Below are 56870 nucleotides of genomic sequence, written 5' to 3'. Positions count from 1 at the left end.
GCGGTGTCAGGCTATCTCTTCTCGATCGGCGCGCTCAGCGCGCAGGGGCAGACCATCGCCTGGATGGTGATCTTCTTCTTTGCCTCGCCTGCGGCGAGCGCCGCCTATCTCACGGTGAGCGAAACCTTCCCGCTCGAAGTTCGCGCGCTGGCGATCGCAGTGTTCTATGCGGTGGGCACCGGCATCGGCGGCGTCGCGGGCCCCGCCCTGTTCGGCGTGCTGATCGACACGGGATCCCGCAACAGCGTGTTCGCCGGTTATTTGCTGGGAGCTGCCCTGATGATCGCGGCTGCGATCGTGGCGTGGCGCTACGCCATTTCCGCGGAACGCAAATCGCTCGAAGAAATCGCCCGGCCGCTGGCTTCTATGGAGTAGACTTATGAAATCGGAACTCGCTGAACTGGATCAGAAGCGCGCCATGCCGGATGAAGAAGCGCCTGACGCCGTGCCTGTGCCGCATGCACTCGTGCCGCATCTCGGCGAAACCGCGATCCTGCTCGACATCGACGGCACGCTGCTCGACCTGATGCCGACGCCGCGCGAGGTGTGGGTGCCGCCGGGCTTGTCGGAGACGCTGAAGCAGCTAACGGAGCGCACCTCGGGCGCGCTGGCCATGGTCAGCGGCCGTTCGCTCAACGACATCGATCTGATCTTCGCGCCCGATGTGTTTCGCGCCGTCGCCGGTCACGGCGCGGAGATGCGGCTGTCGATGGACAACGAAGCCGACGACGTGCACGCCCCGCCAATGGACAAGGAGCTGAAGCGGCGGCTGGCCGCGATCGCAAAGCTCAGCCCCGGCATTCTGCTCGAAGACAAGGGCTATTCGCTGGCGCTGCATTATCGGCTGGCGCCGCATGCGGAAAAGGCGATCTATGAAGCGGTCTCGCTGATCCGGGCCGATCTGCCCAATGCGCCGATCGAAATTTTGCCGGGCAAGTTCGTTTGCGAGATCAAGCATTCCGGTTTCACCAAGGCGACCGGCGTGCGCGAGCTGATGAAGCACGAGCCCTTTAGGGGGCGCCGCCCGATCTTCATCGGCGACGACGTCACCGATGAAACCGTGTTTGCGATCATGCCCGACATGAACGGGCTCTCCTTCTCGGTCGGCCGCCGGGCGATCGGCGTCAACGGTCACTTCGATGCGCCGAACGATGTGCGTGCGTTCCTCGCGCGCCTGCTCGACGATACAAGGTTGGAATAAGGCAGCGTCATCGCAGAGCCACATTGTCCCTCGCGTTGGTTCCGTTGCGCGCGTCATTCGCGCGGCCATCTCCGTCACGAAAGCTGTCTTTGTTGAATGAAATCGCCGGGTTCCCTCAAGGGAAAACAGGTTCCAACGCGCGCGCCCGATTTTGGTTTCAATCCGAAGAAATGATGACAGGAACCATATTGATGAACATCAGTTAAACAGCGTGGAATGAACAGGAGGGGACGACCTGTGAAATTAGTCGTCGTTTCGAATCGAGTTGCGCGCGGTAAACCCAACGAGCCCATGACGGGCGGCCTCGCTGCGGCATTGCTTCCGGTGGTGGAGCATTCGGGTGCCATCTGGGTGGGTTCCTCCGGCCGCGTGCGTGACGGCCATCAAAAGGAACCGTTCGCCGAGATCGAGGCACTGGGCTCTGGCGCGATTGCGACGCTGGATCTGCCGGCGGCGCATTACGGCGGCTATTACGAAGGTTTTGCCAATTCGGCGTTATGGCCGGCGCTGCATTCGCGCAGCGATTTGATCCGCGTCTCGCGCGACGACTATGTCAGCTATCGCGAGGTCAACGCGTTCATGGCGCGTGCCTTGATGCGCTTTCGCAAGCCGGAGACTGCGTTCTGGGTGCAGGATTATCATTTCCTCGCGCTCGGTGCGGAGCTGCGCGATCTCGGCGTCGATGATCCCATCGGCTTCTTCCTGCACACGCCGTGGCCGGTCGCTGCGGTGATGCAGGGCGTACCCAATCATCGTGAGCTGATCACGGCGATGCTGGCCTATGACCTGCTCGGTTTCCAGACCGACGAGGATTGTCAGAATTTCCTCGGCTATGCCGGCGGCGAGCTCGGCCTCGTTGTCGAGGACGGCGTGGTGCTTTCGCAGCACGGACGGACGCGCTGCGAAGTGTTTCCGATCGGCATCGACGCGGAGAAGTTCGCAGCCTATGCCGCGAAGTCGGTCTCACATCCGGACGTCTCGCGTCTGCGCCGCAGCCTGAACGGCGAGCGGCTCGCGATCGGCGTCGACCGGCTCGATTATTCGAAGGGACTCGTCAACCGCATCAGCGCGTTCGATCGGCTCTGGACCGATCAGCCGCAGTTTGCGCGCAGCATCTCGCTGCTGCAGATCGCCAACCCGTCGCGTGGCGCGATCGAAGCGTATGGCAATCTCCAGAACGAGGTCGCGCGCCTCGTCACCGACGTCAACGGCCGCCATGGCGAGGTCGACTGGACGCCGATCCGCTATCTCAACAAGGGTTTTAGTCAGGCCGTGCTGGCAGGCCTCTATCGCACCGCGCAGATCGGCGTGGTGACGCCGCTGCATGACGGCATGAACCTTGTCGCCAAGGAATATGTCGCCGCGCAAAACCCGGCCGATCCAGGCGTGCTGGTGCTGTCGAAATTCGCCGGTGCCGCCAACGAGCTCGAGACCGCGCTGCTGGTCAATCCGCACGATATCGACGGCATGGCCCGGGCCATCGCGGTCGCCGCTGCGATGCCGCTCACCGAGCGCAAGATACGCTGGGACGCGATGATGAAGACGCTGCGCGGCCACACCATCCAGCAATGGTCGTCGGATTTCGTCGCCGAGCTGGAGAAGTGCCGTACCGAGAAAGTCGCGGCCGCCCCGCTCGCATCGCAGCCGCCGCAGGCGCTGCGCTGGCTGAAGTCGGCGATCTCGGGCGTGCGGTTGATCTGACTCTTTTCTCCCTCTCCCCGTTTCCACGGGGAGAGGCGAGCCTCAATAGCAATACGACACGCCATCGAGAATCGCGCACTGCCGCTTGTTTGGCGCGTTCGGATCGTCCATTGGCACCATGCCCTTGCCCTGGCCGACGAACACGCCGGGCCCGACATGCACCGAGCTTTTGTTGCCGATGATCACGCTCTGATGCGGGGTCGAGCTGGAGCGGGTACCGTCCGGCCAGAGGATGGCATCGCCCGAAAGCACGCCGCGCCGTCCATCCTCGCAGGTCACATCGACGCCCTGCCGGGTACAGGCCTGTGCGTTGGCCGACGCTGTCAAGGCGGCGCCAAGGGCCAGGATCAGGCTCAGTGCGGCAATGGTTTTGCAGATGGTCATGGCGTCCCCGGTCGTGTTTGGCGTCCTTGAGTGAATCGTCGCGCCAAACCCGCGACGGGTTCAGCCTGAGGTGGGTTCCGGGCGGTCTTGTGATGCGAGATATTCCCCCGCAAATACAACATGTTGCGGAAAATTCACCTGATTTATCCGCGATCCCTTGCAAAATCGCCGGCGCCCCTTCAAGAGAAGGCGCTCCGGAGAGATGGCCGAGTGGCTTAAGGCGCACGCTTGGAAAGCGTGTGTGCGGGAAACCGTACCGTGGGTTCGAATCCCACTCTCTCCGCCAGCCAACCAAGGTCATTCGCACTTCGATGTGGACAGGCCAAAGTCCAACGCTTTCGCGCGTTGGAGAACGCTTCTGGCCGGTCTGCCAAGCTTTCGATCATGCGAGCGAACCTGACTTTCGTGAAGCGCGTTGCAAACAAGCCTGGCTCTACACGATCACGAAGTTTGATGCGTGCAATTGGCTGATCGCGGTGTCGACGAAATCGAGAGACCCTGCGCTCGGAGCACTGCCCAGGGCAAGCAGGGTCCCGCCATGCCCATCGCTTCTCAGCGCGCTCATAATGTCGGCGACGGAGTGGTAATTGCCTGCGCCGTTCCCAAGATCGATGACGCCGAGCGGGTCGTTACCAAATCCGGAGATCGTGTCGAATTGGTTGCTGGAGTTGACAGAGACGGTCAGGCCCGAGCTGTGATCGCTGATGTTGACATGGGCAGCGCCATTGATGATCGCCTGATTGCCGAACCCGACAAAGTTGAACTGGTCTGATCCGCCATTGGCGGTCATGACGTCCAGGCCAATCTGGTTTGTCACATTTGCCGTGGAGCCGTTGAGCACCACGTGATTGGCGACCCCGCCAAGTGTGATCGTATCGTGGCCCGCGCCGGCAACGACGTTATCCGCTCCGTTGCCGGCGATGATCGTGTTTGTTCCCGAGCCGACGGTGATCTGGTTGACCATCCCGCCGAGATTCACGGTGTTGTTGCCATCGCCGAGAGTGACACTGTTGGCGCCGCCTCCGCCCGTGACGAGATCGTTGCCATTTCCAAGCACGACCGTGTTGCCAAATCCCGAGAGCGTGACCTGGTTGTTGCCGTTGCCAGCCGTCGTTGTGCTCGCGCCGTCACCCGGATGGACAATATTGTTGCCGTTGCCCAACGTGATGATGTTCCCGTATCCGCCGGCGTCGATGGTGTCGTTGCCATTGCCGAGCGTCATCATGGTGGCGCCAGTCGATCCCGTCACGGTGACATTGCCGTCGCCACCGGTTACGCGGTTGCCGAACCCCTCCAGATGGACGGTGCTGTCGCCGCTCGGCACATCGACTGTGCCGTATAGTCCGGCGTAGATCGTGTCGTTCCCGCCGTTGCTGTGGATGATATTGAACATGCCATAGGCGTGGATGATGTCGTTGCCCGTCGTGCCCTCAATGGTCGCATAACCGGATGCCGGGCCGTTGATCGTCGTGGGACCGGCTTGATGTGTGTCTATGACGGACGTGTGGGCGTCGCTGACCGTCAAGCCCACGCTGCTGGTGTCGCTCAGAGTGAACGTGGTCGTTGCGCTGCCGTCTCCGTGCGGCGAGGCCACAAAGGTGAGGGCGTGCAGTTCGGCGGTCAGCTTGTCAGCGCTGGTCGCTGCAAGTTCGTAGATTCCGTTTCCAAGAGAGATCAGTCCTGTCCCGGACAGAATGCCGGCCGCGCCCGCAAGCGTGATGATGAGGCTATCCGTTGCTCCTGCGTTTGGATCTGTGATCGTGACAGTCGCGAATGGATTGATCGCCGCTTCGTTGCTGGTCGTTTGTCCCGATATGGCTCCAGCGATGGAGGGCAGCGCCGCGGCTGTCAGCAGAATGCCGCCGGAGCCGTCTTTCGTGATGCCGAAACGCGTAACCGAAGTATCCGCCAGTGTGAAAGTCTCGCTGGCCGTACCGCTGCTGACCGTGAGTGTCGAGCCGGATACAGTCGCCGTTGCGCCGCTGGTATAGGACAGCCCGGAAAGATCAATCTGGTCACCGAGCGAGATGCCCTTGACCTGGCTTGCAAAGGTCGATGAGCCCGAAGTCAGCTTCTGCTCGATCTTGAGTGTGCCTTGGCCGGAGAAGGTGATTGCGTCGTCGGACACCGCGCCCGCCTTGAGATCAAGCGTACCGCCGCCGATCGTGGTCGCGCCGACAATGCCACCCGCTTCGACGAGTTCTATCGCGCCAAGATGAATTGTCGACGCGTTCGCGGTGCCCTGATCAAGCACGTCAAGCGTGCCGCCGTTGAGGGTCGTCGAGGTGAGGATGCCGCTGTTGGAGACGGAGAGGCTTCCTGAATTGAGGATTGTTCCGCTCGCCGCGCTGGCGTCGACCGCCGGTACGCCTGGGTTGTTCGTGGGGTCCGCAATGGATCCCGAAACCGTCATCACACCGCCATTGATGGTGGCGTTCTTGGCGATCCCTGCCCCGGTCACGTGCAACTGGCCGCCGCTGCCGACAACGGCCGAATCGATTTCGCTTCTGATGACGGCACCGTATGGGCCTCCCGGAGGATAATAGATCGTCTCTCCCGAAGCATTGATGACTCCGCCCGATTTAACGATGGTGCCGCCGGCAAAGCCCCCATTGGTGAGATTCTGGACACCGCCGGCATTGACGGTGGTTGACGTCACGTAGCCAGTGTCGACGTCCTGCTCGCCGCCATTATTGACGGTGGTGTGATCCGCCCGCCCTGGACCCGGCATATCGTGCATATAGATGCCGGTGACGCGCTGAATGCCGCCGGTATTGATCGTGGTGTAGCTCGCGGTGGAGGCTAGCCCGACATCCTGTTCGCCGCCATTGATAACGGTGTTAGTCGCGGTGCCGCCTAAGTCGGCGAGGCCTACGATTTGCTGGCCACCAGTTGATATCGTGGTGTTCGTGGCTGTGCCGTACACCTTGAAAAACATGCCGTTCGATACGGTGAAGCCGTTCGCCGTGTAACCGTAGTCGGCAACAAGCGTTGCGCCACTCTGGAATGTGGTATTGGATTGCGTGGAGCCGGCTTCAAGGATGAGCGTTGCGCCTGCGGAGACTGTGCTGTTGTTGAGAACACCACCGTCCAAAACCTGCAGCGTCATGCTGTTCGCAGCAGTAAATCCGTTCTCAATCGTACCGCCGCCGATCTCGAGAATGCTGTTGGCGTTGAACACTGTCCCCGAAAAATCGGCGTTACCGAGGACGATGAGAGCTCCGTACTGATTGACGGTCGTGTTAGTCGCCGTCGCGCCGGCGGACAGCTGAATCGTTCCGCCATCGATGATCGTGCCGGTCGCGGTGCCACCTGCATTCACATTCAGCGTGCCGAAAATCTGGAGTATCGTCCCGGAAACCAGCGCTCCGTTCGATACCGTCAACGTTCCAAAATCCTTGACCGTGGTGCCGGTCGCCGTGCTGGCGTCGACGGCCGGCTGGCCGGGAACGTTGGCGAACGGATCCGGTATCGATCCCGAGACGGTCATGACGCCGCCATTGACGATGGTGTTCACTGCGGTCCCGCCGCCGGTGACGTCGAATTCGCCCTGGTCGTTGATGGTTGCCGCGGTCGCCACGCTTTGGATAACCGGCGGCGGATACACGGGCGCCGTTTCTATCGTTTCACCCGAAACTTTGAGGACACCGCCGGAATTGACGATCGTGCCGCTGGCGCTGCCACCATTCGTCACATTCTGCACGCCGCCGGAATTGACCGTCGTCGTCGTTGCGGTGCCGGTGTCAATGTCCTGCTCGCCGCCGCCATTGATCGTGGTGTGATCAACCGCGCCGGGCGTTGGGCCTTCGTGGACAAATTCGCCAGTTACGCGCTGGATTCCGCCCTGGTTGATAGTTGTGTAGCTGGCGACGCCATCAAGGATAACGTCCTGTTCCCCGCCAGCGATGACAGTGTGGGTTGCCGTGCTTGTTGAAAAAGATCCGCCGACCGTCTGCAAGCCACCAGTTTCGATCGTCGTGCTATCGACCGAAGCGCCGTAACTGACATCCATCGTGTCGCCGTTGTGGATCGTCACGCCACTGGCGGGAGGAATAACCGTCATATGAATGCTCCGCGTTCGGTGCCTGGAAAGTCAAACGAGCAAAGCAAAATCATTCGATGGGTTATTCAACCTAAAACTGCGATGGCTGAGAATGCCTGTCAAGCAGATGCTATTCTTGAACGAAGTTGTGAACGGTTGCTCGCGCGATTCCTGCTGTCGAAAATCGTGACGTGTACACGCAATGCATATTGCCGGATGAATTTATCGACAGCGTGACGAAAATTGCGGCGGTCGCGCGTTCTCGAGATTGCGCGAAAACTTTTGCCTCAGATCGTGGCGCGTCGAAAGTTCCATCGTCGTCGAAGCCCTTTGCTCTCTCGCCCCATTTGCCTCATCCCACCAATTTCCACTCCCCATCCTGCGCACGCTTCAACGCCGGGTCGTTCACCCGCACGTGTTCAGCCAGAAAATCGATGAAGGCGCGCACGCGCGCGGGCAGCGGCGCTGTGTGGCCGACATAGACGGCATGGATGTCTTCGCGGTCGCCGGGATTGTAGCTTTGAAGAACCGGAACAAGATGTCCGGCTTCGATGTCGGGGCCGATGTGGAAGAGGGCGAGACGGGCAAGGCCAACGCCGCCGAGCGCAAGGCGGCGGGCTATCTCGCCATCGCTGGCGCGCGCGGCCGGCGGCGGCACCGCCTCCTCGGTGCGGTCGCCGCGCTTGAATGGCCAGCCGCGGATCGAGCGCGGAAAGGTCCAGCCGATGCCGCGATGGTCGGCGAGATCCGCCGGTGTCCTCGGTGTGCCCGCGCGGGCCAGATAATCCGGTGCGCCGACCACGACCATGCGGCTGGTGCCGAGTTTTCGCGCGACGAGGCGTGAGGCGCGCAGGGGGCCGACGCGGATGGCGACATCGGCGCGCTCCTGCATCAGGTCGATCAGCGTGTCGGTCAGCACCAGGTCGAGCGTGACGTCGGGGTGCTCTCTGAGAAAGCGCGGGATCAGCGGCATCAGGTGCAGCATGCCGAAGGGGATGTTGCTGTTGACCGTGAGCCGGCCGCGCGGCGTGGCGCCGGATGCCGCTTCGCGTTCGGCTTCCTCCATCTCGCCGAGGATGCGCACGGCGCGCTGGTAGAAGGTCTGGCCTTCCTCCGTCAGCGTCAGCTTGCGCGTGGTGCGGTTGATCAGTCGCGAGCCGAGCCGCGCCTCCAGCCGCGAGATCAGCTTGCTGACGCCCGACGGCGTCAGGCGCAGTTTTCGCGCGGCCTGGGTGAATCCGCCCAAGTCGACGACGCGGACGAAAACCTCCATCTCGGCGGAACGGTTGGTGTCGAAACGGGCCATGTTGAATTCACGTCACAAATGATTGGATTGCGGACATTCTAATGATTTTGCTGCGGCGCGGCTATCTGCGTGGCTCGTCTTCATCCATCGGAGCCACGCATGCCTCCCGCCGTCCTCGCGCTCACCGCCGGTGCCTTCGGCATCGGCACCACCGAATTCATCATCATGGGCCTGCTGCTCCAGGTCGCCGCCGACATGTATGTCTCCGTGCCGGTCGCGGGCCTGCTGATCTCCGGCTATGCGCTCGGCGTGTTCGTCGGCGCGCCCGTGCTGACGCTCGCGACCCGCCGGCTGCCGCGAAAGACCGTGCTGCTGGCGCTGATGGCGATCTTCACGCTCGGCAATGCAGCCTGCGCGCTCGCGCCGAACTACGAGCTCCTAATGGCGGCGCGCGTGCTGACCTCGCTGGCCCACGGTACCTTCTTCGGTGTCGGTTCGGTCGTTGCCACGAGTCTGGTTGCCGAGGACAAACGCGCCTCGGCGATATCGACCATGTTCATCGGCCTCACGGTCGCGACACTGCTCGGCGTTCCCTTCGGCGCCTGGTTCGGCCTGATGCTCGGCTGGCGCGCGGCGTTCTGGGCGGTGACGGTGATCGGCGTGATCGCCATTGCGGTGGTGGCAGCGCTCGTGCCCGGCCATGTCGGCAACGGCGACAAGCCGATCTCGCTTGCGGAGGAGATCGCGGTGCTTGGCCGGCCGCAGGTGCTGCTCGGCCTTGCCATGACCGTGTTCGGCTTTGCCGGCCTGTTCGTCGTCTTCACCTATGTCCAGCCGATCCTGACACGCTTCACCGGCTTTTCGGAGGCCGCTGTCTCGCCGATCCTGCTGGTGTTCGGCGTCGGACTTGCGATCGGCAATGTCGCCGGCGGCAAGCTCGCCGATCGTGGTCTCGCGCGTGCGCTGATCGGCACACTCGCCGCGCTCGCCATCGTGTTGCTTGGTCTCTCCGCCGTGCTGTCGGTCAAGATCCCCACCATTGGGCTGATCCTGCTGCTTGGCATCGCGGCGTTTGCGACGGTCGCGCCGCTGCAGCTTCGCGTGCTGGAAGCAGCCGGCCCGAGCGGCCGCACGCTCGCCTCGAGCCTCAACATCGCCGCGTTCAATCTCGGCAATGCGCTCGGTGCCTGGGCCGGCGGCGTCACCATCGATCGCGGGCTCGGCCTCTCCGCGCTGCCGCTGGTCGCGGCCGGAATCACGGCGATCGGACTCGTGCTGGCGCTGTGGAGCCTCCAACTCGACCGCAGGCAGGCCGCAGTCGCGGCGTGTCCGGCGGAATAGGGGAGGAGCATATGGAATACCGCAATCTCGGCGCTTCCGGACTTAAAGTACCCGTTCTCAGCTTCGGCACCGGCACCTTCGGTGGCGAGGGCCCACTGTTCTCGGCCTGGGGCCGCAGTGGCACTGACGAGGCACGCCGGCTGGTCGACATCTGCCTCGAGGCCGGCGTCAATCTGTTCGACAGCGCCGACGTCTATTCGAACGGCGCCTCCGAGCAGATTCTCGGCGCAGCCATCAAGGGCCGGCGCGACAAGGTGCTGATCTCGACCAAGATGAGCCTGCCGATGGGCGACGGCCCGCTCGATGCCGGTTCGTCGCGGCATCGGCTGCTCTCGTCCATCGAGGCGGCACTGCGACGGCTTGGTACCGACTATATCGATCTGCTCCAGCTCCATGCCTTCGACGCCTTCACGCCGATCGAGGAAGTGCTGTCCACGCTCGACACGCTCGTGCGCGCCGGCAAGCTGCGCTATGTCGGCGTCTCCAATTTCGCCGGCTGGCAGTTGATGAAGTCGCTCGCGATCGCCGATCGTCACGGCTGGCCGCGCTATGTCGCGCATCAGGTCTATTACTCGCTGCTCGGCCGCGATTATGAGTGGGAGCTGATGCCGCTCGCGCGCGACCAGGGCGTTGGCGCGCTCATCTGGAGCCCGCTCGGCTGGGGCCGGCTCACCGGCAAGATCCGGCGCGATCAGCCCCTGCCGCAAAACAGCCGCCTGCATGCGACGGCGCAGTTCGGTCCGCCCGTGGACGAGCAGCGGCTCTATGCCATCGTCGATGTGCTCGACGCGATTGCGATCGAGACCGGCCACACCGTGCCGCAGGTCGCGATCGCCTGGCTGTTGTCGCGCCCAACGGTATCGTCCGTGATCATCGGCGCCCGCGACGAGGCGCAGTTGCGCGACAATCTCGGCGCGGTCGGCTGGTCGCTGAGCGTGGATCAGCTCAAGCGCCTCGACGAGGTCAGCGCGGTGATGCCGCCCTATCCCTATTATCCCTATCGCATCCAGGACGGATTTGCGCGGCTGAACCCGCCGCCGGTATGAGCGGCGGCGGCCGTCGCAAAACAACTAATAAAAAGCGGCGATTGCGGCGCCTATTCCCTGGGGAAGATTGGGTTCGCTCTTCAGCGTGTCCAGGAATACGGGATCGCCCGCCACAGTAAGGCCATCCAGCTTGATCGGATGCAGCGGCTCGGCGGCGGTCGCGACCGCCGCCAGATCCGGACCGGTCCGGACGCCGTTATATTCCAGCCGCGGGCGCAATTGGACGTTGTTGCCGAACTGTTCGTCCAGCGCGAGACGCCATCCGGTTCGCGATACCGTCCCGCTGGCGATCGCGTCACTCATGGCGAGGCTATGCGGTTGGAGCGTGCCGAGATTGCCGAGCGCGGCGCGGAGCCGGATCGTTGCCTCCGCCAGCGTGATCTTCTCGATCTCCGGATCCTGGTCGGGCGAGGTGAAGTCGATCACCCGAGCGCTGCTGCCGATCTTGAGCGCCTCGCCGCTTCCGCCCGCCTTTTGCATGATCGTCTTTGTTCCGTAGCGCGGTCGTCCGCCGATGGTAACCAGAACGATGTCCTGCTCGTGCGACTTGATCAGATGGCTGTAGGGATCGCCGGTGACGCCTTTCACGACCAGAAGGTCGGCGAACTTGCCACTGGCGATCGTTCCCAGCTTCGCCTCCCATTTGAGGATCGCGGCCGGATTGCGCGTCGCCATCGAGACGATCTCGTAGTCGCTGAAGCCAAGGTTGAAATGTGCGGACACGACTTTCGCCGCCTTCAGCTCGCCGAGCAGGTTCTTGCTGCCGGACGGCGACCAGTCCGAGCCGAGCGCGATGGTGAGACCGGCCGTCCGCGCAGCGACGACGTCGGTCGTCGTTCCATAGAGCAGCAGGTTGCTCAAGGGTGACCAGACGACCTTGGCACGGTTTTCGGCCATCGTTCCGAAGTCGGTCGCGTCGAGCGCCGTGCAATGAATGCCGGCCAGCGACGGTTCGATCGCCCAATCTCCCTCGGAATTGCGCAAGGCGAGGAAGTGGCTATGCGCCTTGGTATCGATGCCTTCGCTCAAGTGCAGCAGAAAGCACGACGACGATTTCAGCTCCTTGTCGAACTTCGCCCAGTCTTCGGCATCGATATCGGGAATCTTTGAGTGGGCGCGTGGAAGATCGGGAGGGCTCCCGATCTCGGCGGCGCGCAGTGCGCCCTTGTAGTATTTGTGAATCGTGCCGCTCCAGTTCGACAGCGTGATCCCCTGGCTCGTCGTGGTGCCTGCGACCATGCATTTGGCTTCGACATAGCGGACCAGGGCGGGCAGCAGCGAGCCGTCATCGGCAAGCGCGATCGCGCTCATCGGGCCGGTCACGGACGTCTTGTAGGATTTGGCATTCTGCCACTGATCGCGATTGCCGTAGAGCTGCGGCACCTGCCAGAGCGGCAATATGTTGTAGCTGAGGTGATTGTGCAGCTCGATCAGGCCGGGATAGATGGTGCCGCCGGTTGCGACCGGATTGATGGCCTCGAAGCCCGCCGGGGCCGACTGTCCCTTGGCCACGATCGCGGCGATGCGATTGTCTTCGATGAAGATCGTACCGCTCTTGATGACGTCGCCCTCGGCGGCCATCGTCACGATTCGCCCGCTCAGGGCCCACCGTTTCGGGCTTGCGGCCGGGCTCATGGGATCACCCCGTCGGGAATGGTGATCGTGATCGTGCGCCGCTTGGCTGCGGCGTCAGCGCCCTGGCGCACGGCCCATGGCGTGTCTCCGCGCATCCACGCCGGCAGTCCCGCCGGGAGATCCTTCGCGATGATGTCGAAGAGCTCGATCGGTTTGAAGGCGTCGCCATACGGCACAAGCGTCGTCGGCACGTCGGGATGCTGGATTTGTGGCGCGAGAACCGTGAGCGCGGCATTCCACTTGGTCAGCATGATCTTGGTATTCGCAGCCCGCGTCGCGTTATCATGGGCCGAGCTTTCCGGCCAGGTCGGGTGCGTGATGTGCTGATACGCAAGGGTCTTGTAGACTGCGCCGTCGGCGGTCTTGAGCCAGGCGTGCCAGGCCTCGTCCGCAAGGCTGCCAAGCGAGACGACGGCCTCGATGTTGCCGAGCCCCAGCACGGCCTTGAACCATTTGTTGCGATAGAGGACGATGCCCGGCTCGTTCTTGTGCTTGTTGCCGCCGCTCTGTCCGTAGACGCTGTACAGGAAGGTGTTCACCATCACGTAGCTCTGCGTGATGCCGAGCTTGGCGAGAAAGCCCTGAGCCCGGCGTCCCGCGGTGCCGACCAGGATCCGGCGTACGATGGTTTCGTGCTGGGCGGGATCCTGACCGACGACGAGCACGCGCGCCGATCCGTCGAGCCGGCCGCGGTGAAAGATCGGGCCCCATTCGATGCGGAAATCTTGGGGATCGTAGGTCTCGGCGCCCGGGTAGCTGGCGCACAGATCGCGAAATGGTTGCTGGTCGTATCCGCTATCGAATTCCACGAGCATGGCAAATGCTCCGATGTATCGCTGTCAAAATGGCTGCGTCAAAAGCTGGATCGCGTCGGCACAATCTTGGCGGTGGTTTGTTCCACCATTCAACCAGTATATGGGTCAGGAGAGTGGGGCCAAAGGTTCATGCGCGGCTCTCGCGCCGACCCGTGGCAGAGCGTCGCGGCGACGCGCCATGCAGAAACGCGCCTGTACACGCTCGCGTGACCTCCATAACCTCCGCCGCGCAATTTTTTGGAGATGCGACGTGGCGAAAAAGACGGCGAGCAAGAAGAAAAGTGTTGCAAGGAAAGTAACGAAGACCTCGAGCAAGACGAGCCCCGCCCGCATGGGCTCCGTTGCGAAAGCTGCGAAGATGACAGGCAAGAAGGCCGCGCCGCGCAAGTCGGCCACGGCGCTCCGTCCGAAGGGTCCGGTCTGGCAATGGTCCGCGGTCGACACCGCGTCCGCGATCCGCTCCGGCGCAATCTCCGCAGTGGAGACCGTCGAGGCGCATCTGGAGCGCATGCATGCGGTCAATCCCCGGCTGAATGCGGTTGTCGTCGATCTCGGCGAAGACGCGCTGAAGGCCGCGCATGCGGCCGACAAGCAGCGCGCCAAGGGCGGCGAGCTCGGCCTCCTGCACGGCGTGCCCATCACCATCAAGGAGAACGTCGACTTTGAAGGTCGGCCCAATTTCAACGGCGTTCCCGCCAACAAGGACCTCGTCGCGCCGTCGGATTCGCCGGTTGTGCGTAATCTGAAGAAGGCCGGCGCGATTGTGCTCGGCCTCACCAACACGCCGGAATTCTCGTTCCGCGGCTTCACCGACAATCCGCTGCACGGACTGACGCTCAATCCCTGGGACCCGAACATCACCTGCGGCGGCTCCTCGGGCGGTGCGGGGTCGGCGGTCGCCGCCGGCATAGGCACCATCGCGCATGGCAACGACATCGGAGGCTCCCTGCGCTGGCCGGCGCATTGTAACGGCGTTGCTACCATCAAGCCGACGCAGGGGCGCATCCCGGCCTTCAACGGAAGTGCCACCGCCGAACGGCCGATGCTGGCGCATCTGATGTCGGCGCAGGGACCGCTCGCCCGCCACGTCGGCGACGTCCGTCTTGCGCTGGAGGTGATGAGCCAGCGCGATCCGCGCGATCCCTGGTGGGTGCCGGCGCCGCTGACCGGGCCGAAGCCGAAGGGCCCGATCAAGGTCGCGCTGGCAAAAATCCCGGAAGACATGGCGGTCGATCCGGCGGTCGGCGCGGCGCTTCGCCAGGCCGCCGATCATTTGGAGCGCTCCGGCTATCGCGTCAGCGAGGTCGAGGTGCCCGACATCAACGGCGTCTGGCAGACCTGGTGCGACATCATCACCAACGAGACGGTGGTGATGCAGGAGGCCGGAATGTTGAAGGTCACGACGGAAGACTTCCACAAGGCGTGGGGTGGCATGAAGGCCAAGGCGAGCACGCTCGATCTCAAGGCCTGGATGCAGGCGACGGCCGCCCGCAATGGCCATATCCGTGCCTGGCAATTGTTCTTCGAGGAGTATCCGGTGGTGCTGGCGCCGACCACGGTGAAGCCGACGCCGGGGCCGCGTGACGACACGGTCAGTGCCGAACGCGTGCAGGAAATCTTCTGGGGCGAGATCCGCTTCATCTCGGCGATCAACGTGCTGGGGCTGCCCGGCGCCGTGGTGCCGGTGGCCGTGCACGACGGCAAGCCGATCGGCGTGCAGCTCATCGCGGGCCGCTATCGCGAGGATCTGGCGCTGGACGCTGCCGCCGCGATCGAGAAGCGCGCCGGCGTGCTGACCCACCGCCTCTGGGAGACGATGAAGTAGGGTGATAAAATCGGCGGCGTCCCTTCTCCCACACGGGAGAAGGGACTGACAAGAAATCGGAAGGATGAACCATGCCGAGCGATCTTCCCGTCATCCTGCATCATTTCGACGAGTCGCCATTCTCCGAGAAGATCCGCCTCATCTTCGGCCTGAAGCAGATCGCCTGGACCTCGGTCCGCATCTCCAGGATCATGCCGCGTCCGGATCTGATGCCGCTCACCGGCGGGTATCGGCGTACGCCGGTGATGCAGATCGGCGCGGACATCTATTGCGACACCCAGCGCATCATCCGCGAACTCGAGCACCGCTTTCCCGCGCCGACCCTGTTTCCCGGCGGAGGCGAGGGGCTCGCCTGGGCGAGCGCGATGTGGACCGACAAATCCTTCTTCCAGAATGCGGTGAACCTCGTGTTCGGCTCGCTCGCCGACAAGGTGCCGCAGAGCTTCATCGAGGATCGCGAGAAGCTGCGTGGCGCGAAATTCGACATCGCGGCGATGACGGCGGCGATCCCGCAGATGCGCGACCAGTATCGCGCTCATGTCGGCTGGATCGAGACGCAGCTTGCCGGAAGTCACCCTTGGCTCAGCGGCGCCGCGCCGGGTCTCGTCGACATCAATGCTTACATGAATGTCTGGTACGTACGCTCCAACCTGCCGGTCGCCGATCAGCTGCTGGCCGAATGTCCCAAAGTGCGCGCCTGGGAAGAACGCGTCCGTGCGATCGGTCATGGCACGCGGACCGAGATCTCGACCGCGGAGGCGCTCGAGATCGGTCGGGCAGCGACGCCGCAGACAGCAGAGGTAAACGACCCGCACGATCCGAACGGCCGCAAGGTCGGCGACCTCGTCGACGTCAGGCCGGACGATTACGGCAAGATCGCCGTGCGCGGACGGATCGTCTCGCTGTCAGCCCAGAGCATCGCCATTCGCCGCCACGACGATCTCGCAGGCGACATCGTCGCCCACTTTCCGCGCGCGGGATTTCTGGTGACACCAGTGGAGTAGTTAATCCAAATTGACTCAAATTTTAGCCAATTCACCAATAATCATTAGGGTTACTTCCTCGATCTCTAAGCGAATTATTGTCCGCTTTACCGCCCGCCTCTAACAGAGGGACGGCGGACAACGCACATGCCTCATACAGGCCAATAAGTGCGGCCCGCTCCACGCGGAGGTGGTACGATGCGCAACGAGACGATTGCTATCCACGCCGGCTACGAGCCCGAAGCCACCACGCACGCTGTTGCCGTGCCGATCTACCAGACCGCGGCCTATGCCTTCGACAGCGCCGATCATGGCGCGGCTCTCTTCAATCTCGAGGCCGAAGGTTTCCGTTACAGCCGTATCGCCAATCCGACCAGCGCGGTGCTGGAGAAGCGCATCGCCCAGCTCGAAGGCGGCGTCGGCGCGCTCGCGGTTGCGACCGGCCAGGCTGCGCTGCATTTCGCCTTCGTCAACGTCGCCGACCACGGCGGCAACATCGTCTCCGTGCCGCAGCTCTACGGCACCACCCACACGCTGCTCTCGCACATCCTGCCGCGGCAGGGCATCACCGGTCGCTTCGCCGAGAGCGACAAACCCGAGGCGATCGAGAAGCTGATCGACGAGAATACCCGTGCGGTGTTCGCCGAGACCATCGGCAATCCGGCCGGCAATGTCTGCGATATCGAGGCGCTGGCGAAGATCGCGCATGCCCATGGCGTGCCGCTGATCGTCGACAACACCGTCGCCACGCCCATCCTGCTCAAGCCGTTCGACTACGGCGCCGACATCGCCGTGCATTCGCTGACCAAGTTTTTGGGCGGCCACGGCACCACGCTTGGCGGCGCCATCGTCGATTCCGGAAATTTCCCCTGGGCCAAGCACGCCGATCGCTTCCCGGGCTACAACAAGCCGGATGCCTCCTATCATGGCCTCGTCTATGCCGAGCGCTTCGGCAAGACCGCCTATGTCGAGCGCGCGCGCAGCATCTATCAGCGCACCATGGGTTCGGTGCTGTCGCCGTTCAACGCCTTCCTGCTGCTCCAGGGCATCGAGACGGTGGCGCTGCGCATGGAGCGCCATTGCGAGAACGCCCGCAAGGTCGCCGAATTCCTGCGCAAAGATCCGCGCGTGGCCTGGGTCAACTACACCGGATTCCCGGACAGCCCCTATTATCCGCTGGTCCAGAAGTATCTCGACGGCAACGCCTCCTCGCTGTTCACCTTCGGCATCAAGGGCGGCATGGAGGCTGGCAAGAATTTCTATGATGCGCTGAAGCTGATCACGCGCCTCGTCAATATCGGCGATGCCAAGTCGCTGGCCTGCCATCCGGCTTCGACCACGCACCGGCAAATGTCGCCGGAGCAGCAGCGCACAGCCGGTGTGCTGCCGGAAGCGATCCGTCTCTCGATCGGCATCGAGCATGCCGCTGATATCATCGAGGACCTCGACCAGGCGCTGGAAAAGGCCTGTCCGGCCGCGCGTCTTCAGGCCGCGGAGTAGGCAATCGGGCCGATGAGCGTCTTGATCGACAGGGATCAAGGTTTCGCAAGCCCGGCGCTGGTGCCGGCCGAAGGCGACTTCGCGCGCAATCATGCCGGCGCCGAGCTCAACATCGGGCTGATCAACAACATGCCGGATACGGCGCTAAAGGCGACCGAGCGGCAGTTCATGAAGCTGCTTCAGGCCGCCGCGGGGCCGCGCCGCATCCGCTTTCATTGCTTCTCGCTGCCATCGGTGAAGCGTTCGCCGGAAGCAAAGTGGCACGTCGAGAGCGAATATTCCGATCTCTCCGATCTCAAGCGCGAGAGGTTCGACGGGCTGATCGTGACCGGTGCCGAACCAGTCGCGCCCGAGCTCGACCAGGAGCCGTACTGGCGCGATCTCACCGAGCTGATCGACTGGGCCAGAACCAATACCCGCTCGACGATCTGGTCATGCCTGGCCGCACATGCGGCGGTGCTGCACCTCGATCGCATCGAACGTCAGCGCCTGCCGTCCAAATGCCATGGCATCTTCGACTGCGAGACTGTCAGCGGCGACGCGCTCACGCGCGATGCGCCGGCGCCGCTCAAGGTCTCGCATTCCCGCCTCAACGAAGTCACCGAGGGAGATCTCGCGCAGGCCGGCTATCGGGTGCTGACCCGGTCGGCCCAGGCTGGCGTCGACGTCTTCGTCCGGCAGTATGACAGCCGCTTCGTGTTCTTCCAGGGGCATCCCGAATATGACGCGCTGTCGCTCCAGCGCGAATATTTGCGCGACATCGGCCGCTTCCTCGCGCGCGAACGGGAGGCCTATCCGGCGCTCCCCGTGAGTTATTTTGACGCAGCGACGGAGGAGAAGCTGGTTCGATTCGAAAAGCGGGCGAGGCATCAGCGGCACCCGGCACTGACCAATGAATTGCCCGCACTGACTTTGCGCACCGACATCGCGGCCGGCAGCGCCGCAGCGGCACTTTTCCGCAACTGGCTGCAATATCTCGGCGCGGACACGGAAGTTCCGCTGCTCGCGCGTTAACCCAGGACTTTGAACCCAGGACTTTTGGTCCTGCGTTAGGATTACCCAAGCGTTAAGCTTGCCTCAGACCGCGCGCAAATGTTTCAGTACGGAAATATGGAATCACAGGGAATGCACTCGTGCTGTCGGCTCTCAACGGACGCCTGAGCAATCGGCTGGCCCGGCATTTCCGCGCCGCGCCGCACCGCTTGCCGGCGCACGCGCCGATGGTGAGTTTCACCTTCGATGACGCCCCCGACAGCGCCGCAGGCGAGGGCGCCTCGCTGCTGGAAGCGCATGGCGGGCGCGGCACGTTCTACCTCGCCGGCAGCCTGATCGATCAGCCCGGAGACCATTGGCGCGGCCTGTCGAACGAAGCGATCGTTCGGCTGCATCGCGGCAGCCACGAGATCGGCTGCCACACGTTTTCGCATTTGCGCGCGGTCGATCTCGACGAGAGCGCGATGGCGCGCGAGATCGAGCGGAACCGCAGCCATTTTCTCGGCATCGACTCCTCGATCCGGCTCGATAATTTCGCCTATCCGTATGGCCTCGCCTCGGTCTGGCGCAAACCGCAGCTTGCCCGGAATTTTCGCTCGGCGCGCGGCATCCTTCCTGGCGTCAACAGCGACGTCATCGATCTCCAGTTCCTGCGCGCTTCGCCGCTGGTCAATTGCGAGATCGATACGGCGGACGTGGACCGTTATTTCGACGAGGCGGTCGCAAGCGGCGGCTGGCTGATCTTCTACAGCCATGACGTCGTGGACGCGCCGAGCCCCTATGGCTGCACGCCGGCCCTGTTGCGCCACGCGCTGAAGGCCGCGGAAAAGCGCAACGTGCCGATCGTGACGGTTGCCGAGGCCTTGCGCAGGATCGGGGCGTAGCTCTTTCTTCCTTCTCCCCTTGCGGGAGAAGGTGGCGCGAAGCGCCGGATGAGGGGTATCTCTCCGCAAACTCCAATGTCGGACGTGATTCGCGGAGAGATACCCCTCACCCGTCTCGCCGCCAGGCGGCGAGCCACCCTCTCCCGCAGGGGGAGAGGGAAAGACATCGCCCATCGCCGCGCAAACAGTCTTGCAACGCCCGCGTCGTCATGCGACTGGCGTTGTGACGAATCTTGCAAACCCCCGACGCGCCCATGTCCGCCCCTTCCACCGCTCCGCTGCCAGCGCCGGCCGATGGCCGCGATGCGCTGTCGGTGCTGCATTCGGTGTTCGGCCTGCCGGGGTTCCGGGGCGCGCAAGGCGAAATCGTCCGGCACGTCGCCGACGGCGGCAATTGCCTGGTGCTGATGCCGACCGGTGGCGGCAAGTCGTTGTGCTATCAATTGCCGTCCCTGCTGCGCGAAGGCTGCGGCATCGTGGTCTCGCCGCTGATCGCGCTGATGCGCGACCAGGTCGCAGGCCTGCTCGAAGCCGGCGTCAACGCCGCCGCGCTGAATTCGTCGCTGACATTGCAGGAGGCCTCCGACATCGAGCGGCGCCTGATCGCAGGCGATCTCGACCTGCTCTATGTCGCGCCGGAACGCCTGGTGACGCCGCGCTGCCTGTCGATGCTGGCGCAGGCCAAGGTGGCGCTGTTCGCGATCGACGAAGCGCACTGCGTCTCGCAATGGGGGCACGACTTCCGGCCCGAATATGTCGGTCTCTCCATCATCGCCGAGCGCTTTCCAAATGTGCCGCGCATCGCGCTGACTGCGACCGCCGACGATCTGACGCGGAAAGAGATCGTCCAGCGGCTTCAACTGACGGACAGCCCGCAATTCGTCTCGAGCTTCGACCGGCCCAACATCCGCTACGAGATCGTCGACAAGCGCAATGCGGTGTCGCAGCTGAAGGAGTTCATCCGCGAGCGCCATGAGGGCGATGCTGGTGTGGTCTATTGCCTGTCGCGCAATCGCGTCGAGGAGGTCGCTGCCGCACTCGCCGAGGCCGGTATTGCGGCGCTGCCCTATCACGCCGGGCTCGATGGCGGCGTGCGCTCGCGCAATCAGGACCGCTTCCTCAATGAGGACGGCATCGTCATCGTCGCGACCATCGCCTTCGGTATGGGCATCGACAAGCCCGACGTGCGCTTCGTCGCCCATCTCGATCTGCCCAAGAGCATCGAGGCCTATTATCAGGAAACCGGGCGTGCGGGGCGCGACGGCAAGCCGTCGGCGGCGTGGATGGCCTACGGCCTCTCCGACATCGTGCAGCAGCGCCGCATGATCGACGAGTCCAGCGGCTCCGATGATTTCAAGCGTGTGTCGATCGGCAAGCTCGACGCACTGGTTGGGCTCGCCGAAACCGCGCAGTGCCGGCGCAAGCGACTGCTCGGCTATTTCGGCGAGACCTCGCGTGGCGAGACTTGCGGCAATTGCGACAATTGCCTGACCCCGCCACAAATGCGCGACGGCAAGGTGCTGGCGCAGAAGCTGCTGTCCTGCGCCTATCGCACGGGGCAGCGTTTCGGGGCGATGCATCTGATCGATGTGCTGATCGGACGTCTGACCGAGAAGGTCACGCAGTTCGGCCACGACCAGCTGTCGGTGTTCGGCATTGGGCGCGAGCTCAACGAGAAGCAGTGGCGCACGGTGCTGCGGCAGCTGGTGGCGATGGGGCATCTGCAGAGCGACAGCGAAGCCTTTGGCGCGCTGAAGCTGACAGACTCCGCGCGCGGTGTGCTGCGTGGCGAAACGGAGGTATGGCTGCGCGAGGAATCGCCGGGCACACGGGTCCGGTCAAGCCGCGCAAAATCCCGCCGCGGCGATCTCGCGCCAGCGGCCAATGCGCCGCAAGGCGATGTCGATCCCGAATTGCGGGCGCGGCTGCGCGCCTGGCGCTCGGATATCGCGCGCGAACGCGGCGTGCCCGCCTATGTCGTGCTGCACGATGCCACCATCGACGGCATCGTCCGGGCCTGGCCGACCACGCTTGGCGAGCTGCGCAACGTCCCCGGCATCGGCGACAAGAAGCTCGAGCACTATGGCGACGAGCTGCTGCAGATCGTGAAGACGCGGTAGGGCCGTCTCGTCATCCCGGACAAGCGGAGCGTAGATCCGGGATCCATACCGCGTGATCTATCTTGGGGCACGCGGGGAGACGTTCTTCGCCAAACATCTCCCTGGGGTTATGGGTCCCGGGTCTGCGCTTACGCTTGCCCGGGACGACAGCGGAGTGGAGGCGCGAGGTACGACCTCACCCGTTCCGGAACGCGTAGCCGTAACCGTTGAGCGCCGGCGCGCCGCCGAGATGCGCGTAGAGAATCTTCGCGCCCTTCTCGAAATGGCCCTTCTGGGTCAGGTCGATCAGGCCCTGCATCGATTTGCCTTCATAGACGGGGTCAGTGATCATCGCCTCCAACCGTGCGGTGAGGCGGATCGCCTCCTTGGTCTCCTCCGACGGAACGCCATAGGCGGGATAGGCGTAGTCCTCGATCAGCACGACGTCGTCTGCAACGATGTCCTTGCCGAGCTCGACGAGCTTTGCGGTGTTCTGCGCGATCGAGAGCACCTGCGCTTTCGTCTGCGCCGGGGTGAAGGAGGCGTCGATGCCGATCACTTTGCGCGCACGGTCGTCGTCGGCGAAGCCCACCAGCATGCCGGCATGGGTCGAGCCGGTCACGGTGCAGACCACGATGTAGTCGAACTTGAAGCCGAGCTCTTTCTCCTGCTTGCGCACCTCCTCGGCGAAGCCGACATAGCCAAGCCCGCCAAATTTATGCACGGAGGCACCGGCGGGGATCGCGTAGGGCTTGCCGCCCGCTGCCTTCACGTCCTCGATCGCCTGCTCCCAGCTCTTGCGGATGCCGATGTCGAAACCGTCGTCGACCAGGCGCACGTCGGCGCCCATGATGCGCGAGAGCATGATGTTGCCGACACGGTCATAGACGGCGTCTTCGTGCGGCACCCAGGCTTCCTGGACCAGGCGGCACTTCATGCCGATCTTGGCGGCGACCGCGGCGATCATGCGGGTGTGGTTCGATTGCACGCCGCCGATCGAGACCAGCGTGTCGGCGTTCGACGCGATCGCGTCGGGGATGATGTATTCGAGCTTGCGCAGCTTGTTGCCGCCGTAGGCGAGACCGGAATTGCAGTCCTCACGCTTGGCGTAGATCTCGACATTGCCGCCGAGGTGCTTCGACAGCCGCTCCAGCTTCTCGATGGGCGTCGGGCCGAAGGTCAGCGGATAGCGCGCGAATTTGTCCAGGTTCATTGGATCATCCCGATTGGCGTTGGTGTCTGGGATGTGGCTAGCATCGCACCGTAAAAAGGTGCTCTCGAATATTGCGGCCATATTGCGCGTAATCTTGCGAAGATCATGAGATTAGCTAATATTCCTTCCGTAATGGTGCTAATTCACGGAAGCTTCTTCCATGTCTGCTCGTCTCGATCGTATCGACCTCAAGATGTTGAGATTGCTGCAGAATAACGGCCGGCTCAGCAATGCCGAGCTGGCCGAAACCGTCGCGATCAGCCCCGCCACCTGCCATCGCCGCACCCAGCGCCTGTTTGAGGACGGCTTTATCGCCGCGGTCCGCGCCATGGTGGCGCCGAAGAAGGTGGCCAAGGGCACGCTGGTGATGGTCGGCGTCGTGCTCGACCGCTCGACCCCGGAGAGCTTTGCGGCCTTCGAGCAGGTGATCGCCAAGCTGAAATTCGTGCTCGACTGCCACCTCGTCGCCGGCGATTTCGACTACTTCCTGAAGATCCGTGTCGGCGACATGGAGGATTTCAACCGCATCCATGGCGAGCTGCTGATCGCGCTGCCCGGCGTGCGACAGACCCGCACTTTCTTCGTGATGAAGGAAGTGGTCGACAACGCGCCGCTGGAGTTTTGAGCGGCGCACTTGATGCGCGATGCGCATCATGAGAGATTCGTCCGATGCCGCCGCTTCCCTTTCGCCAGCATGATCCCGTCGCTCCGGCCTACCAGCGCGGCTGGGTCGACGAGGCCGTGGCCGCGATAGAAGCCGACCAGTGCCGCACGGCCGACACCCATCTGATCCGGCTGATCGTGCCGGCGCTATCAGGCATTGACCTCTATCTGAAGGACGAGTCCACGCATCCGACCGGCAGCCTGAAGCACCGGCTGGCGCGTTCGCTGTTCCTCTACGCGCTCTGCAACGGCCACATCCGCGAAGGCACGCCCGTCGTGGAGGCGTCGTCGGGCTCGACCGCGGTGTCGGAAGCCTATTTCGCGCAGATGATCGGCGTGCCCTTCTACGCCGTGATGCCGCGCACGACCTCGGCGGAAAAGATCGCCGCGATCGAGCATTACGGCGGCAATTGCCATCTGATCGACGACGGCCGCGCGCTCTATGCGGAGGCCGCCGCGCTCGCGGCCCGGCTGGGCGGCCATTACATGGACCAGTTCACCTTCGCCGAGCGCGCCACCGACTGGCGCGGCAACAACAACATCGCCGAATCGATCTTCACCCAGTTGAAGGGCGAGTTGCGTCCGCTGCCGGACTGGATCGTGATGGGGGCGGGCACGGGCGGCACCTCGGCCACCATCGGTCGTTATCTGTGCTATCGCCAATATCCGACGCGGCTGTGCGTCGCCGACGTCGAGCATTCCGCCTTTTTCGATTGCTTCCGTACGCAGGACCGCTCCCATGTTTGCGAACGCCCCTCGCTGATCGAAGGCGTCGGCCGTCCGCGCTGCGAGCCGTCGTTCGTGCCGGGCGTGGTCGACCGCATGATGAAGATTCCGGATGCGGCCACGATCGCCGCGATGAACGTGCTGTCGCGCCGGCTGCGACGCGCGGTCGGCGGTTCCACCGGCACCAATTTCCTGGCGCTGTGCCGTCTCGCCTCGGAGATGCGCAAGGCAGGCCAGACCGGATCGCTGGTGACACTGATTTGCGATTCCGGCGAGCGTTACCGGCAGACGTATTACGAGCCCGCCTGGCTCGCCGCGCGCGGTCTCGATCCGGCGCCGTTCGAAGCGGCCTTGTCATCGTTCCTCGACACCGCGCAGCCGCTGGCGCTTGCAGTCGACGATGTCGTCAATCCGCAGAGCCCATGACGCCCTGAAGGCTTCATAGCGGCGTCTCTCTGTCATTTGCGAAATTGCACGGTCGTCACGGCAACTTCACTTGCCATGTGCGCGCACGCGCGCGAGCTTTCGGCCTTCTCAACGAGGAGATCCCGCCGTGCGCCTTCCCATTCTCGATCCGAAAGAGCTGAGCGACGAACAGAAGCCGCTCTATGCCGACATGCAAGCGGGCATCAAGGACCACTTCAAGGGCTTTGTGAATATGCGCGACGACGGCGCGCTGCTCGGTCCCTGGAATCCCTGGATCCGCGAGCCGCGCTTCGGTGGGCCTGTGTGGGAGCTGGTCAAGGCGATCGCGTCGAATCCGCTGCTGCCGGCGCCGGTGCGCGAGGTCGCGATCCTCGTCACCGGCTCGCATTTCCGCTCCGGCTACGAGCTTTACGCTCACGTGCTGGTGGCCGAGCAGCGCGGTCTTTCCGACGAGAAGCTCGCGACCATCGTCGCCGGACAGCGGCCGGTCGATCTGACCAAGCAGGAGGCGGTTGCCTACGACATGGCATCTGCCCTGGTCAGCGGCGGCGTGCTGCCTGAGCTGACCTATCGGGCTGCCGTGAAGGAATTCGGCGAGCATGGCGCGGCCGAGCTGTCCTATCTCGTCGGCGTCTACTGCATGGTCTCGGTCACGCTGAACACCTTTGATGTGCCGGTGCCGGAGTAGAAGTGTTTGCGACGATCACTCCGCCGCCCTGCTGGCAGGCGGCGGGGGCGTCCAGGCGATGCAGCGATTGCGGCCTTCGGCCTTGGCCTGGTAGAGCGCCTGATCGGCCGCGCCCATCAGCGCGTCGATGCCGGACATGCTGACGCTGGCCTCGGCAATGCCGATGCTCACGGTGATCCCGAACTGCACCTGATGAGCGTTCAGCCGGATCGCCATCGCGCGCTTGCGGATTCGCTCGGCGACGAGCTTGGCGCGTGACAGGCTGGTTTCGGGCAGAAGAACCGCGAACTCCTCACCACCGATGCGACCGACGAGATCGGACTTGCGCTTGCCCTCGTTGCATGCGGCTGCAACAGCCTTGATCGCTTCGTCGCCGACCGCGTGACCGTAGCGGTCGTTGACCGACTTGAAGTGATCGATGTCGAGCATCAGGACGGAGACCGAGCGGTAGTAGCGCTGGAAGCGGCTCCATTCCGCATCGAGCGAGCTCAGGAAATGCCGGCGGTTGTACAGGCCGGTGAGCGGATCGGTGGTCGCGAGCCGCTCCAGCATGTTGGCCTTGTCGTTGAGATCGGTGATGTCGACATAGGTCAGCATGCGGCCGCCGTTCGACATCGTGGTGCAATGGGCTCTGATCTGTCGCCCGTCGGGCGTCCGGAGGTCGCGCACGTGATCGCCCGCCTTGACCTCGGCGAGGCGCTTGCCGGGGAATTTCGCCAGCTCGTTTGCCGCAAGGTCCGGTGCGCTCGCGCGCTGCGCGCGGCTCACCAGCGAAGCATAGGCCGGGCGAGTAGCGGCTTCTTCCTCGCTCACCTCCCAGAACCGCCGCATCCGCAGGTTCATGAAACTCGCGTTCAAGTCGGAGTCGAGAAGGAGAACGCCGTCCTGAACGTTTTCCAGGGCGTCGCGCAGCAGCTTCAGCTCGTCGGAAAAGCGCACGATGTCGGTGACGGGCGTATAGGTCAGCATGCGCCCGCCGTCGGGCAATGGCGTGCATTGGACGCGCACGACATCGCCATTGGTTCGGCGCACATCGATGGGTGTCGGATCGCCCGCCTCGATCACGCGGACACGCTCTTTCACATGGGCTTCGAGGGCGGGATCAGGCACCTCGTAGGCCCCGATGTCGCGCCCGTGGGAAAGCAGCGTGAGAATGGATGGATTGCTGTCGGCGACCTGGTCGGGCAGGTGCCACATCTGGCGAAACGACCGGTTGATGAGGCGCGCCCTGAGGCGGTCGTCAAGCAGCACGATGCCGGTCGGCACATGATCCAGGGCCGCACGCAGGGCCAGCATCTGGGCCCGCATCAGCGAGTCGGGCGAACGCCCCTGCCCGTCGTTGGTGGGGCGTTCGACGCTGCCCGGCTGTTCGAAGCCGACCCCGACCTGACGGTCCGAGCGCCAGATCACGCGGCAGCTCAGGATATCGCGTCCCGCAAGTCTGAGCTGGAAGTGGTCAGGCACGCCGAGGCCGCTCTGCATCTCGAGCGTCGCCGCCTCCTCGGACAGCCGACGCACGACGCAGTCGATCGACGACTGGCCGAAATTGAAGATGATCTTCCCAGCCAGGAACGTCCGTTCCGGCACCAAGCGGGACATTCGCAATCTCCAAGGCTTCAACACGATGCGAAAAGCCGCCTGAGTGTCGCGCAAGGTTCCTTGCGACAACGTAACGCGATTGATGTTTTCGGATGAGGATTAACGATTGGTTGACGCGGAACTTCAGCGAAAATCCATCAGGACCCGCGGGTCAGTTGCGCACGGCATAAAGCGGCGTGCGCAGCGTCACCTGGTAGGACGGCTTCGGCATCCAGGCGATCTGTGCGGTGATGCCGAACAGACGGTTGTCATTGTCATCCATGCGGTCGAGGTCGAGGCGCAGGATCGGCTGGGTGAACGGCTCCGCAAGCGTCCGGCCTGCGAGCTGCGCACCGCCGAACGACTGCACGCCGAGGCGCCCGGTGAATTTCCAGTTGCTCGGCCATTGGTAATAGCCGCCGGCGTAGAGGATTGTGTTCGGCCTGATCCGGGCAACCAGGCTGGCAATGTCGGTGTGGGTGTATTGCACGCCGGCGAGCCAGCCGCGCGTCTCGTCCTTGTCGAGCGCGTAGTCGAATTCCAGGATGTTGTTGAACGAATTCGTCATGCCCTGTTCGTTCGGCACCGATTGGGTCAGCGTGGATTGCAGCGTGATCGTCGGGATCCTGCCGCCGTTCTGCTGGTAGAGGTCGGCCTGCACGCCGATGTTCCAACTGGTGATGTCGAACGTCGACCAGCCGCCGCCGATATCCGTCGTCGAGCCTGATACACCGCCATAGAGCGATACGCGATCGCTGACATCCACGGTCAGCGGCAGGTCAACGGCAATCGATTTCGCGGCAGGCAAGCCGTTCGGCAGCGTCGCGCCGCGCTGTGCCGCCAGCGCCTCGAACGCGGCCGAGAGTGAGGTGTTGCCGAAACCGAGCCCGAGCGTGCCCGCAGGGATCGTTGCATAGGTCGTGCGAAGATCGAGGTAGATGTTCGGGACAACAGGCTTTGCCACCGTGTCCTCGTCCCTATCGGCAGCGCAGGCGGCGCCCGCCGGGATCGTCAGACACAGGAGTCCCATTGCGACAGCACGCAAGACCGAGTGGGACGCTGGGCTGCGGTGGGACACGTGACAATCCGGCGCGTGGCGCTCTGGTGACGGAACCGCCCGCTAGTTGGAACGTGATCGTTCGTGTGGTCAAGGTCTATTCGCGGGCAATGGACGATGCGCATGTGCGCGGTTACCCTGCCGTGATCGCATTGACACACTCGCCCGCCACTGTGCAGGCCGGACAATGGAGACGACCGCCATGAACACGTCACGCCGCATCCTGCTCGCTGGAATGGCGGGGCTCGCCGTGGCTCCGACCGCAATGGCCGCCGCGCCGGCACCGGCCGTTGGCGATGCGACGATTGCTGAAGAGCGCTTCGCGCGCATCATTGCCGCCGCGCATGCGCCCGACGTCACCTGCGCACGCCAGGCCGAACGCTATGCGGATGCGCATTGGCCGGACTATGTCGTGGCAGCGAGAGCGGTGCTCGACGCACGCGTGTGAGTCGCGCCCTTATTTCTCCACCGCGCGCCTGACCTGCTCGCCGATCTGCGACAGCACGAGCTGCGCCTGCGGCAGGATCGCGCCCATGGCGTGGAAATTGTGGACCATGCCGTCATGGCAGACGTGCTCGACCGCGACGCCCGCGGCGAGCAGCTTGCGCGCATAGGCATTGCCCTCGTCGCGCATCGGGTCGAACTCGGCGGTGTGGATGATTGCCGTCGGCAGGCCTGAGAGACGCGTCGCGCGGAGCGGCGAGATGCGGGGATCGGCGGCATCCAGGCCCTCGGGCAGGTAGTCGGCGAGATCCGCCTCGATTGTTGCGCGATCGATCAGATGTCCCTCGGCAAAAGCCTCGCGCGAGGGCGAAGTCTCCTCGAAATCCAGCACCGGGCAGATCAGGCATTGCGCGACGATGGAGAGGCCGGTGCTCTGCGCCGCCTCCTGGCATACGATCGCAGCCAGCGTCGCACCGGCGGAGTCGCCGCCGACAACCAGCCGCTCGGCGTCGATGCCGAGAGATGAAGCTTCGCGCGCCACCCATTCGGTGGCGGCGATGGCGTCATCGACAGCGGCGGGAAATTCGTGCTCGGGCGCGAGGCGGTAGTCGACCGAAACGAGGCGGCAGCCGGTCACATGAGCCAGTGCCGCCGCGATGCGGTCATGCGTCGCAATGCTGCCGGCGACGAGCCCGCCGCCATGAAAGAACACGAAGCCCGGCGCGCGCTCGCCGGCCGACGCCGGCGAATAGAGCCGATAGGGCAGCTCTCCGCCGGGGCCGGGCAGCGTGCCGTCGGAGGCCGTCACATCCGGCGCATCAGTGCGCGCGAACTGCATCAGCTTCGCCAGCGATTGTCGCCGCGCCTCGACGCTCGGCCGGCTCCGCGCCTGCGGCGCGGCGGCAGCCATCATGGTCAACAAGCGTTTTGCGAGCGGATCGAGCGGCATGGGAAACTCCGTGACGTGGCCGACACTATAGCTGGTTTGGTCGCGCTTTTGTCTCAGCCTCCTGGGGGAGAGTTGGTGCTTCCCTGCAGCAAATCGTTTAGAAATTGGGACAATAGTGCCCGGATATTTTTCGAGGGGAGGCCGGTCATGGCCGAGATCAAGAAGCCGATCGAATATTCGCCGAGCTGGACCTTCTTCGAGGGCAAATGGCATGACGGCAACGTACCGATCATGGGGCCGCGCACGCACGCGGCCTGGCTCGGCTCGGTCGTGTTCGACGGTGCGCGCGCATTCGAGGGAGTGGCGCCGGATCTTGACCGCCACGTCGCCCGCGCCAATCAGTCCGCGATCAATTTTGGCCTGAAGCCGGTGGTCGATGCCGGCATCTGGCTCACGCTCGCAAACGAAGGCATTGCGCGCTTTGCGCCGAATGCCGAGCTCTATGTCCGTCCGATGTACTGGGCGCAGAACGGCGCGGGCGGCGGCGTGCTGTTCGATCCTGAAACCACCAATTGGTGTCTGTGTATCTACGAGGCGCCGATGCCGAAACCGGTCGGCAATGCGATCACGCTGTCGCCGTTCCGCAGGCCTACCGCCGAGTGCGCGCCGGTCGATGCCAAGGCCGCCTGTCTCTACCCGAACAATTCACGGGCGCTGGCGGAGGCCGCCTCGCGCGGCTTCCAGAACGCGCTGATGCTCGACATGCTCGGCAATGTCGCGGAGTTCGGCAATTCCAACGTGTTCATGGCGAAAGACGGCGTCGTCTTCACGCCGGTGCCGAACGGCACCTTCCTCAACGGCATCACGCGCCAGCGCGTGATCAGCCTGCTCCGCGGCGACGGCGTCACCGTGGTCGAGAAGACGCTGCGCTACGCCGATTTCCTGGCCGCCGACGAGATATTCTCCACTGGCAATTTCGCCAAGGTCGCGCCGGTGATTCGCATTGACGAGCGCGAGCTGAAGCCGGGCCCGCTCTACGCCAAAGCGCGCAAGCTCTATTGGGATTTTGCGCATGCGGTGAAGCTGGCAGCCTGATGAGAGCTAGCAACGCCGTCGAAACCGGCTGAACTGGAACGCCTGCGTCGAATGCCACGGCGTGTGATGCGTCTCGCTGCGCGTCTCGACCAGTTCGAACTCCGGCCCGAGCTCTGCCGAAAGGCTCGCGCTGTCATGCCGCTGCACCGGCAGCCCGCTGCATTTCTCCGGGCCATCGGGCGCGAATGTCGCGATGATCGCTTGCCCGCCCGGCGCAACCGCCGACCGCAAGCGCTCGACGTAAGCGGCCCGGTCGTGCGGGTCAGTCAGGAAGTGAAACGCCGCGCGATCGTGCCAGACGTCCCAGATCTTCGTCGGCCGCCATGTGGTGGCGTCGGCGACGATCCAGTCGACAGTTGAGGCGGCCGCGCCGATTCGCTTTTGCGCTGCGTCGAGCGCGTTGGCGGAAAGGTCCAGCACGGCGAGATCGCGATATCCGTCTTGAAGCAGGACATCGACCAACCGCGACGCGCCGCCGCCAATATCGATGATGGCCGCAGCACGATCCGGACTGGCCGCACGAATCATCTCAAACGAGATCGCCGGACTGTCCTGAAACCAGCTGACCTCGGTCTCGCCCTTGGTGGCGTAGACATTCTGCCAGTGCGTGGTTCGGTCAGACATGGCGGCTCCGGCCTTGGCCGGGAGGGCAGCACGCAAATGGCGATGCCGCAATCAATCGGGAGCTCGCGCGTCCGCGGATGCGGACGCGCCGGTGCGGACGAAAGACCTATTCGTCCTTCTTCGACATCTTTTCGAGGCGCTCCTGCATGTCCTTCATCTGCTGGCGCAAATCGTCGATGTTGGTGTCCTTGGTCGGCTCGGCGCTCGCATCGGGCTCCGCCTCGGAGCGGCCCGGCGTGGGGACAAACGGCTTGAACATCGAGAAGGTCTGCTGGAACAGCTCCATATTGCGGCGGACCTGTTCTTCGAGCGGGGCAAACGGGGTTCCGGACAGCGAGGTGGCGATCTGCTTGCGGAACTTTTCCTGCTCCTGGGTCAGCGACGCGATGGCTTGCTCCAGATATTTCGGCACCACCATCTGCATGCTGTCGCCGTAGAAGCGGATCAGCTGGCGCAGGAAGGTGGTCGGCAGCAGGTTCTGGCCGGCCTTGTTCTCCTGCTCGAAGATGATCTGCGCGAGCACGGAGCGGGTGATGTCGTCACCGGTCTTGGCGTCGTAGACCAGGAAATCTTCGCCGTCCTTGACCATGGCGGCGAGGTCTTCCAGCGTCACGTAGGTGCTCGTTCCGGTGTTATAGAGCCGGCGGTTCGCGTATTTCTTGATGGTGGTGGGTTGGTCTGATTTCGCCATGGGCTCTCACTTCAAAGACGCTGAGAACGGGAACCTGCAGGGCCAATGCCGCAGGGCGGGAAGAGTACGCAACGCAACAAAATAAGCATTTTCAAAGGGGTCACGCTACCGTTTTGTGCGGCACGGTTAATTGCACAGCAAAAACGTGCTTGCGAAATCGCCAAGAACGCTATTTTGAATGCGTTGCGGCATGAATTCGGTGACCTGCCGATTGACATGCCTCAATGACGTTAACAGGATGCCGTTCGAGACTGGCGAGCCGTTTCCCAGCCCCGTCTGCCCCCATTCAACCCCAGGAGATGCCCATGTCAGACGATGTCGTCATCGTCAGCGCCGCCCGCACCCCGGTCGGAAGCTTCAACGGAGCGTTCGCGACCCTTCCCGCCCACGATCTCGGCGCGATCGCCATCAAGGCTGCGCTGGAGCGCGGTGGCATCGAGCCCGGCCGGGTCTCCGAAGTCATCATGGGCCAGATCCTGACCGCTGCTCAGGGCCAGAACCCGGCCCGTCAGGCCTCGATCCTGGCCGGCATTCCGGTGGAAAGCCCGGCCTGGGGCGTCAACCAGCTTTGCGGCTCGGGCCTGCGCACGGTTGCGCTCGGCTATCAGGCGCTGCTCAACGGTGATTCCGAGATCGTCGTCGCTGGCGGCCAGGAATCCATGAGCATGGCCCCGCACGCGCAGTACCTGCGCGGCGGCGTCAAGATGGGCCCGGTCGAGTTCGTCGACACCATGATCAAGGACGGCCTGTGGGATGCCTTCAACGGCTACCACATGGGCAACACCGCCGAGAACGTCGCGCGGCAGTGGCAGATCACCCGTGCCCAGCAGGACGAATTCGCGGTCGCCTCGCAGCAGAAGGCCGAAGCGGCGCAGAAGGCCGGCAAGTTCAACGACGAGATCGTCCCCGTCACCATCAAGGGCCGCAAGGGCGATGTCGTCGTCAGCGTCGACGAATATCCGCGCCATGGTGCCACGATCGATGCGATGGCGAAGCTTCGTCCCGCGTTCGAGAAGGAAGGCACGGTCACCGCTGGCTCGGCCTCGGGCATCAATGACGGCGCTGCCGCCGTGGTGCTGATGACCGCAAAGCAGGCCGCCAAGGAAGGCAAGAAGCCGCTCGCGCGCATCGTGTCCTGGGCACAGGCCGGCGTCGATCCGAAGATCATGGGCTCGGGCCCGATCCCGGCCTCGCGCGCCGCGCTGAAGAAGGCCGGCTGGAGCGTCGGCGATCTCGATCTGATCGAGGCCAACGAAGCCTTCGCGGCGCAGGCTTGCGCCGTCAACAAGGACCTCGGCTGGGACACCTCCAAGGTCAACGTCAACGGTGGCGCGATCGCGATCGGCCATCCGGTCGGCGCTTCCGGCGCGCGCGTGCTGGTGACGCTGCTGCACGAAATGCAGAAGCGTGATTCGAAGAAGGGCCTCGCCACGCTGTGCATCGGCGGCGGCATGGGTATCGCGATGTGTCTGGCGCGCGACTGAACTTACACTTAACTGACGCGTGCGCTGCACGCGTCAGTGAGTGCGTTGCACGCGACTAAAAAGGCAGCGGTTGCAAATCAAATATTCTTCGCAACTGCGCTAGCCTCGACTAAATACAAACGCCCGGCTCAACGCCGGGCGTTTTGTTCTTGATGTCCGTCAAACCAACCGCATAATCCACCACTAAAAACCATCGCTCAGAAACGTCCGAAGAGTCCAAGGGAAGGAATACGATATGGCACGAGTTGCATTGGTGACGGGTGGTACGCGGGGCATCGGAGCTGCGATCAGCAAGGCGCTGAAGGCGGCCGGCTACAAGGTCGCGGCGAGCTATGCCGGCAATGATACGGCGGCGGAGAAGTTCAAGGCCGAGACCGGCATCGCCGTCTACAAATGGGACGTCAGCAATTTCGATGCCTGCGCCGAAGGCGTGAAGAAGGTCGAGGCCGATCTCGGCCCGGTCGAAGTCCTCGTCAACAATGCCGGCATCACCCGCGACACCGCCTTCCACAAGATGACGCTTGAGCAGTGGAACGCCGTCATCAACACCAACCTCGGCTCGCTGTTCAATATGACCCGTCAGGTGATCGAAGGCATGCGCGCGCGCAAGTTCGGCCGCGTCATCTCGATCTCGTCGATCAACGGCCAGAAGGGGCAGTTCGGTCAGGTCAATTATTCCGCGGCAAAGGCCGGCGACATCGGCTTCACCAAGGCGCTCGCCATCGAGAACGCCAAGGGCGGCATCACCGTCAACGCCATTGCACCTGGCTATATCAATACCGAGATGGTGCAGGCCGTGCCGAAGGACGTTCTGGAGAAGAGCGTGATCCCGCAGATTCCGGTCAACCGGCTCGGCGAGCCCGAAGAGATCGCGCGCGCGGTCGTGTTCCTCGCAGCCGACGAGGCCGGCTTCATCACCGGCTCGACCTTGACCATCAATGGCGGTCAGTATCACGCCTGATATGGCGTCAAGCCTGTAGCGTTGGGCGTGACAAGGCGATAGTGAAGACGCAAATGTGCCCGGCCCCGTGCCGGGCATAAGCGTCCTCAGAGCCCTTTGATCCATGACCCCGCGCACCGCCACACTGATCGGACTGACCGCGATCCTGATGTGGTCGTTGTTGTCAGTGATGACGGTGGCGACCGGAAAGATCCCGGCGTTCCAGCTCGCTGCGATGACCTTTGCCGTCGGCGGTCTCGTCGGCCTCCTCACCTGGATTGGCCGCGGCGACGCCGCGAAAAGCCTGCGTCAGCCGCTCGTCGTGTGGCTCGTCGGCGTTGGCGGCCTGTTCGGCTATCACGCGCTCTATTTCCTCGCGCTGCGCTTCGCGCCGCCGGCCGAAGCCGGCCTTCTGAATTACATGTGGCCGCTGCTGATCGTGCTGTTCTCGTCGTTCCTGCCGGGCGAGCGGCTGGCCGTGCATCACATCATCGGCGCCGTGCTCGGCCTCGTTGGCACCGTGCTGCTGTTTGCCGGCAATACCTCCGGCTTCGCACCGGGCGCGGTGCCGGGATTGATAGCGGCCTTCATCGCCGCCTTCGTCTGGGCGGCCTATTCGGTGCTGTCACGGCGATTGAAGGCGGTGCCGACCGACGCGGTCGCAGGCTTCTGCCTCGCCACATCCCTGCTCGCCGCGCTGATGCATGGTCTGCTCGAAACCACGGTGTGGCCCGAGACGAATTTGCAATGGCTTGCCGTGATCGCACTCGGCGTCGGTCCCGTCGGCGCTGCCTTCTACGCCTGGGACATCGGCATGAAGCGCGGCGACATCCGCGTGCTCGGCGCCGCGTCCTACGCGACGCCGCTGCTCTCGACCGGCTTTCTCATCGCCGCCGGCTTTGCCAAAGCCAGTGCCAACATTGCGATCGCCGCAATTCTGATCGCCGGCGGCGGCCTGATCGCGGCAAAGGACATGGTGCTGAAGAAGCGGTGAGAGTCTGGGGTTAAGGCTCCCAGCCTTTCGGCGCGAGCTCGAACTTTGCGAATTCGAAGGCGGGGGCCACGGTGCAGCCGACCAGCGTCCACTCGCCGGTGGTCTCCGCCATCTGCCACGCATCCGCCGGCACGATGGCCTGCGGCCGCTCGCCGCTCACGAGGTCCGTGCCGAGCCGCACCTCGTGCTGGGAGCAGCCCTCATGGGCGATGCGCAGCGTCAACGGGCTGCCGGCATAATAGTGCCAGGTCTCGACCGCATCGATGCGATGCCAGTGCGAGCGCTCGCCGCGTGCGAGCAGGAAGTAGATCAGGGTCGAGCGCGAGCGGCCGTTGGCGTCGGTGGTCTGGTCGCGAAAGGTCTCGCGATAGTATCCGCCCTCGGGGTGCGGGCGGAGCTCAAGGCGCGCGATGATCTCGGCTGCGGTCGGCATCGATCCCCGTCAGGACTTGGTCGTCAGAACTCGGTCTTCAGGACTTGTTCTTGCGCTCGCGCAACTCGCCGAACACTGCGGCGGCATCCGCGCCCTTCATGTGTAGCCTGGCTGCGACCGACGGTTCATCAGCGCGCAGGAACACGTTTGCTCGCTTCTCATCACCAAGCAGTGAGGGAATGGTCGGCTTGTTCTCCGCCCGCAGCCTCGTCACGTCCGCCGCGCGCGCCTGGAGGGCCGCATTGTCGGGATCGACGGTCAGCGCGAACTTGACGTTGGAGGCCGTGTATTCGTGGCCGCAATAGAGCTTGAAGTCGTCGGGCAGGGCCCGCAGCTTCAACAGCGAGTCCCACATCATAGGGTAGTTGCCCTCGAACACGCGGCCGCAGCCGATCGAGAACAGCGTATCGGCGGCGAACAGCGTCTTCTCGGTGTCGAACACGTAGGAGATATGGTCGAGCGTGTGGCCGGGCGTTTCCAGCACGCGCCCGAGCAGCGTGCCGACCTTGACCACATCCGCATTGGCGACACGCAAATCGACATCGGCAATCTTCGTCGTCTTGTCATGCGGCGCGACGACGCGGCAATTGTATTTCTGCTTGAGTTCGGCGACACCGCCGACATGATCGCCATGATGATGGGTGATCAGGATGTCGGTGAGGTGCCAGCCCTCGCGCTCCAGCGCCTTGATGATGGGACCGGCTTCCGGTGCGTCGATCGAGGCGGTTGCCTTGGTTTCCACATCGTGGATCAGATAACCGAAATTGTCGTTTAAACAGGTGAAAGTACGAATTTCGGCGGCCATGACATCTCCATCGCGCTCAACCCCGTCAGACAAATATGGCGTTAACGTTGCGCAGGCAATGCAATATTCCGCGCGCGGCCGCCGCCTTGTGCATGTTACATTGCCGTCATGACCATCGATGTCGTCGACCTTCGCGAGTTCTATTCCCGTCGCCTCGGGATTGTGGCGCGGCAGATGATCAATCGCGGCATCCGGGAGTGCTGGCCGAACGCCGAGGGCCAGCGCGTGCTCGGCATCGGCTATCCCACGCCCTATCTCGGCCTGTTCCGCGAGGACGCGGAGCGCTGCATTGCCTTCATGCCGGCGGCCCAGGGCGTGTTGAAATGGCCCACGGGGCGGCCCGCGCTGGCTGCGCTGGTCGATGAGTTCTCGCTGCCGCTTCCCGACGCTGCGGTCGACCGCATCCTGCTGGTCCATGCGCTCGAGATGTCGGACGATCCAGCCGCGCTGTTGCGGGAGGTCTGGCGGGTGCTGTCGCCGTCCGGCCGCGTCATGGCGGTGATCCCGAACAGGCGCGGCGTGTGGACGCGCAGCGACAACACGCCGTTCGGCCACGGCCGTCCCTATTCGCGCTCCCAGATCACGGACCTGTTGCGCCAGACCTGGTTCACGCCGACCGGCTGGGGCGAGGCCTTGTTCATGCCGCCTTATGCGGGCCGCTGGGTGCTGAAATCGGCGCAGATGTGGGAGCGCGCTGGAGCAGCGCTGTCGCTGCCTTTTGCCGGGGTTCACATCGTCGAAGCGACCAAGCAGGTCTATCGCGCGATCCCCGCCAAGCGCGAACGGGCGCGGCTGATTCCTTCGTTGGCAAAGCCGGTGCTGGTGCCGTCCTCGACAGTGACGCGGCGCTGAAAACAAATCGTCCCGGCGAGGCCGGGACGATCATGCATCGTCAATCCAGGATTTGGTTGCAGCTTACTCGCTGGGGGCGAGATCGTCGCCGGAAGCGGCAGGAGCAGCCTCGCGCTCGGGGCGCGGGCCGTTATGCGGCCGGCGGCGCCGCCGCGGGAAACGTTCGCCACCGCCGCCATTGCCAGCTTCGAAGCCGCCCGGAGCGCCGTTCGTCTGCGGCGGCTGCGCGCCGGTGATGAAGGACGGCAGGCGGTCGACATTGCCGGCGTCGGCTATGACAGGCTGCGGCTGGTTCGGCGGTTGCGGCTGCTGATATTGCGGCTGCGGACGATGGTCGCGTTCGCGGTGCTCGCGCGGCTGCTGGTCGCGAACATAGGGCTGCTGGTTATTGTCGCGCTGCTGATAGTCGCGATTGTGATCGCGCTGGCCGTCACGCTGATAGGGCTGTTGCTGCTGCGGAGGCTGCGGAACGAAGCCCGGCTCCTGGCCGAAATTCGAGAAATTCTCGCCGTCGTCCTCGCCGTCGTCACCGCTGCTGGTGCTGATGGGCTCGTCGCCGCGCGGCTGCTGGTTCTGGCGGAACTGTTCCTGCGCCGCCGCGATCAGGCGGAAATAATGCTCGGCATGCTGGTAGTAGTTTTCGGCGGCGACGGGGTCGCCGGAGGAGCGCGCGTCACGCGCAAGCTGAAGATATTTTTCGGCGATGTGCGAGGCGGTGCCGCGGATCTTGATGTCGGGGCCGTTCGATTCGTAGACCCGGGTCATCGGGTTCTGGCCGCGCCGGTTACTGTTGTTGTTATTGTTATTGTTGTTGTTGCGGTTGCGCATCCGCTGCTTGTTCTGACCGTTTCTCATGTCCTGCCTTTAATTCCAGCCCTAAAGGTTGCACGCATTACTGATTGCTCGGAGTGACCTGATGACAGCGGTTCACATGCCTCACGCGCACCGCGCGCAAGAGCGGATTGAACCCTGCCGATGTTCGTCGACCGTCGCGTTCAACAAAGACGCGTTCCCCACCCGCCAGCAGTCATTGCCAGCGAACCCATTCATATCGCCTGCCGAAACAAGCCCTGCTTTGTTGCGTAAGTCTTCAAGCGCAATATCAGGCTTTCGTTCACGTTGCGGTCGGAAAGCAGCGTACCTCAATGGGCCATCGCGCTTCACAGGACCTGCGGCTTGGAACCTTAAATCAGTGAAGCTCTCGCCTGAGAGCCCGGCTTTCGCCCGTAGGTCTACGGGGCCGACACCGATGTGCTGAACGGAAGGTAGTCGTTCCCAAGGGATATTCCAAGAGGTTTTTTCGAGCCCAATCCGGCTTTTATGAGGGCATTTTTCGGGCCGAGACGGCCCTGGGAATGCCCGACAGGTCGGCCTTGGGCGGCCTGTCGATCGATAACGCCGCGGCCGCCATCAAGGCCTGGATATCGCCGGCCTGGCCCTGTCCGGCCTCGACGATCAGGGCGCCGCCGGGCACGAGCCGCTCGGCCGCCTGCGGAATCAGGGCGCGATACGCGTCATAGCCGTCATTGCCGCCGTCGAGCGCCAGATGCGGATCGTGCTCGCGGACCTCGATGCTCAGTTTCGGAATTTCCCCGGCAGGAATATAGGGCGGGTTCGACACGATCAGATCGAACGGACCGCGAAGCGCGGATGCATAGGAGCAGGCGACGAACGCCGCGCGATCGGCAAGGCCCAGCGCGGCGGCATTGCTCCTGGCGGTATGAAGCGCGGTCATGCTGAGATCGGTGCCGACGCCGAACGCATCGGGAATCTCGTGCAGCAGCGCGAGCAGGATGGCGCCGGACCCGGTGCCGATGTCGGCGATACGCGGCGGATGAGACAAGCTCTGCTCGCGAAACATTTCGAGCGCGCGCTCGACCACGGTCTCGGTGTCGGGTCGTGGGACCAGGGTTGCTTCCGACAATCGAAACGGCAGGCCCCAGAATTCCCGCGTGCCGAGAATGCGCGCCACCGGTTCGCCGCTGATGCGCCGCTGCGCATAGCCCGCGAGCTGCGTCGCCTCGGCTTCCGTGAGCGGACGGGCGGCCTGCGAGATCAGGCCGGTCAGATCGAGGCTGAGAACTGCGCCGAGCAGCATGCGCGCATCGAGCTCGGCTTCGTCGAGCCCCGCCGATCTCAGCCGTGCTGCGAGCGCGCGCCGCGCGCTTTCGATCGAGCGTGCGGTGAGGGGATTGCTCACGCGCCCGTCACGCGGCGGCGCCGTGTGCGGCGAGCTGAGCGGCCTGGTGCTCAGTGGTCAACGCATCGGTCAATTCGCCGAGCGCTTCGCCGGCGATCACCTGCGGCAGCTTGTAGAGCGTCAGATTGATGCGGTGGTCGGTGACGCGCCCTTGCGGGAAATTATAGGTGCGGATGCGCTCGCTGCGGTCGCCGGAGCCGACCTTCTCCTTGCGCTCGGCCGAGCGCGCGGCGTCGAGGCGCTGCTGTTCGGCGTCGTAAATGCGCGAGCGCAGGATGTTCATGGCGGAGGCGCGGTTCTTGTGCTGCGAGCGGCTGTCCTGCATCATCACCACGATGCCGGTCGGGATGTGGGTGATGCGGATTGCCGATTCGGTCTTGTTGACGTGCTGGCCGCCCGCGCCCTGCGCGCGCATGGTCTCGATGCGCAGATCGTCGTTCTTGATCTCGACGTCGACCTCCTCGACCTCGGGCATCACGGCGACAGTGGCGGCCGAGGTATGAATGCGCCCCTGCGTCTCGGTGTCGGGCACGCGCTGCACGCGGTGCACGCCGGACTCGAACTTCAGCTTCGAGAACGCGCCGCGGCCCTGCACCTCCGCGATGATTTCCTTGAAGCCGCCGACGGTGCCTTCGCTCGCCGAGATCACCTCGACCTTCCAGCCCTGAAGGCTCGCGAAGCGCTCGTACATCCGGAACAGATCGCCGGCGAACAGCGAGGCCTCGTCGCCGCCGGTGCCGGCGCGGATTTCCAGCACGACGTTGCGATCGTCCATGGCGTCCTTGGGCAGCAGCGCGACGCGGATCTTCTGGACCAGATCCTCGATTCTGGGATTGAGCTCGTCGCGCTCGGCTTCCGCCATGCTGCGCATCTCGGCATCGGTCGCGGGATCGGCGATCAGCGCCTCGGTGTCGGCGAGTTCTTTCACGGCGGCACGATAAGTCTTCACCGCCTCGATCAGCGGGGTGATCTCGGCGAGCTCGCGCGTCACCTGCACATAGCGTTCGGAGGAAAGCTGCCCCAGCGACTCGGCCTCGAGCGAGGCGTGGTGCGCGAGCAGGACGTCCAGTTTGGCTTCGGGGAGTGACGACATCGGTTTGGTCTCAAAAGGCGGAGGGGAGGCGAGGCGGCGAAAACGGGCGGACAGGCCCGCTACAACGCCAGGCCTTCGGCCTCGGCAAATTCCGTCAGCTTCTGCCGGATCGAGACGCTGCCGGCCGGCGCATCCAGCAGCGGCCCAAGCATCGCTTCGGCCTTCTTGGCGTCGAGGTCGATCACCATCGCCTTGACCGGGCCGAGCGCGGTCGCCGACAGCGACAGCGAACGGTAGCCCATTGCGATCAGCGCCAGTGCGCCGATCGGCTTCGAGGCCATCTCGCCGCAGAGCGACAGCGATTTCTTCGCGTCCAGCGACTTGCGCGCGATGTCGCGCAGCGCCCGCAGGATCGGCGTCGACATGGTGTCGAAGCGCTCGGAGACCTTGGCATTGCCGCGGTCGACCGCGAACAGGAACTGGAACAGATCGTTGGAGCCGACCGAGATGAAGTCGACCTTCTTCAGGAGCTCGTCGAGCTGGTACAGCAGCGCCGGCACCTCGACCATGGTGCCGATGTCGATGCGCTCCGGCAGCGTGTGGCCGTGCTGGCGCAGATAGGTCAGCTCGCGCTCGACCAGGGCCTTCGCCGAATCGAACTCGGCGACTTCCGAGATCATCGGGAACATGATGCGCAGCGCGCGGCCGCCGCCGGCGCGGAGCAACGCGCGGATCTGGCCGCGCAACAGGCCGGGACGGTCGAGCCCGAGCCGGATCGCGCGCCAACCGAGCGCGGGATTTTCCTCGATCACCGTCTCCATATAGGGCAGCGCCTTGTCGCCGCCGATGTCGAGGGTGCGGAAGGTGACGGGCTTGTGGCCTGCCGCATCCAGCACGGTGCGATAGAGCGCGAGCTGATCGCTGGTGCGCGGCAGGCTCTGGCCGACCATGAATTGCAGCTCGGTGCGGAACAGGCCGATGCCGGCGCTGCCGGTGTCTTCGATATGCGGCAGGTCGATGGCGAGACCCGCATTGATCATCAGCTCGACCTTCTGGCCGTCCTTGGTGACGCAAGGGCGGTCGCGCAACGCAAGATATTGCGCCTGGCGGCGGGCGCGGAAGCGCACGCGCTCGGCATAGGCCGCCTCGACTTCCTGCGACGGTCGCACATAGATCGCGCCCGAGGTGCCGTCGACGATGATGGCGTCGCCGGGGTCGGCGATGCCCGTTGCGTTCGGCACCTCGCCGACCGCAGGGATTCCGAGCGCGCGCGCCACGATCGAGACGTGGGAGTTGGCGGTGCCTTCCTCCAGCACGATGCCGCGCAGGCGCTTGCGATCATAATCGAGCAGCGCCGCCGGTCCCATCGCACGCGCGATGACGATAGCATTGTCGGGCATCTGCTCGCGCGACGGCGCATGGTCCTGGCCGACCAGCTGCCGCATCAGGCGGTAGCCGAGATCCTCGAGATCGTGCAGCCGGTCGCGCAGATAGGGATCGGTGACGCGCAGCATGCGGGCGCGGGTGTCGGACTGGACGCGCTCGACCGCGGCTTCCGCCGTGAGGCCGGTGGCAACCGCCTCGTGCAGCTTGTGCGACCAGCCCTGGTCGTTGGCGAACATGCGATAGGCTTCGAGCACGTCGCGATGCTCGCCGCCCTCGGCGACGTCGCCGCGCTCCAGCATCCGGTCGAGATCCGAGCGCAGCTTGGCGAGCGCGGTGTCGAGCCGCTTGATCTCCTTCGGCAGATCCTCGGCGATGTAGTCCTTGATGACGACGCGCGGCTCGTGCAGCACGACATGGCCGAGCGCGATGCCTTCGGAGAGGATCGCGCCGGCCTTTTGCGTCGAATGGCGCGCGGCCGGCTCGGCGCCGGGCTGGGCGAGCGCGGACAATTCGCCCGACGCGATCAGCTCCGCCAGCACCATGGCGGTGGTCTGCAGCGCCTCGAGCTCTTCCTCGACATAGGTGCGCTTGGCGCGGTTCTGCACCACCAGCACGCCGAGCGTATTGCCGGCGCGCAGGATCGGCACGCCGAGGAAGGAGTGATAGATCTCTTCACCGGTTTCGGGGCGGAACGAGAAGGCCGGATGGCTTTGGGCGTCGTTCAGGTTGAGCGGAGTCGCCTCGCTGGCGACGAGGCCGACCAGGCCCTCATGGGCGCTCAGCACGGTATGGTGGACGGCCTCGCGGTTGAGGCCTTCGGTGGCGTAGAGCTCGAGGGTGTTGTCGATGCGCAGCACATAGACCGAGCAGACCTCGGCCACCATGTTGGCGGCGATCAGCACCACGATCTTGTCCAGCCGCTCCTGGGCCGAGACCTGCTCCGCCATGGTTTCGCGGAGCCGTCTCAACAAGACGCGGGGACCTCCCGACGCGCTCCGCATGAACCGTCAATCTCCTCCGTCTGCCCGACCCGGCGATAATGGCCGGCGGCTGGCCTAAAATTCCAGAAAAACAATCAAATTGTCTGTCCGGCGCAGGCGCAAACAACCGCTTGCACCGAATCAGCAGCCTGAACTGGGACACAGTCTGCGGCAGCCCACCCTGTTCGCCGTATAGCGAATTGAGGCTTGTTTTGCCAAGCAAAACGCCTGCCAAACGCGAAGGTGTGTACACCTTCGTGTTTGCTGCGACCGCTAAGAGAAAATTAGCCTAAGCCTGATCGAGGCCGTAGAGCGTGTGCAGCGTGCGCACTGCAAGCTCGGTATAGGCGGTGTCGATCAAAACCGAGAATTTGATCTCGGAGGTTGTAATGGCCCGGATATTGATATTCCGTCCGGCGAGGGCCGAAAACGCCTGGGCGGCGACGCCGGCATGGCTGCGCATGCCGCTGCCGATCACCGAGATCTTGGCGACGTCGGTGGCGGTATCCAGCCTCTTATAGCCGATCGTGGCCTTGGCGGCGGTAATCGTGTCCTTGGCGCGGTTGTAGTCGGCGGCCGGCACCGTGAAGGTGAGATCGGTGGTCTTGCCGTCCTCGGAGACGTTCTGGACGATCATGTCGACGTTGATATTGGCATCCGCGAGCGGGCCGAAGATCGACGCCGCCACGCCGGGCTTGTCCTCGATCTGGCGCACCGAGATCTGGGCCTCGTCCTTCGAAAAGGCGATGCCGGTGACGACGTGGTTTTCCATGATCTCCTCCTCGCCGCAGATCAGCGTGCCGGGCGGCTGGTTGGCATGCGGGTCGATATCCTCGGGCTTGTCGAAGCTCGAGCGCACGAAGATCGGCATGTTGTGGACCATGCCGAGTTCCACCGAGCGCACCTGGAGCACTTTTGCGCCCTGGGAGGCCAGTTCCAGCATGTCTTCGAATGCGATCTTGTCGAGCCTCTTGGCCTTCGGCACGATTCGCGGGTCGGTGGTGTAGACGCCGTCGACGTCGGTGTAGATGTCGCAGCGGTCGGCCTTGACGGCGGCCGCGATCGCCACGGCCGAGGTGTCGGAGCCGCCGCGGCCGAGCGTGGTGATGCGGTTGGTCTTGGGATCGATGCCCTGGAAGCCGGCGATGACCGCGACCTCCTTGCGATCCCTAAAACGGGTGATGATCTCGCTGCCGTCGATGTCCTCGATCCGGGCCGAGGCATGGGCGTCGCTGGTCTTGATCGGGATCTGCCAGCCCTGCCAGGAGCGGGCCTGGATACCCATGCCCTGCAGCACGATGGCCAGCAGGCCCGAGGTCACCTGTTCGCCGGAGGCGACGACGGCGTCGTATTCGCGCGCGTCGTGCATCGGCGATGCCTCGGTGCACCAGGCCACCAGCTCGTTGGTCTTGCCCGACATCGCCGAGACGACCACAGCCACTTCGTGGCCGGCGTCGACCTCACGCTTCACATGGCGTGCGACGTTGCGGATACGTTCGATGTTGGCGACGGACGTGCCGCCGAATTTCATCACGAGGCGGCTCATGACGACGCGTGCATTCCCTCATAAGGATCAGTATGGTGACCCGCAATGGACGGGTGCCTGCGGACACCGACCGCGCGTATACATAGCGGCGGGGCCGGGGGCAAGCGGGTTCCTGCGGGGGGCAGGCTTCAGGTCCAGCCGGGGTATGGGTTAACCGAGATCATGGCGCGTTACATCGACGAGATCCTGCAGCCCGGCGAACGGGTGCTGTATTCGACCAATGCGCACTGGATCTTCTATTTCCCGGCCATCCTGGCCTGGATCGTGGCTTTGGCCCTGTTCGTGGCTTCCCGCCGGAGCGATATCTACAGCATCATGATCGTCTGCCTGTTCGGCGCCGGCCTGGTGGCGCTGGCCGCCCTGTTCTGGACCCTGAAGGGCTGGTTCCATCGCTTCAGCACCGAGACCGACGTCACAAATCTCAGGGTTGTGCATAAGACCGGCTTCATCAAGCGCCGCACCTTTGAAATGGCGCTCGACAAGGTCGAGAGTGTCGACGTCAACCAGACGATTCTTGGACGTATTCTCAACTACGGCGACGTGACCATTAACGGCGTCGGCGAAGGTCGCGAGACCATCCGGACGATCGCCTCGCCACTGGCCTTCCGTAGTTCGATCACCACGCGGTAGGACCGCGCGTAACCATGAGCATGCAGCAAGATACTTCCGCAACCGCAAGCCCCCCGCCAGGCTCGACCGTCGACGCCGCCGAGATCGCAAAGTTCTCAAAGCTCTCGGCCGAGTGGTGGGACCCCAAGGGCAAGATGGCCCCGCTGCACCGGATCAATCCGCTGCGGCTCGGCTATATCCGCGACGCCGCCTGCCGCAAATTCGAGCGCAACGTGCGCAGCCTCAACTGCCTCGGCGGCCTGCGCGTGCTCGACATCGGCTGCGGTGCCGGCCTGCTGTGCGAGCCGCTGTCGCGGCTGGGTGCGCAGGTCATCGGCGTCGATCCCTCGGCCAGCAACATCGCCGCGGCGAAGCTGCATGCCGACAAGAGCCATCTGTCGATCGACTATCGCTGCACCACGGTGGAGGAGATCGACCCGCGCGAGCGCTTCGACATCGTGCTGGCGATGGAGGTGGTCGAGCACGTCGTCGACGTCGGCGTCTTCCTGAAGCGCTGCGCCGCAATGCTGAAGCCCAACGGCCTGATGGTCGTGTCCACCCTCAACCGCAATTGGAAGAGCTTTGCGCTCGCGATCGTCGGCGCCGAATACGTCCTGCGCTGGCTGCCGCGCGGCACCCACGAATGGAACAAGTTCGTCACCCCCGACGAGCTGACCAAGTATCTCCTCGACAACCGTCTCGTCATCACCGAGCAGACCGGCGTCGTCTACTCCCCCTTCGCCGACAAATGGACGCTCTCGTCGGATATGGACGTGAACTACATGGTGGTGGCGGAAGGGATGGTGTGAGGCAGTCGTGAGTGAGGCGCGAGCTCGTACCCCTCGGACGACGGCGGAGTTCGTGGCATCGGCATCGCTCCCATGACTTCCGTGCGGTTGACCCCGCCTCCCTCAACTTGCACGTTGGCCGCGGTCATTTCCCGTTAGCGCCCTGCCGATCGCACCCACCCCATGTTCACCGTCACCAGCCTCTGGATTCCCTTCACCGTCATTGCTGCGCTCGGCCAGGTCGCGCGTAATGCGATGCAGCGATCGCTGACGAAGCCGCTGGGGACGTGGGGCGCGACCAATATCCGCTTCCTGTTCGGCTTCCCGTTCTCGCTGCTGTTCTTGGGCGTTGTGCTGGTTGCGACCAGCGATCGTCTCGGCATGCCGCCGACCGTGTTCTGGCCGTGGCTGCTGCTGGGCGCGCTCAGCCAGATTGTTGCCACCGGGCTGATGCTGCTTGCGATGAACGACCGCTCCTTCGTGGTGACGACGGCGTATTTGAAGACCGAGGCGATCCAGACCGCGATCTTCGGCTTCGTCTTTCTCGGCGATCATCTGACATGGCTGAAGGTACTGGCGATCGTGATCGCGACCGTCGGCGTCGTCATCACCGCGCTGCGGCCGGGCGGCGAGAAGAGCTTTGCCGAACTCAAACCGACCATCACCGGCCTCGTCGCGGCTGCGGCGTTCGCGCTGTCGGCGGTCGGCTTCCGCGGTGCGATCATCAACGTTCCCGGCGTCTCGTTCGTGACCGCGGCCTCGTTCACGCTGGTGCTCGGCCTGTTCGTGCAGACGCTGATCCTGACGATCTATCTGCTCTGGCGTGCGCCAAAGGTGCTGCAGTCGATCATGGGGCTCTGGCGACCGTCGCTGCTCGCGGGCTTCATGGGCGCCTTCGCCTCGCAATTCTGGTTTCTGGCGTTCGCGCTGACGGCCGCCGCCAACGTCCGCACCCTCGCGCTGATCGAGGTGCTGTTCGCGCAAGCGGTGGCGTATTACTCGTTCAAGCAGCCGATCGCGCCGCGCGAGATCTTTGGCATCGTGCTGATCGTCGTCGGCGTGGCGCTGCTGGTTGGCTTCTGACGCGCTTCGCGCGTCAGTTCCTGTCTTCCGGCAGCGTCGGCAGCGGCGACACCTCGATGCCCTCGTCGATCAGCGATTTTGCCTCGTCCGGCGAGGCCTCGCCGTAGATCGGGCGGTGCTCTTTGTCGCCGTAATGCATCGCGCGGGCTTCGTTGGCAAAACGCTCGCCGACATTGTCGGCGTTCTTGACGATGTGGTCGCGCAGCTCTTTCAGTTTGGTACGGAGCTCGCGCTCCTGCGCCATCATCAGCGAGGTGGATCCAGACTGCGCAGCCTCGGGCACTGCGGTCGTGATGGCGGGCTCAGCCGGCGGCGTGGCGCGACCGCGGCCCTTCTTGCCGACGATGCGCGGCGCCATGATCGCCTTGTCGACCTTGGCCGAGCCGCAGATCGGGCAGGTCACGAGCTTGCGCTTCACCTGCGAATCGTAGGCCGACGAGCTCTGGAACCAGCTCTCGAACGCGTGCTTGCGGTCGCAATGGAGGGCGTAGCGGATCATGCCGATCCCCGCACCAGATGCAGATGATCCGGCCCGGCCTTGGGATCGGAGACGCCGAAGCGGCGGCCGTGCTGGAGCGAGGGGATCGCGCGGCGTGCGGTCTCGACCTTGGCCGGGTCGATCTTGGCCATGATGATGCCGGGCTCGACATCGCCCTCGGCGAGAATCTCGCCCCAGGGATCGATGATCAGCGAGTGACCATAGGTCTCGCGCTTGTTCTCGTGGGTGCCGGCCTGGGCCGCTGCGAAGATGAAGCAGCCGGTCTCGATCGCGCGTGAGCGCAGCAGGATGTGCCAGTGCGCCTCGCCGGTCTTGCGGGTGAAGGCGGAGGGAACGGTGATGAAATACGCGCCGCTCTCGGCGAGCGCGCGGTAGAGCGCGGGGAAGCGCACGTCGTAGCAGATCGTCAAGCCAACGCGGCCCCAGGGCAGGTCGGAGATCACGGCGGTCTCGCCCGGCTGGTAATTGGCGGATTCGCGATAGCTCTCACCGTCCGGCAGCTCAATGTCGAACATGTGGATCTTGTCGTAGCCCGCGAGCACGTTGCCCTCGGGCCCGATCAGGAAGGAGCGGTTGACCGCCTTCTCCGGCGAAAAGCGCAGCGCCAGCGAGCCGACATGGATGTGGATCTTCAGCTCGGCCGCAAGCGCGCGATACGCCTTCAGCGAGGCGTCGTCCTCTTCGCTCTGCAGATGCTCGAACAGCGCCTTGCGGTTCAGCTGCATCATGTTGCTGACCTCGGGCGTCTGCACATAGTCGGCGCCCTTGGCCGCCGCCTCCCGGATCAGCTTGGTTGCTTGCGCAAGGCTCGGCTCGGGCAGCAGCCCGGTGCGCATCTGGATCATGGCCGCGGTGAAGGTGCGATCCTGAGCTTGATCTTGGCTCATGAGACCGCCTTGACGCTTTCGAGGAGGTCGTCGAGCTTGCCTTCTCGGTCGAGCGCGTAGAGGTCGTCGCAGCCGCCGATATGGGTTCCGCCGATCCAGATCTGCGGGAAGGTCGAGCCCTCGCCGGCGCGGTCGTACATCTCGTCGCGCCAGGACGGGTTCTGGGCGACGTCGAATTCCGTGAAGGTCGCCTTCTTGCGGGTCAGAAGCGACCTGGCAGCGGAACAGTAGCCGCATCCCGGCCTGGTGTAGATCTCGACAGCAGCGGTCATGGCGTCCAGCGCTCTCATGTCATGAATTTGTTGAATTATATGGGAGTTTACCGGCTCTCGACAACCCGGGCAAAGACCAGCACGTCGACCTGGGCCGCCTTGGCGCGAAGAAGCGCACGGGCGCAGGCATCCAGCGTCGCACCTGATGTCAGGACATCATCAACCAGGATGATGCGCCGGCTCTGGACCTCGGCCTGACGGTCTGGGGATACCTGGAATGCGCCCTGCACATTGGTGGCGCGCTGGGCCCGCGACAGGCCGACCTGCTGCTCGGTGGCGCGCACCCGGCGCAGCACCTCGCCCCGCACCTTGACCCCGCTCTGTCGCGCGATGATGTGCTCCAGCGCGCCGGACTGGTTGTAGCGGCGGCGCCAGGCCCGGCGCCAATGCAGGGGCACCGGCACCAGCATGTCGGCGCCGGCAAGCAGTTCGCCGCCCGCGCGCGCCATCCAGCGGCCCATGGCGGGCGCAAGATCCGTGCGGTCCTGGTATTTCAACGCATGCACCAGCGTGCGCGCGACATCGTCATAGCGCACCGCGGCGCGTGCCCGCTGATAGGCGGGCGGACTCGCGATCGCTTCCATCGACAGCATGTCGGGGCCGGGATCATAGACAAAGGGAATGCCGAGCCGCGGGCAGTAAGGCCGTTCAATGAACGACAGCCTTGCCCAGCACGCCGCGCACACGCCCTCGCCATCCACGGGCTCGCGGCAGGACACGCACAAGGTCGGCAGCGCAATGTCGAGCGCAAGTCTTGGTAGATGCGCCAACACGTCGCGGCAGGCCCCGAGCGCGCCGCGCACATGGCTGGAAATGGAGCGTGGTGGTGATGCCTCGGCGTCCATTGGGCAAAGCTAGCGCCGTCTTGCGCCACGCTCAAGCCAATTGGCTGCTCTTGTCCGTGCCCGGCCTACGGCTCTTTCGGGAGCACGGGCCGGAAGAACGATCGCTCATAACGGCGGAAGCAGCGCGTTTGCTTAGCGAAGGCGATCGCCTTCTGGACGTCCGGATCTTGGGCGCTGTCTTTCCGGTACTGTTCGTAGGCTGCGAAGCTCGGGAAGCTGAACATCGCGAGGGCAACGTCGCTCGCCCCTTCCGATGGCAGGAAGTAGCCGTGGTGCACGCCGCCGAATCTTGGCACCAGCTCCAGCCACATCCTGCTGTAAGCTTCGAATTCGGCGAGCTTGTCCGGAGGGACCTCGTATCGCAGGTAACAGGTGATCATCGTCTGATGCTCCGGCGCGCCGCGAACCTGGCGCGCATTGTCAGCTTGGAACGCGAGGGGCCGGTGTCGGCTTCCTTGAAGGCTAGCGCCACACGCAACGGATTGCCAGAACCAGCATGATCGGCGTAACCAGCGCCATGGCCACAAACCCACAGACCCCACCCGCCTTGTTCGATCGTGCCTTGCTGTGCGCGCGGCAGCGCCGCGCTCAGGCGCAAGGTGCTGTGAGCTTCCTGCTCGATCGGGTCGCCGAAGACATGTCTGACAGGCTGGCCGCGGTGATGCGTGAATTTCACGCGCCGGCTGATCTCTGGACGCCCGGAGAGGGACTTGCGGCGCTGCGCGCTCGGCTGCCGTCCATCGAACGGATCGCGCTCGATGCGGCGGGTTCGGAGAAATTGCCGTTCGCGCCGGAAAGCCTCGATCTCGTCGTCACCGCGCTGGCGTTGCAATTCGTCAACGATCTTCCAGGTGTGCTCGCGCAGGTCCGCCGTGCGCTGAAGCCCGACGGGCTGCTGCTCGCGGCGATGATCGGCGGCGACAGCCTGACCGAGCTGCGGCAGGCCTTTGCCGCGGCGGAAGCCGAATGCGAGGGCGGCGTGTCGCCGCGCGTGGCGCCCTTCGCCGATCTACGCGACATCGGCGCGCTGTTGCAGCGGGCGGGCTTTGCGCTGCCGGTCACGGATGTCGACCGCGTCGTGGTGCGCTATGGCAATGCGTTCGCTCTGATGCAGGATCTCCGCCGCATGGGCGCGGCCAATGTGCTGATCGAACGGCGGCGCATGCCGAGCCGCCGCGCGACGCTGTTGCGCATGGCCGAAATCTATGCCGAGCGCTTTGCCGACGCCGACGGCCGCATCCGTGCGACCTTCGACATCATCTGGCTCTCCGGCTGGGCGCCGCATGCAAGCCAGCAGCAGCCGCTGAAGCCGGGATCGGCGAAAGCGAGCCTTGCGGAGGCGGTGAAGAAGGCAGGGGAGACCTGATCCTCATGGTGAGGAGGCGCGTCAGCGCCGTCTCGAACCATGAGAGGCCCGGCTCTTGCCGCGTGGCCATCCTTCGAGACGACCGCTTCGCGGTCCCTCAGGATGAGGTCCAGCCTCACATCAGCAAATCAATCAAATGCGGAATCAGCGGAATGTCCGCCGGCGGCATCGGATAGTCGCGCAGCTTGTTGGCGCGGACCCAAGCCAGCTTCTGGCCTTCGCGGGCTTCGACGATCCCTTCCCAGCGCCGGCAGATGAAGAGCGGCATCAACAGATGAAAGGTCTCGTAGCCGTAGCTCGCAAAGGTCAGCGGCGCCAGGCAGGGCTCGGCGACGGTGATGCCGAGCTCCTCGTTGAGCTCGCGGATCAGGCTCTGCTCGGGCCGCTCCCCGGGCTCCAACTTGCCGCCGGGAAATTCCCAGAGGCCGGCGAGCGTCTTGCCTTCGGGGCGCTGCGCGATCAGGACGCGCTTGTCGGCGTCGACCAGCGCGCACGCCACCACCAGCGTCAGCTTCAGGTCGGCCATGTCCTAGGACCGATAATCGCCGTTGATCGCCACATATTCCTTGGTGAGGTCGCAGGTCAGCACGCGGTCGCGGCCCTTGCCGAGGCCGAGCGAGACCTTGATCGCAATCTCCGGGGCCTTCATCGCCTCCGACACCTGCGCCTCGTCATAGGACGGATCGCGCGCGCCGCTCTTGGCGACGCGGATGCCGTTGAAGGCGATCGAGAGCTTGTCGCGATCGGCCGGCTCGCCGGCCTTGCCGACCGCCATGACCACGCGGCCCCAATTGGCATCCTCGCCGGCGATTGCGGTCTTCACCAGCGGCGAGTTGGCAATCGACATGGCGATCTTGCGCGCCGAGGCCTTGGTCTTGGCGCCCTCGACGGTGATCTCGACCAGCTTGCGTGCGCCTTCGCCGTCGCGGGCGACCTGCTCGGAGAGGTTGGCGAGGATCTGGTTGAAGGCCTTGGTGAAGGCCTTCAGGCGCGGATCGCTGGCGCGGCTGATCTTCGGTGCGCCGTGCTCGGCGGCAGCGCCGGTGGCGAAAGCCAGCAGTGTATCCGAGGTCGAGGTGTCGCCGTCGATCGTGACCGCATTAAAGGTGTCTTCGACGCCGGCCTTGAGCAGCGCCTGCAGCGCGGCGGGCGCGATCGGCGCGTCGGTGAAGATGAAGGACAGCATCGTCGCCATGTCGGGGGCGATCATGCCGGCGCCCTTGGCCATGCCGTTGATGGTGACCTTGGCCTTGCCGAGCTTCACGGTCGCGGTCGCGACCTTGAGGAAGGTGTCGGTGGTCATGATCGCCTTGGCGGCGGCGAGGTAATCGCCGGCTTCCGCGGTCTCGGCGAGGCGTCCCAGCACGCCGTCGAACTTGGTCGCGTCGAGCGGCTCGCCGATCACGCCGGTCGAGGCCAGGAAAATCTCGCTCTCGCTGCAGCCGACGGCCTTGGCCGCGATCTTTGCAGTGAGCGCCGTGGAGCCGCGGCCGGTCTTGCCGGTGAAGGCGTTGGCATTGCCGGAATTGACGACCAGCGCGCGTGCCTTGCCGCCCTTCAGTTTTGCGCGGCACCATTCGACGGGGGCCGACGGACATTTCGACTTGGTGAAGACGCCGGCGACCGCTGTGCCCTTGTCCATGATCGCCAGCAGCACGTCGGTGCGGTTCTTGTAGCGGATTCCGGCCTCCGCCGTCGCGAGACGGACGCCCGCGATCACGGGCATGTCGGGAACGTTCTTCGGGGCGAGCGGGGAGACGGTTGAGGACATCGCGGGGTGCCTTGGCTTGTGCCTTGGTGAGGTCTGGATATGCAGATGGCCGGGCGATGATGCCCGGCCATTGCGATGCTTAGATACCCTTGGCGTCACCGAAGTGACAGCAAATTTTTACTTCTTCGCAGGGGGCGCCATCTTGCTGTCGGCCGGCTTGGCGTCCTTCGACGCGTCGGCCGCCGGCTGGTCCGTCCGCTCGACCTTGGCTTCGGCGCGGAGCTTGGCGACGTAGTCGGCCTGGGCCTTGCGGGTGACGTACTGCTCGATCTGGGCCTTGACCTGCTCGAAGTCCGGCGCCTTGCGGTTGCGCTTTTCCTCGACCTTGATGATGTGCCAGCCGAACTGCGACTTCACGGGGTCGGAGATCTTGCCCGGCTCGAGCGCGAACGCGACAGCCGAGAATTCGGGCACCATCTGTTCCTTGGTGAAGAAGCCGAGGTCGCCGCCGTCGGCGGAGCCCGGATCCTTGGACTTCTTCTTGGCCAGCTCGGCGAAATCCGCGCCCTTGTCGAGCTCGGCCTTCACCGTCTTGGCCTCGTCCTCGGTCTCGACCAGGATGTGGCGGGCGCGGACTTCCTGCTCGCCGGTGATCTGCTTGGAGGCCTCCTCATAGACCTTCTTCATGGCGTCGTCGGTGGTGGCGGCCTTGCCTTCCTGGGCCAGCAGGCTGTCCATCAGCAGGCGATTGCGGGCGAACGCCATCCGCTTCTTGAATTCCTCGCCGTCGGCGACCTTCTTGTCCTCGGCGGCCTTGGCCACGATTTTCATGTCGATCAGGAACGACAGGACGTTGTCCTCCTTGGTCGCCGGGTCCATCTGGGCGAGGCTCGGTCCGAGTTCCTCCTCGGCCATGGCGACGTCGCTCTTCTTGATCTCAACGCCGTTGACCTTCGCCAGGACCGGATCGTCGGCCGCCCGGAGCGGGCCGGCGACCGCCAGGGACAGCGCCAGGGCAAAGCAGCCAGCCAGGGCGGACGCGTGGCGGAAACGCTGGCCGGTGGTTACCGGGAACGAGGTGGTCATGCAAAATCCTTATGTTGAAGCAGGGGCTGCTTAAGCGGGGCGGACACTCGCCCAATTCAGGGGGGCTTGGCAACGCGAAAAGTCTGTCAAAATGATGAATTAGCCGCAATGCGCCCGCCGTTGACAAGGCCCTGACCGGGCCATATCTCTGCCCGGTCGCGACCATGGCGATGGCGTTTATTTTGCTGCGTTTTTGGCCGTTGAACCCAGACTAGCCCAATTCCCACCCATATGGCGGATGACCCCCGCAGTCCGGGCTCTGACGCCAACAGGCGTCACGGTGAGTTGATAGGCAAGCGGGTGACAACTTCTTGGCTGCAACGCGGTTAAATCGCGAACACAGGAACTAGGCATGATCGGCGCGCTCGCCCGCAAGTTTTTCGGCTCCGCCAACGACCGGCGGGTGAAGGGATATCAGTCCCGCGTCAGCGCGATCAACGCGCTGGAGCCCGAACTCATCAAGCTCTCCGATGAAGAGCTCAAGGCCCGCACCGCCGAGTTCAAGAAGCAGCTCGCCGAGGGCAAGACGCTGGACGACCTCCTGGTGCCCGCCTTCGCCACGGTGCGCGAGGCCGCCAAGCGCACGCTCGGCCAGCGTCATTTCGACGTCCAGCTGATCGGCGGCATGGTGCTGCATGAGGGCGACATCGCCGAGATGAAAACCGGCGAAGGCAAGACGCTGGTCGCAACGCTCGCGGTCTATCTCAACGCGCTCGCCGGCAAGGGCATCCACGTCGTCACCGTCAATGACTACCTCGCCCGCCGCGACTCCAGCTGGATGGGCCAGATCTACGGCTTCCTTGGCATGACCACGGGCGTGATCGTCCACGGCCTCGACGATTCCGAGCGCAAGGCCGCCTATGCCTGCGATATCACCTACGGCACCAACAACGAATACGGCTTCGACTACCTGCGCGACAACATGAAGTACCGGCTCGAGGACATGGTCCAGCGGCCGCACTTCTACGCGATCGTCGACGAAGTCGACTCCATCCTGATCGACGAAGCGCGCACGCCGCTGATCATTTCCGGCCCGCTCGACGACCGTTCGGATTTCTACAACACCATCGACGGCTTCCTGCCCAAGCTCGACAAGACCGACTACGACGTCGACGAGAAGCAGCGCACGGTGACGCTGACCGAAGCCGGCATGGAGAAGATCGAGACGCTGCTGCGCGATGCCGGCCAGCTCAAGGGCGAATCGCTCTACGACGTCGAGAACGTCTCCGTCGTGCACCACATCAACCAGGCGCTGCGTGCGCATACGCTGTTTACCCGCGACAAGGACTACATCGTCCGCGACGACGAGGTCGTGATCATCGACGAGTTCACCGGACGCATGATGCAGGGCCGCCGCTATTCGGAAGGCCTGCACCAGGCGCTGGAAGCCAAGGAGCACGTCCAGGTTCAGCCCGAGAACCAGACGCTCGCCTCGATCACGTTCCAGAACTATTTCCGGATGTATGAAAAGCTCGCCGGCATGACCGGCACGGCGTTGACCGAAGCCGACGAGCTCTTTGACATCTATAAGCTCGAAGTCGTGGAGATCCCGACCAACGTGCCGGTAGGCCGCCTGGACGAGGACGACGAGGTCTATCGCACTCAGAAGGAAAAATACGGCGCCATCCTCGCCGAGATCGAGCGTGCCAATTCGCGGCTGCAGCCGGTGCTGGTCGGCACCGCGTCAATCGAGAAGTCGGAAGTGCTTGCCGAATTCCTCAAATCAAACGGCTACAAGCAGATCGACTTCGGCAAGGAGAACGCGCTCGACAAGCTCTATGCTGCGGCGCGCGCCGGCAAGCAGGCAAAGCTGTTCGCGGTCTTGAACGCGCGCTTCCACGAGCAGGAAGCCTATATCGTCGCCGAAGCCGGCGTGCCCGGCGCGATCACGATCGCGACCAACATGGCTGGCCGCGGTACCGACATCAAGCTCGGCGGCTCGCTCGAGATGCGCATTCCGAAGGAGACTGCGGGCATCGAGGATGAGGCCGAGAAGGCCAAGAAGATCGAGCAGATCAAGGCCGACGTCGAGCGCTTCCGCGACATCGTGCTGAAGGCCGAGGAGACGGTCGAGATCGAGCCGGCGAAGGGCTCGAAGCCGGCCAAGACCGTGAAGAAACCGGGCGGCCTCTACATCATCGGTTCCGAGCGGCACGAATCCCGCCGCATCGACAACCAGCTGCGCGGCCGTTCCGGCCGTCAGGGCGACCCGGGCCGCTCAAAATTCTTCCTGTCGCTGGAAGACGATCTGATGCGCATCTTCGGCTCGGATCGCCTCGACAGCATGCTCCAGCGTCTCGGCCTGCAAGAGGGCGAGGCGATCATCCATCCCTGGATCAACAAGGCCCTGGAGAAGGCGCAGCAGAAGGTCGAGGCCCGCAACTTCGACATCCGCAAGAACCTGCTCAAGTTCGACAACGTCCAGAACGATCAGCGCAAGGTGATCTTCGACCAGCGCGTCGACCTCATGAAGGACGACAGCGTTGCCGAGACCGTCACGGACATGCGCCATGCCTTCATCGACGACCTCGTCGCCAAGCACGTGCCCGAGCATGCCTATGCCGAGCAGTGGGACGTCGCCGGCCTGAAGGAAGAGCTCAAGCGCGTGCTCGATCTCGACCTGCCGGTCGAGGACTGGGCCAAGGAAGAGGGCATCGCCGACGAGGAGCTGCTCAAGCGCATCGAGACTCGTGCCGACGAGCACATGGCGGCCAAGGTCGGGCAATGGGGTCCCGACGTGATGCGTTACGTCGAGAAGACCATTTTGCTCCAGACGCTCGACCATCTCTGGCGCGAGCATCTGATCATGCTTGACCATCTGCGCCAGGTCATCGGCCTGCGCGGCTACGGCCAGCGCGATCCGCTGCAGGAGTACAAGACCGAGGCCTTCAACCTCTTCCAGGAGATGAGCGCACACCTGCGCGAGGCCGTCACCGCGCAGCTGATGCGGGTCGAGATCGTCCCGCCGGAGCAGGAAGCTCCTGTGCTGCCGCAGATGGAAGCACACAAATTCGACCCGAACACCGGCGAGGACGAAATGGCCGTCGCCAACGTTTCGCTGGCCCCGCAGGCCACCGACGCCGCGCTGCGCGATCCCAAGAACCCGGCCAGCTGGGGCAAGATCGGCCGCAACGAGGATTGCCCCTGCGGCTCAGGCAAGAAGTACAAGCACTGCCACGGGCGGTACGGCTAGCGGCTTAGCTCCGCTCTCATGCGCCGCGAAAGCGGGGCATCCATGTGGCGCGCAGCTCTTTCCGCGCCGTCGTCCCGGCGAACGCCCTA

Annotated in this window: 51 protein-coding genes and 1 tRNA gene (1 of these 52 running past the window's edge); 26 read left to right on the top strand and 26 right to left on the bottom strand. The window is 64.2% G+C overall.

The features are described 5' to 3' along the window. From FXB40_RS40495 to FXB40_RS40485, 3 genes are all read left to right on the top strand, one after another. Positions 1-375, top strand: partial view of an MFS transporter gene (locus FXB40_RS40495; RefSeq protein ID WP_148777862.1) — the 3' end only. It extends 1113 nt beyond the left edge of the window; the window shows 375 of its 1488 coding nt (coding positions 1114-1488); its start codon lies off the left edge, out of view; its stop codon occupies positions 373-375. A 4-nt stretch (positions 376-379) separates the two neighbouring features. After that, positions 380-1201, top strand: coding sequence for a trehalose-phosphatase (gene otsB / locus FXB40_RS40490; protein ID WP_148777861.1), 822 nt, complete (start codon positions 380-382; stop codon positions 1199-1201). Between the two features lie 237 nt (positions 1202-1438). Continuing rightward, on the top strand, positions 1439-2902 hold the full coding sequence (locus FXB40_RS40485) for a trehalose-6-phosphate synthase (RefSeq protein WP_187437481.1): 1464 nt from the start codon (positions 1439-1441) through the stop codon (positions 2900-2902). A gap of 42 nt (positions 2903-2944) precedes the next feature. Here FXB40_RS40485 and FXB40_RS40480 read toward each other — a convergent pair whose 3' ends face one another. Next, entirely contained in the window at positions 2945-3286 is a 342-nt protein-coding gene (locus FXB40_RS40480; protein ID WP_148777859.1) for a hypothetical protein, read from the bottom strand. A gap of 196 nt (positions 3287-3482) precedes the next feature. Here FXB40_RS40480 and FXB40_RS40475 point away from each other — a divergent pair. Next, positions 3483-3572: transfer RNA gene (locus FXB40_RS40475), tRNA-Ser, on the top strand. Positions 3573-3719: 147 nt separating this feature from the next. Here FXB40_RS40475 and FXB40_RS40470 read toward each other — a convergent pair. After that, a complete protein-coding gene (locus FXB40_RS40470) occupies positions 3720-7349 on the bottom strand; it encodes a beta strand repeat-containing protein (RefSeq protein ID WP_148777858.1) in 3630 nt (1209 codons plus the stop codon). Between the two features lie 331 nt (positions 7350-7680). Continuing rightward, positions 7681-8634 (bottom strand): LysR family transcriptional regulator, encoded by a 954-nt coding sequence (locus tag FXB40_RS40465; RefSeq protein WP_148777857.1) that lies wholly within the window; start codon positions 8632-8634, stop codon positions 7681-7683. A 99-nt stretch (positions 8635-8733) separates the two neighbouring features. Between FXB40_RS40465 and FXB40_RS40460 the strand changes: the two genes are divergently transcribed. Then, the gene (locus FXB40_RS40460; RefSeq protein ID WP_148777856.1) at positions 8734-9915 is read left to right on the top strand and encodes an MFS transporter; all 1182 of its coding nucleotides are present in this window, start codon (positions 8734-8736) and stop codon (positions 9913-9915) included. An 11-nt stretch (positions 9916-9926) separates the two neighbouring features. Beyond that, positions 9927-10961 carry an aldo/keto reductase gene (locus FXB40_RS40455; protein WP_148777855.1) on the top strand — a complete coding sequence of 345 codons (1035 nt, stop codon included), beginning with the start codon at positions 9927-9929 and terminating at the stop codon, positions 10959-10961. A 24-nt stretch (positions 10962-10985) separates the two neighbouring features. Here the strand turns inward: FXB40_RS40455 and FXB40_RS40450 are convergent, their stop codons facing one another. Together FXB40_RS40450 and FXB40_RS40445 are read right to left on the bottom strand one after the other, a co-directional pair. After that, entirely contained in the window at positions 10986-12596 is a 1611-nt protein-coding gene (locus FXB40_RS40450) for an amidohydrolase family protein (protein ID WP_148777854.1), read from the bottom strand. Continuing rightward, positions 12593-13411 (bottom strand): uracil-DNA glycosylase family protein, encoded by an 819-nt coding sequence (locus tag FXB40_RS40445; protein ID WP_148777853.1) that lies wholly within the window; start codon positions 13409-13411, stop codon positions 12593-12595. Before FXB40_RS40445 ends, FXB40_RS40450 begins: the two co-directional genes overlap by 4 nt. Positions 13412-13661: 250 nt before the next feature. Between FXB40_RS40445 and FXB40_RS40440 the strand changes: the two genes are divergently transcribed. The 6 genes from FXB40_RS40440 (at position 13662) to recQ (ending at position 21716) form a co-directional block, all read left to right on the top strand. Continuing rightward, positions 13662-15236 (top strand): amidase family protein, encoded by a 1575-nt coding sequence (locus FXB40_RS40440; RefSeq protein WP_148777852.1) that lies wholly within the window; start codon positions 13662-13664, stop codon positions 15234-15236. A gap of 71 nt (positions 15237-15307) precedes the next feature. Next, entirely contained in the window at positions 15308-16240 is a 933-nt protein-coding gene (locus FXB40_RS40435) for a glutathione S-transferase family protein (RefSeq protein WP_148777851.1), read from the top strand. Between the two features lie 177 nt (positions 16241-16417). After that, positions 16418-17719, top strand: a complete 1302-nt coding sequence (locus FXB40_RS40430) for an O-acetylhomoserine aminocarboxypropyltransferase/cysteine synthase family protein (RefSeq protein WP_148777850.1) — start codon at positions 16418-16420, stop codon at positions 17717-17719. 12 nt (positions 17720-17731) lie between these two features. Next, a complete protein-coding gene (gene metA / locus FXB40_RS40425) occupies positions 17732-18733 on the top strand; it encodes a homoserine O-succinyltransferase MetA (RefSeq protein WP_148777849.1) in 1002 nt (333 codons plus the stop codon). 119 nt (positions 18734-18852) lie between these two features. After that, the gene (locus FXB40_RS40420) at positions 18853-19596 is read left to right on the top strand and encodes a polysaccharide deacetylase family protein (RefSeq protein WP_148777848.1); all 744 of its coding nucleotides are present in this window, start codon (positions 18853-18855) and stop codon (positions 19594-19596) included. Between the two features lie 254 nt (positions 19597-19850). Beyond that, positions 19851-21716 carry a DNA helicase RecQ gene (recQ, locus tag FXB40_RS40415; protein WP_148777847.1) on the top strand — a complete coding sequence of 622 codons (1866 nt, stop codon included), beginning with the start codon at positions 19851-19853 and terminating at the stop codon, positions 21714-21716. 175 nt (positions 21717-21891) lie between these two features. Here recQ and FXB40_RS40410 read toward each other — a convergent pair whose 3' ends face one another. Further along, positions 21892-22908, bottom strand: coding sequence for a 1-aminocyclopropane-1-carboxylate deaminase (locus FXB40_RS40410; protein ID WP_148777846.1), 1017 nt, complete (start codon positions 22906-22908; stop codon positions 21892-21894). 160 nt (positions 22909-23068) lie between these two features. Between FXB40_RS40410 and FXB40_RS40405 the strand changes: the two genes are divergently transcribed. The 3 genes from FXB40_RS40405 to FXB40_RS40395 all read left to right on the top strand — a co-directional run bounded on the left by FXB40_RS40405 (position 23069) and on the right by FXB40_RS40395 (position 25411). Next, a complete protein-coding gene (locus tag FXB40_RS40405; protein ID WP_148777845.1) occupies positions 23069-23533 on the top strand; it encodes an Lrp/AsnC family transcriptional regulator in 465 nt (154 codons plus the stop codon). Positions 23534-23577: 44 nt separating this feature from the next. Beyond that, positions 23578-24723: a PLP-dependent cysteine synthase family protein gene (locus FXB40_RS40400; protein WP_148777844.1), complete on the top strand. Its 1146-nt coding sequence runs from the start codon at positions 23578-23580 to the stop codon at positions 24721-24723. Positions 24724-24850: 127 nt separating this feature from the next. Beyond that, positions 24851-25411, top strand: coding sequence for a carboxymuconolactone decarboxylase family protein (locus FXB40_RS40395; protein ID WP_148777843.1), 561 nt, complete (start codon positions 24851-24853; stop codon positions 25409-25411). Between the two features lie 15 nt (positions 25412-25426). On the opposite strand, the gene FXB40_RS40390 is transcribed toward FXB40_RS40395, so the two are convergent. Both FXB40_RS40390 and FXB40_RS40385 read right to left on the bottom strand, forming a co-directional pair. Next, complete coding sequence (locus FXB40_RS40390) at positions 25427-27010, bottom strand: sensor domain-containing diguanylate cyclase (RefSeq protein WP_148777842.1); 1584 nt, start codon at positions 27008-27010, stop codon at positions 25427-25429. Between the two features lie 151 nt (positions 27011-27161). Beyond that, positions 27162-28034: a hypothetical protein gene (locus FXB40_RS40385; protein ID WP_148777865.1), complete on the bottom strand. Its 873-nt coding sequence runs from the start codon at positions 28032-28034 to the stop codon at positions 27162-27164. Between the two features lie 214 nt (positions 28035-28248). On the opposite strand from FXB40_RS40385, the gene FXB40_RS40380 reads away from it, so the two are divergent. After that, positions 28249-28494 carry a hypothetical protein gene (locus FXB40_RS40380; RefSeq protein ID WP_148777841.1) on the top strand — a complete coding sequence of 82 codons (246 nt, stop codon included), beginning with the start codon at positions 28249-28251 and terminating at the stop codon, positions 28492-28494. A gap of 9 nt (positions 28495-28503) precedes the next feature. Here FXB40_RS40380 and FXB40_RS40375 read toward each other — a convergent pair whose 3' ends face one another. Then, positions 28504-29439, bottom strand: coding sequence for an alpha/beta hydrolase (locus FXB40_RS40375; RefSeq protein ID WP_148777840.1), 936 nt, complete (start codon positions 29437-29439; stop codon positions 28504-28506). 147 nt (positions 29440-29586) lie between these two features. On the opposite strand from FXB40_RS40375, the gene FXB40_RS40370 reads away from it, so the two are divergent. Next, entirely contained in the window at positions 29587-30474 is an 888-nt protein-coding gene (locus FXB40_RS40370) for a branched-chain amino acid aminotransferase (protein ID WP_148777839.1), read from the top strand. A 6-nt stretch (positions 30475-30480) separates the two neighbouring features. Here the strand turns inward: FXB40_RS40370 and FXB40_RS40365 are convergent, their stop codons facing one another. Then, positions 30481-31098, bottom strand: coding sequence for a class I SAM-dependent methyltransferase (locus FXB40_RS40365; protein ID WP_148777838.1), 618 nt, complete (start codon positions 31096-31098; stop codon positions 30481-30483). 106 nt (positions 31099-31204) lie between these two features. Next, positions 31205-31789 (bottom strand): polyhydroxyalkanoate synthesis repressor PhaR, encoded by a 585-nt coding sequence (phaR, locus tag FXB40_RS40360; RefSeq protein ID WP_148777837.1) that lies wholly within the window; start codon positions 31787-31789, stop codon positions 31205-31207. A gap of 305 nt (positions 31790-32094) precedes the next feature. On the opposite strand from phaR, the gene FXB40_RS40355 reads away from it, so the two are divergent. The 3 genes from FXB40_RS40355 to yddG all read left to right on the top strand — a co-directional run bounded on the left by FXB40_RS40355 (position 32095) and on the right by yddG (position 35207). Beyond that, positions 32095-33273: an acetyl-CoA C-acetyltransferase gene (locus FXB40_RS40355; RefSeq protein WP_148777836.1), complete on the top strand. Its 1179-nt coding sequence runs from the start codon at positions 32095-32097 to the stop codon at positions 33271-33273. A 235-nt stretch (positions 33274-33508) separates the two neighbouring features. Continuing rightward, positions 33509-34234, top strand: coding sequence for an acetoacetyl-CoA reductase (gene phbB / locus FXB40_RS40350; protein ID WP_148777835.1), 726 nt, complete (start codon positions 33509-33511; stop codon positions 34232-34234). A gap of 103 nt (positions 34235-34337) precedes the next feature. Beyond that, on the top strand, positions 34338-35207 hold the full coding sequence (gene yddG / locus FXB40_RS40345) for an aromatic amino acid exporter YddG (RefSeq protein ID WP_148777834.1): 870 nt from the start codon (positions 34338-34340) through the stop codon (positions 35205-35207). 10 nt (positions 35208-35217) lie between these two features. Here the strand turns inward: yddG and FXB40_RS40340 are convergent, their stop codons facing one another. Together FXB40_RS40340 and gloB are read right to left on the bottom strand one after the other, a co-directional pair. Continuing rightward, complete coding sequence (locus FXB40_RS40340; protein ID WP_148777833.1) at positions 35218-35640, bottom strand: cupin domain-containing protein; 423 nt, start codon at positions 35638-35640, stop codon at positions 35218-35220. A gap of 37 nt (positions 35641-35677) precedes the next feature. Then, positions 35678-36445: a hydroxyacylglutathione hydrolase gene (gene gloB / locus FXB40_RS40335; RefSeq protein ID WP_148777832.1), complete on the bottom strand. Its 768-nt coding sequence runs from the start codon at positions 36443-36445 to the stop codon at positions 35678-35680. 108 nt (positions 36446-36553) lie between these two features. Between gloB and FXB40_RS40330 the strand changes: the two genes are divergently transcribed. Continuing rightward, complete coding sequence (locus FXB40_RS40330; protein WP_148777831.1) at positions 36554-37297, top strand: methyltransferase domain-containing protein; 744 nt, start codon at positions 36554-36556, stop codon at positions 37295-37297. A 63-nt stretch (positions 37298-37360) separates the two neighbouring features. Here FXB40_RS40330 and FXB40_RS40325 read toward each other — a convergent pair whose 3' ends face one another. The 5 genes from FXB40_RS40325 to FXB40_RS40305 form a co-directional block, all read right to left on the bottom strand. Next, the gene (locus tag FXB40_RS40325; RefSeq protein WP_148777830.1) at positions 37361-38152 is read right to left on the bottom strand and encodes a DUF4167 domain-containing protein; all 792 of its coding nucleotides are present in this window, start codon (positions 38150-38152) and stop codon (positions 37361-37363) included. Between the two features lie 463 nt (positions 38153-38615). Further along, on the bottom strand, positions 38616-39497 hold the full coding sequence (prmC, locus tag FXB40_RS40320; protein WP_187437480.1) for a peptide chain release factor N(5)-glutamine methyltransferase: 882 nt from the start codon (positions 39495-39497) through the stop codon (positions 38616-38618). 7 nt (positions 39498-39504) lie between these two features. Further along, positions 39505-40590 carry a peptide chain release factor 1 gene (gene prfA / locus FXB40_RS40315; protein ID WP_148777828.1) on the bottom strand — a complete coding sequence of 362 codons (1086 nt, stop codon included), beginning with the start codon at positions 40588-40590 and terminating at the stop codon, positions 39505-39507. Between the two features lie 59 nt (positions 40591-40649). Next, positions 40650-42917, bottom strand: coding sequence for a phosphoenolpyruvate--protein phosphotransferase (gene ptsP, locus FXB40_RS40310; protein WP_148777827.1), 2268 nt, complete (start codon positions 42915-42917; stop codon positions 40650-40652). A 268-nt stretch (positions 42918-43185) separates the two neighbouring features. Further along, complete coding sequence (locus tag FXB40_RS40305; protein WP_148777826.1) at positions 43186-44442, bottom strand: aspartate kinase; 1257 nt, start codon at positions 44440-44442, stop codon at positions 43186-43188. 162 nt (positions 44443-44604) lie between these two features. Here FXB40_RS40305 and FXB40_RS40300 point away from each other — a divergent pair, with 162 nt between their 5' ends. The 3 genes from FXB40_RS40300 to FXB40_RS40290 all read left to right on the top strand — a co-directional run bounded on the left by FXB40_RS40300 (position 44605) and on the right by FXB40_RS40290 (position 46922). Then, the gene (locus FXB40_RS40300) at positions 44605-45072 is read left to right on the top strand and encodes a PH domain-containing protein (protein WP_148777825.1); all 468 of its coding nucleotides are present in this window, start codon (positions 44605-44607) and stop codon (positions 45070-45072) included. 14 nt (positions 45073-45086) lie between these two features. Beyond that, positions 45087-45860, top strand: a complete 774-nt coding sequence (gene ubiG, locus FXB40_RS40295; RefSeq protein ID WP_187437479.1) for a bifunctional 2-polyprenyl-6-hydroxyphenol methylase/3-demethylubiquinol 3-O-methyltransferase UbiG — start codon at positions 45087-45089, stop codon at positions 45858-45860. A gap of 162 nt (positions 45861-46022) precedes the next feature. Then, the gene (locus FXB40_RS40290) at positions 46023-46922 is read left to right on the top strand and encodes an EamA family transporter (protein ID WP_148777824.1); all 900 of its coding nucleotides are present in this window, start codon (positions 46023-46025) and stop codon (positions 46920-46922) included. Positions 46923-46935: 13 nt separating this feature from the next. Here the strand turns inward: FXB40_RS40290 and FXB40_RS40285 are convergent, their stop codons facing one another. From FXB40_RS40285 to FXB40_RS40265, 5 genes are all read right to left on the bottom strand, one after another. Continuing rightward, a complete protein-coding gene (locus FXB40_RS40285) occupies positions 46936-47421 on the bottom strand; it encodes a DUF1178 family protein (protein WP_148777823.1) in 486 nt (161 codons plus the stop codon). Then, positions 47418-48308: a carbon-nitrogen hydrolase family protein gene (locus tag FXB40_RS40280; protein WP_148777822.1), complete on the bottom strand. Its 891-nt coding sequence runs from the start codon at positions 48306-48308 to the stop codon at positions 47418-47420. The genes FXB40_RS40285 and FXB40_RS40280 overlap by 4 nt, the downstream gene beginning before the upstream one ends. After that, positions 48305-48580 (bottom strand): glutaredoxin 3, encoded by a 276-nt coding sequence (grxC, locus tag FXB40_RS40275; protein ID WP_148777821.1) that lies wholly within the window; start codon positions 48578-48580, stop codon positions 48305-48307. Before grxC ends, FXB40_RS40280 begins: the two co-directional genes overlap by 4 nt. A gap of 47 nt (positions 48581-48627) precedes the next feature. Continuing rightward, the gene (locus tag FXB40_RS40270; protein ID WP_148777820.1) at positions 48628-49425 is read right to left on the bottom strand and encodes a ComF family protein; all 798 of its coding nucleotides are present in this window, start codon (positions 49423-49425) and stop codon (positions 48628-48630) included. A gap of 65 nt (positions 49426-49490) precedes the next feature. Beyond that, positions 49491-49805: an NIPSNAP family protein gene (locus tag FXB40_RS40265; RefSeq protein WP_148777819.1), complete on the bottom strand. Its 315-nt coding sequence runs from the start codon at positions 49803-49805 to the stop codon at positions 49491-49493. A 137-nt stretch (positions 49806-49942) separates the two neighbouring features. Between FXB40_RS40265 and FXB40_RS40260 the strand changes: the two genes are divergently transcribed. Continuing rightward, a complete protein-coding gene (locus FXB40_RS40260; protein WP_246208262.1) occupies positions 49943-50791 on the top strand; it encodes a methyltransferase domain-containing protein in 849 nt (282 codons plus the stop codon). Positions 50792-50906: 115 nt separating this feature from the next. Here the strand turns inward: FXB40_RS40260 and FXB40_RS40255 are convergent, their stop codons facing one another. The 3 genes from FXB40_RS40255 to FXB40_RS40245 form a co-directional block, all read right to left on the bottom strand. Continuing rightward, on the bottom strand, positions 50907-51317 hold the full coding sequence (locus tag FXB40_RS40255; protein ID WP_148777817.1) for a (deoxy)nucleoside triphosphate pyrophosphohydrolase: 411 nt from the start codon (positions 51315-51317) through the stop codon (positions 50907-50909). A gap of 3 nt (positions 51318-51320) precedes the next feature. Beyond that, positions 51321-52562: a bifunctional glutamate N-acetyltransferase/amino-acid acetyltransferase ArgJ gene (gene argJ, locus FXB40_RS40250; RefSeq protein WP_148777816.1), complete on the bottom strand. Its 1242-nt coding sequence runs from the start codon at positions 52560-52562 to the stop codon at positions 51321-51323. Positions 52563-52679: 117 nt separating this feature from the next. Then, positions 52680-53588 carry a peptidylprolyl isomerase gene (locus FXB40_RS40245; protein WP_148777815.1) on the bottom strand — a complete coding sequence of 303 codons (909 nt, stop codon included), beginning with the start codon at positions 53586-53588 and terminating at the stop codon, positions 52680-52682. A 352-nt stretch (positions 53589-53940) separates the two neighbouring features. Between FXB40_RS40245 and secA the strand changes: the two genes are divergently transcribed. Beyond that, a complete protein-coding gene (secA, locus tag FXB40_RS40240) occupies positions 53941-56781 on the top strand; it encodes a preprotein translocase subunit SecA (RefSeq protein ID WP_148777814.1) in 2841 nt (946 codons plus the stop codon). The last annotated feature ends 89 nt before the right edge of the window (positions 56782-56870 follow it).

Origin of the sequence: Bradyrhizobium rifense (assembly GCF_008123425.1) — a bacterium.
Lineage (GTDB): Bacteria > Pseudomonadota > Alphaproteobacteria > Rhizobiales > Xanthobacteraceae > Bradyrhizobium > Bradyrhizobium rifense.
Note: the sequence above shows the minus strand (reverse complement) of the source record. Positions and strands in the feature narration are given on the sequence as shown.

Coding starts and splice junctions, on each gene's coding strand:
- ptsP (WP_148777827.1), bottom strand. CDS start 42,917: ATGCGGAGCGCGTCGGGAGGTCCCCGCGTCTTGTTGAGACGGCTCCGC.
- gloB (WP_148777832.1), bottom strand. CDS start 36,445: ATGGCCGCCGAAATTCGTACTTTCACCTGTTTAAACGACAATTTCGGT.
- FXB40_RS40265 (WP_148777819.1), bottom strand. CDS start 49,805: ATGATCACCTGTTACCTGCGATACGAGGTCCCTCCGGACAAGCTCGCC.
- FXB40_RS40260 (WP_246208262.1), top strand. CDS start 49,943: ATGGCCACAAACCCACAGACCCCACCCGCCTTGTTCGATCGTGCCTTG.
- FXB40_RS40390 (WP_148777842.1), bottom strand. CDS start 27,010: ATGTCCCGCTTGGTGCCGGAACGGACGTTCCTGGCTGGGAAGATCATC.
- FXB40_RS40300 (WP_148777825.1), top strand. CDS start 44,605: ATGGCGCGTTACATCGACGAGATCCTGCAGCCCGGCGAACGGGTGCTG.
- FXB40_RS40445 (WP_148777853.1), bottom strand. CDS start 13,411: ATGCTCGTGGAATTCGATAGCGGATACGACCAGCAACCATTTCGCGAT.
- FXB40_RS40460 (WP_148777856.1), top strand. CDS start 8,734: ATGCCTCCCGCCGTCCTCGCGCTCACCGCCGGTGCCTTCGGCATCGGC.
- ubiG (WP_187437479.1), top strand. CDS start 45,087: ATGAGCATGCAGCAAGATACTTCCGCAACCGCAAGCCCCCCGCCAGGC.
- FXB40_RS40400 (WP_148777844.1), top strand. CDS start 23,578: ATGCCGCCGCTTCCCTTTCGCCAGCATGATCCCGTCGCTCCGGCCTAC.
- secA (WP_148777814.1), top strand. CDS start 53,941: ATGATCGGCGCGCTCGCCCGCAAGTTTTTCGGCTCCGCCAACGACCGG.
- FXB40_RS40410 (WP_148777846.1), bottom strand. CDS start 22,908: ATGAACCTGGACAAATTCGCGCGCTATCCGCTGACCTTCGGCCCGACG.
- FXB40_RS40280 (WP_148777822.1), bottom strand. CDS start 48,308: ATGAGCCAAGATCAAGCTCAGGATCGCACCTTCACCGCGGCCATGATC.
- FXB40_RS40330 (WP_148777831.1), top strand. CDS start 36,554: ATGACCATCGATGTCGTCGACCTTCGCGAGTTCTATTCCCGTCGCCTC.
- prfA (WP_148777828.1), bottom strand. CDS start 40,590: ATGTCGTCACTCCCCGAAGCCAAACTGGACGTCCTGCTCGCGCACCAC.
- FXB40_RS40375 (WP_148777840.1), bottom strand. CDS start 29,439: ATGCCGCTCGATCCGCTCGCAAAACGCTTGTTGACCATGATGGCTGCC.
- FXB40_RS40355 (WP_148777836.1), top strand. CDS start 32,095: ATGTCAGACGATGTCGTCATCGTCAGCGCCGCCCGCACCCCGGTCGGA.
- FXB40_RS40370 (WP_148777839.1), top strand. CDS start 29,587: ATGGCCGAGATCAAGAAGCCGATCGAATATTCGCCGAGCTGGACCTTC.
- yddG (WP_148777834.1), top strand. CDS start 34,338: ATGACCCCGCGCACCGCCACACTGATCGGACTGACCGCGATCCTGATG.
- FXB40_RS40325 (WP_148777830.1), bottom strand. CDS start 38,152: ATGAGAAACGGTCAGAACAAGCAGCGGATGCGCAACCGCAACAACAAC.
- grxC (WP_148777821.1), bottom strand. CDS start 48,580: ATGACCGCTGCTGTCGAGATCTACACCAGGCCGGGATGCGGCTACTGT.
- FXB40_RS40455 (WP_148777855.1), top strand. CDS start 9,927: ATGGAATACCGCAATCTCGGCGCTTCCGGACTTAAAGTACCCGTTCTC.
- FXB40_RS40340 (WP_148777833.1), bottom strand. CDS start 35,640: ATGCCGACCGCAGCCGAGATCATCGCGCGCCTTGAGCTCCGCCCGCAC.
- FXB40_RS40470 (WP_148777858.1), bottom strand. CDS start 7,349: ATGACGGTTATTCCTCCCGCCAGTGGCGTGACGATCCACAACGGCGAC.
- metA (WP_148777849.1), top strand. CDS start 17,732: ATGAGCGTCTTGATCGACAGGGATCAAGGTTTCGCAAGCCCGGCGCTG.
- FXB40_RS40380 (WP_148777841.1), top strand. CDS start 28,249: ATGAACACGTCACGCCGCATCCTGCTCGCTGGAATGGCGGGGCTCGCC.
- FXB40_RS40365 (WP_148777838.1), bottom strand. CDS start 31,098: ATGTCTGACCGAACCACGCACTGGCAGAATGTCTACGCCACCAAGGGC.
- phaR (WP_148777837.1), bottom strand. CDS start 31,789: ATGGCGAAATCAGACCAACCCACCACCATCAAGAAATACGCGAACCGC.
- FXB40_RS40270 (WP_148777820.1), bottom strand. CDS start 49,425: ATGGACGCCGAGGCATCACCACCACGCTCCATTTCCAGCCATGTGCGC.
- FXB40_RS40430 (WP_148777850.1), top strand. CDS start 16,418: ATGCGCAACGAGACGATTGCTATCCACGCCGGCTACGAGCCCGAAGCC.
- FXB40_RS40255 (WP_148777817.1), bottom strand. CDS start 51,317: ATGGCCGACCTGAAGCTGACGCTGGTGGTGGCGTGCGCGCTGGTCGAC.
- argJ (WP_148777816.1), bottom strand. CDS start 52,562: ATGTCCTCAACCGTCTCCCCGCTCGCCCCGAAGAACGTTCCCGACATG.
- FXB40_RS40285 (WP_148777823.1), bottom strand. CDS start 47,421: ATGATCCGCTACGCCCTCCATTGCGACCGCAAGCACGCGTTCGAGAGC.
- phbB (WP_148777835.1), top strand. CDS start 33,509: ATGGCACGAGTTGCATTGGTGACGGGTGGTACGCGGGGCATCGGAGCT.
- FXB40_RS40245 (WP_148777815.1), bottom strand. CDS start 53,588: ATGACCACCTCGTTCCCGGTAACCACCGGCCAGCGTTTCCGCCACGCG.
- FXB40_RS40450 (WP_148777854.1), bottom strand. CDS start 12,596: ATGAGCCCGGCCGCAAGCCCGAAACGGTGGGCCCTGAGCGGGCGAATC.
- FXB40_RS40435 (WP_148777851.1), top strand. CDS start 15,308: ATGCCGAGCGATCTTCCCGTCATCCTGCATCATTTCGACGAGTCGCCA.
- FXB40_RS40465 (WP_148777857.1), bottom strand. CDS start 8,634: ATGGCCCGTTTCGACACCAACCGTTCCGCCGAGATGGAGGTTTTCGTC.
- otsB (WP_148777861.1), top strand. CDS start 380: ATGAAATCGGAACTCGCTGAACTGGATCAGAAGCGCGCCATGCCGGAT.
- FXB40_RS40305 (WP_148777826.1), bottom strand. CDS start 44,442: ATGAGCCGCCTCGTGATGAAATTCGGCGGCACGTCCGTCGCCAACATC.
- FXB40_RS40480 (WP_148777859.1), bottom strand. CDS start 3,286: ATGACCATCTGCAAAACCATTGCCGCACTGAGCCTGATCCTGGCCCTT.
- FXB40_RS40405 (WP_148777845.1), top strand. CDS start 23,069: ATGTCTGCTCGTCTCGATCGTATCGACCTCAAGATGTTGAGATTGCTG.
- FXB40_RS40290 (WP_148777824.1), top strand. CDS start 46,023: ATGTTCACCGTCACCAGCCTCTGGATTCCCTTCACCGTCATTGCTGCG.
- recQ (WP_148777847.1), top strand. CDS start 19,851: ATGTCCGCCCCTTCCACCGCTCCGCTGCCAGCGCCGGCCGATGGCCGC.